Origin of the sequence: Mycoplasma zalophi, assembly GCF_025486335.1 — a bacterium.
Taxonomy (GTDB): domain Bacteria; phylum Bacillota_I; class Bacilli_A; order Mycoplasmatales; family Metamycoplasmataceae; genus Metamycoplasma; species Metamycoplasma zalophi.
This window is the reverse complement of sequence record NZ_JAOOPZ010000004.1, coordinates 1-57,671: the sequence shown is the minus strand read 5'-3', so window position 1 is coordinate 57,671 and position 57,671 is coordinate 1. Positions and strand designations below refer to the sequence as shown.

Here is a 57,671-nt window from a genome sequence, read left to right as displayed (position 1 = left end):
AATGAAACAAAGAGTTGCACTTGCAAGAAGTTTAGTTATAAGTCCTAAAATTCTTTTACTTGATGAACCTTTAAGTGCATTAGATGCTAAAATACGTGAAAAAATGCAAATTCTTTTAAGAAATTTACAAAAAAAATTAAATTTAACATTTATTTTTGTAACTCATGATCGTGATGAAGCTTTACAATTAAGCGATAGAATTGCAGTTATACGAGATGGTCAAGTTGAACAATTTACAACACCACACCAATTATATGATTATCCAAAAAATAAATGAGTTGCTAACTTCATAGGGGATGGTAACTTCTTTGATGCTGTTTTTATCGAAAAAAACAAAGTAAAATTTATGGGTAAAGTGTTTGATACAATTCATACAGAATTTAAAGAAAATGAAAATGTTGATGTTTTAATTAGGCCTGAAGATATTTTAATTTCTAAGTTAGATAAAAATTCTAAGTTAGAAGGAATAGTTAAAAAAACTGTTTATAAGGGAAGTTACTACTACATAGATGTTGAGGTAAATAATAAAATTCTTTACGTTGAAACCATAAATAAATTTTCAGAAGAACAAAAAGTATATCTTTCTTGAGATGATGATGCAATTCATATAATGGCAAAAGACACAAAAGAATGGGATAAAGAACTTATATAATGGTAGAAAAAATCAAAAATAAACTAGGTTTAAATTTAAGATTATCTTTGATTTTACCTTATGTTATTTTCAGTGGTTTATTTATAATTTTGCCATTAATATTAGTAATTATTAAAGCTTTTACTCCTTTAAACAATTCTTTTAATAATTGAGAAATAGCTTCTTCAAAAACTACGTGAATTATTATGTGAAGAAGTATTTGAACTGGTTTTGTTGGTGGTTTTTTGTGTGTATTAATTGGGTTTCCATATGCATATATAATTGCAACATCAAAATCTAATGTAACTAAAAATATTGGATTAAGTTTAATCTTGAGTCCTTTATTAATTTTTACAATTTCAAAAGCATTATCAATAAGAGGGTTATTTTCAGTAATTTTTGATGAAAATTCGCTAAATAATGAAGCTTTTTTAATATTAGGAATTATTTATTTATATATTCCTTTTGTTATTATGCCACTTTATCAAGTCTTAAAAAATATGCCTTCTAATATAATAGAAGCTTCACAGGATCTTGGGTATGGAAAAATTAAAACTATGTTAAAAGTAGTTATTCCATACACCTTAAAAGCAATATTAGGTGGATTTAGTTTGGTATTTTTAATAACCGCTACATCTATTATTTTAAGTGATAGATTATTACCAAATGGTTCACAAAATCAATTAATTGGTAATTTAATTAATAATTTTGCAAATGCTTCAAATCCTTTTGATTTAGCAAATGCTTCAACTCTTGTTTTAATTACTTTATTGGTACTTATGTCTATATATGGAATTATTTATTTAATACCAGTATTATTAAATAAATATCGTTATAAAGGGAGTAACAATGAATAAGATTACTACTTATATAAAAAAATCATATATAGGAATAATTATTTTAATTTTTTACATTCCTTTGATTTTTGGAGCAATTTACTCATTTAATTCACCCAGTGATAAAGGGATTTTCAGTGTAACAACATGAAATAAATTTACCTTTGCAGCTTATACTGAATTATTTTCAAAAAGTCATTTTTCAGCTTTTATAAATTCATTTTTAATTGCAGTATTTACTTCAATTATTGTCATAATATTAGCTTTATTAACTGTTTTTGGACTTTGAAGACAAAAAAATAAACGTTCAAGACAATATGTTCAATCATCATCAAATATACCGATGATTAATAGTGATGTTGTCACCGCTCTTACTCTAGCAATTGTTTTAACCTCATTTTTTGGAGTTTTAAAAGCTACAAATGAAGGATTTATTAGAGTTATAGTTTCTCATGTGGTAATTATTTTACCTTATGCTATTATGATTATGTTACCTAAATCAGATAAATTTTCAAAAAATATTTTTGAAGCTTCAGAAGATTTAGGATATTCAAAAATAAAAACCTGATTTAAAACTTATTTTATTTACATGTTAGGTAGTATAGGATTTGTTTTTGTAATCAGTATGGTTTTAAGTTTTGATGACTTTATTATTACAAGAATAGTTTCAAACACTGAAACACTAGGAACTCAACTTTATGAAGGACAATTCCAAGCATGAAGTTTAGCACTTGGTTCTATTTCACTTTTAATAGTTATAGCAGCAAATATTTTTTATATTTTAACCAAAACTCACTTTTTAAAAGCAACACAAGAAAAATTTAAAAAAGTTATAAATAGAAATAGGAAAATTGAAAATGTTAAAAAGTAAAGTTAAAAAAATAATAACTTTATTTTCTGGAATTATTTTAGGTCTTATTTCAGTTATTTCTGTTGCTTTTGCTATAACAATAAAATTGGATACAGGATACAAACCAAGTATTTATAATTACGGTTCATATTTAGAACCTTCTATTATTAAAGAATTTAAATCAAAATATAATTACAAAGTTTTTAATGACATAAATGAATTTACAACTGCTTTAAATAATGAAAAAGCAATAGCTGGAGTGGGAAGTGATTTCCAAGCTGCACAGTTAATTATTGACGATAAAATCAAAAAAATTGATTTCAAATTATTATTCAATATTGAAAATAATGTTTTAAATGGGTTAGAAAATATATTTCGTAAAGAAATTATTGATCATTTAATTGTTTACGATAATTATATTTTAAGTTTAATAAAAACTAAATACCCTCAAAAATTATTAACAGAAAATACATATGATGTTGATGGTGATAAAGAAGAAGATCATTTTTGAGAATACGTAGTTCCCTATTATTCACAAGATAAAGTGATTGCTTATAATATAAACAATAAATTCCGTCCACACATAAAATTAACAGAAGAAGAAAAAGAAAATGGAATTGAGTTTCAAGACAAATCATGATTTGGAATAATGAAAACTTTAAAAGAACATGGATATACAAATTTTGGTTGAAATAATGCATATTATGATAATTTAATGATTGGTGCTTTTTATGAAGAATACAAAAACCCTGGGTCTTGAATTGACAAAAAAACAAAAGAATTAAAACAATTTAATTTCATGAATTATACTGAAGCAATTGATGGATTTAATAAATTTATAAAAGATACTACAACATTTGACATTCGCGATACAAAACACAACTTTTTAATTGGTGATGGTTTAGAACTTTTAAACACTTTAATAGAACCAAAATTAAATAAGGCAGATGCAGCTATTTTATATAATGGTGATGCAATTGATGCTTATTATTCAAGTGATAATTTTAGTGATGCTGATGATGGAGATATTAGATTTATTCGTCCAAAAAACAATTACTTATTAGTTGATGTATGAATTCAAGCAAAATCTTTAACTGCACAACAATCAAATGATTTTATTTTAGAACTTAAAAATAAACTTTATAATAAACTTGACGCAAATGAACCAGTTGAAAAAATTGAACAACAATATGAATTATCATATTTAGAAACTTTAAAATCATTAGTAAATGAATCAAAAACAAAATTAGAAGAAAATTCTATTGCTAAAAAAATTTATGATATTTTAAATCAAAACAGAATTGATGAAAATCTAGACAAAAATATTATTCAAAAAATTTGAGATCTCCATTTAGAAGATGAAGATGCTTGAGCAGATCAATTTGCAAACGCTTTTGGAGAAGTTGAATACACAGAAATTATCAATTTTGATTATGTAAATTATACACCAACACTAAAAGCTACATATAATTTTATTAAAAAATGATACTTTGGCACAGATGAAGTAGCAATACAATTATATGATCAACCAGATCAATCAGAAGATTATAATGTATATATTTATCAAATAATTGATACGCAACTAAGAACAGCAATTAGTGCGTATAATTACAAAAGTATTAAGAGTTAAAAAAATCAGGCAATCCCTGATTTTTTTAAAACTTATTTTTCAAAACAATAATTGATGATTGTTGTAAATTATTATATCTCCAATAATATCCTTCTTTATCTAATATATCAGCAACTAGTAATTTTAAACTTCCAGTGCCATTACCTGTGATTATTTCTAAACTATGTTCATAATCATTATTATCAAATTCAAAAAGAGCGTTTAAAACTGATGCAGTTGCTTTTTGTACAGTATATCCATGTAAATCTATCACTCTCATACTTACTCCTTAACTTTCTTTTTGACAACTTGGACAATAATATGTTCCACGACCATTAACTTTTATTTTCTTTATGATTGTATTACAGTTTAAACATGGTTTATTTACTCTTGTATGTACTTTAAGAAAGTTTTGAAACTGTCCTTCTTGTTTATTTAAAGACTCATAACTATTTATAGTAGAACCACCTAATTCAAAACTTTTATCCATTATTAAAGTTGCGTTTTGTAAAATTTCTTTTAATTTTGATTTAGAAATGTTTAATGAGGGCTTTGCAGGAAAGACTTTTGAAGCAAATAGTGTTTCATCTGCATAAATATTTCCAATTCCTGAAACTAGTTCTTGATTCAATATTAAAGTTTTTATTGCGACACTTGATTTAGAAGTTTTTGAATATAATTTATCTAAATTAACTTTATCAGGTGTTGGAGCTAATTTATTTAATGGTTTTGCTTCCAAATAGTTTTCATTTGTTCGTAAATGAACAGTTCCAAACATTCTTGAATCTAAATATTGAAGTTGTGAATTATCATTAAAATAATAAACTAATCTGGTATGTTTGTGTTTTTTAGTTTTAGTTTCAAAAAAATGATATTTCCCCTCCATTCTTAAATGTGTAACTAAAATTTTGTTATTAGATAATTGAATAATAATATGTTTTGCAATGTTAAAAACATCTAAAATAGTTTCATTTTTAACAAAACTGCTAAATTCATCAACTGTTGCTTCTTTTATTAATTTGGGTTGTAAAACTTCAACTTTATCAATGGTTTTGTTTAAAATTCTTGATTTTAAAGCTTTTGTTACAACTTTTGCTTCTGGTAATTCTGGCATATATAATATTTTAAACTATTATTAGCTTTTAAATACTATAATTTTATAATATGAATAATAAATTTAAAGATGTATTTATTTGTACAACAGATACAGTTATGGGTATTGGAGTAAAAGTAAAAGACAATAATATTAATCTTTTATATGAACTCAAACAAAGAAATTTAGATAAAAAAATAATCATTTTGGTTTCATCAATTAAACAAGTTGAACAAATTACAAATTTAAATCAAAATGCTTTAGATTATATTCAAAAATACTGACCTGGAGCTGTAACTTTAATAATAAATGGTATTGGTTTTAGAATGCCAAATCAAGATAAACTTCTTGAGTTTTTAGAACAAAATGGACCTTGCTACGTAACAAGTTGCAATAAAAGTGGTTTTCCAGTTGCAAAAAATATTAATGAAGCTAAAATATTATTCCCAGAAGTAACAAATTTTTATAAATTTGGTAAAATGTCACAAAAACCTTCTTTAATAATTGATGTAGACACTCAAAAAATATTACGTTCATAATTTCAAAATATATTGTAAAATTTATGTATGGAAACAAAGAAAAATAATCAAATAATAGCATTTGCTAGTGACCACGCTGGTTTTGAACTTAAAGATAAATTATCTAAAAAATTAATATCTGAAGGTTATCAAATAGTTGATCTTGGTCCTGAATCAGGTTCTACTAGCGTGAGCTATGCTGAATATGGATTTAAACTAGCGCATTACTTAAAAAAACACCCCGAAGCCAAAGGAATTGGTATTTGTGGAACAGGACTAGGAATAAGTTATGCACTGAATCGTTTTAGTTTTATAAGAGCAGCCAGAGTATCTAGCTTAGAAGATGCTAAATTAGCAAAACTTCATAACGACGCTAATGTTTTAGCATTTGGTGGAAGACAAGTTTCACTTGAAAATGCTTTTGAAATGTTTAAAACATGGGATTCAACAGATTTTGAGGGCGGAAGACATATTCAAAGAATAGAAACACTAACAGAAGAAGGATCTAGCGAATAAAAAACAAGCTATTTAAAGCTTGTTTTTTATTCAACTTTTTGAGTATTAAATTTTCCTTTTACATTTAAAACTGGTATGACATTTATTCATGCTTTAGGATCTACTTTATGAATTTCACGAAGTATTTCATTTTGTTCTAAAAATAAAGCAATTGTTTCTATTCTAGAATTTTCCTGTTGGGTAAATCCTGAAGTTTGTTTTATTATACTATATGCATGTCAATAATTTATATCTTTAAAATGAACACATATATCATTAATTTTTGAACTATAAATTTCAATTTTGACTTTTTTATATTTTGGGTAAATAAAGTTAATTATTAAGTTATAAAAACCAATATAAAATACTGTTGAAATACACCTTACCAGGTAAACACTACTATCCCATGGATGATCTAAAACACTACCTGTATATTCTAAAATACCTATCACAATAATACTAAATGCAGCAAAACAGCAAGCTATTCTAAAACTGACTTTTCCTACTGACATTTTTTTAACTCTTGAAATGTAATAAATAAATATATCACTTCCTGCTGTTGATCCTGAGTGTTTTCAAGCTATAGCTGCTGCTAAACCACCCAATACACTACCACCCAATGTGTAAATTATTACTGGTCATGTTTCAACATTCATATTTAAATGTGGATTTAAATTTCTAAAATATGTTCAGCCATGAGCACCAGCTTTTAAAACAACTTGTTGAGTTGATTCGTTGATAACATCTTTTTGCAATGTTCAATTTTGTCATTGACCAACTATATCAGATCCAATTGGTTGACCTAATTCATTTACTAAACTTGATCCAGAAAAATTTCCACTTGGATATACAGATCAAGAAATTTTTGTGCCATCTAAATCATATGATGTGTAATAAATACTAAAATCATGTTGCAATCAATCTCTAATTACATATGGTTTATTAGGGTCAAAACCATAAAAAAAGAATTCACTTACTATTTGAAATAGTAATCAATAAAGAGTTAAAATCATAAATAACCTTGAATTTTTCTTTCAAAAAATAATAATAAAAGGAAGGTTAATTAATAAATAAAAAATTGCAAAATATTGTCTAAGAGATTCAAATGTATAAGTTATTACTTGAATAAGTGCACTTGTACCACTAGCAACTGTTCCTGCTTTTGCTAAGAAAGTAGCAATTCCTAAATTAAATAAAAAAGCACTTATGAACATTCAAAGTAATTTTTTAGGGAATTTTTTTCAAGTGTTTAAAATAGTTAAATTGTGACTATTTATATGAAATGGATCAATATCATCTGTTGTTGTTTCAACATCTTTTTCTTTAAAAATATTTTTCATGTTATGCCTTAAATTTTGCTTATTTATTATATCAAAAAATAATTTTTTTAATCAATATATGAAGTATCGAATTCACCAACTACTTCATGAATTGGTAATATACTAATTCATGCATTTGCATCAATGTGTTTTATTTGACCAATTACTCAATCTTTTTCTAAAAATAATGTTATAGTTTCGATTCTTCCAAAATCTTTGTGACTATAACCACTAACTCCATAATATATATTGTGTGAATGGTTATATTTAATTAATTTTAAATGTTCTGTAATTTTTTCAATTTTATTAGAATATATTTCAATTTTGACTTTTTTATATTTTGGATACATTAAATCAATTACAAAAGAATATACTCCAATATAAATAACTGTACAAATAATTCTAACTATTAAACGTGTTAAAGGATTTTTTTCAGCATCTCAAGTTGCTTTTCAAGGTCTTGAAGGTATTAAATCATATACCTCTAAACTACCTAAAACTAAAATACTAAAGGCAGCAAATGACATAGCAACTATAAATGCAATTTTACCAATGGACATTTTTTTGACCCTAGAAACATAATAAACAATAACATTGCTACCAGCCACACAGCCACCAGCTCGTCATGCTATAGCTGCTGCTATACCATCTAAAACCCCACCTATTATACAATACACAATAATAGGTCAAGTTTGTCCATCATAAAATCCTTCACTTGAAGATTCAAGATTAAAAGCATTTCAATACTTATGACCATTAGGACTATATAAAGTAATTGTTTCTGTTAAAAATTTATCAATAAATTTAATTTGTCCCAATATTAATTGACTAACCACTTGAAAAAATAGCCAATAACAAGTTAAAACCATAAATAATCGAGGATTTTTTCTTCAAAATACAAAAATGATCGGCAAATTAATCAAAACATAAAAGTATCCAAAATATTTATCTCAATCCAGTGTAAATGTAATTATTTGAGTAAGAGAACTTGTTCCTGTTGCAACAACAGCTGCTTTTGATAAAAAAGTAGCAACTCCAATATTAAATAAAATAGCGCTAATAAAAATAAGAAGTAATTTTTTGGGTAATTTGGCTCAAATATTTAAAAAATTAATGTTATGTGGATTATAAACTTTATTTCATTCTTGCTGGTTTATCTTATTTTTCATTAATTTATCTCCTTTTTATTATTTCTATCTTATCTTTCATCATCAATAAACTTATTTAAATTACTCATGAAACCTAATTTAATCGTTCCAATAGCACCATTTCTATTTTTAGCAACTATAACATTTGTACTAGAAATTCCTCCATATAAATCATCAAAGTCTTTGGGATTATTTTCATCAGAATAGGAGTTATCTTCAGCTGATTTTCTTTTATAATACTCAGGTCTATATAGAAAAATTACACTATCTGCGTCTTGTTCTATTGTTCCACTTTCACGTAGATCAGAAAGTATAGGTTGTTTATCTTCACGACTTTCTACTTTTCTTGATAACTGACTTAAAGCAATAACAGGACATTCTAATTCTTTTGCCAATTGTTTTAAACTCCTTGATATTTTTGAAACCTCAAGTTGTCTATTATCACCCGAATTTTTTGTATCATTTATTAATTGAAGATAATCTACAATTAATAAATCAATAGTTTTTGTTTGTTTAAATCTCCTGCAAACTGAAACTAATTCATTGATGTTTAAAGAACTTTGATCATTTAAAAATAGTGGTCATTGTTTCATTTTTTCAAAAGTTTCTTCTAAGGCATACCATTGTTCTTCATCTATATTTCCTTTTTTTAGATCGCTTAGGGGTGTATAACTTTCAAATCCTATAATTCTTTCAACTAATTGAACATTTGTCATTTCTAAACTAAAAAATAATACGCTTTTCTTTTGTTTTGCAACATTTGCAGCAATATTTAAAGCAAAAGCTGTTTTTCCCATTGAAGGCCTAGCAGCTAAAATAACTAAATCGCCAGGATTAAATCCCAAGGTTAAATCATCTAATTTTTTAAATCCAAATTTTAATCCTGTACTTAATTCATTTTTACTTCTTTTTAATAAAAGTGATTTATTTTCTTTAAGAACATTATCAATTGTCTCATAGTGAGATTTAGATGATGAAATATCCATGTTAATTAAATCAATTTGTAGATTATTAATAATATTATCAATATTTTCTTTCTTTATAAGTCTATCAATTGATTTTTCAATTAATAAATTAAGTTGTATTTTTTTTGAATAAGGTATTAAAACATTTATATAATCTTGTGCTTTTTCTTTGTATCCTACGTTTTCTACTAAAAAATCTAAATAATCATTTTTTTTGTAATTATCAATTCCTAAATTTTGATCTAATATGTTATTTGTTATCAAATAGTTATAAAGATTTTTAAAATCATAATTTGGATATTCTTCAGATAAATTTACAATTGACTGATAAAGCATTTTATTTGCCTTATAGTAAAATAAATTTTCTGTTAAGGAATCGGCAACTTCTTTATAAATTTTAGAATTTGTAATTAAAAGTCCCATAAGTGGGATTTCATTGTCTAAAATGTTTTGTTTATCATCTTGACTTAAAAATTTTTCCATTGCCTATTTCTCCATATTTATTTAGATTCATGTATTCTTACCTTTAAAAATGCTTTTACATTAGGATGTAAAATAACAGGTACACCATGAATTCCTAATGTAGTAATTGATACCTTATCAAGTGAATGATTAGGTAATTTTATATTGTGCTTTGTTAATAATTCTTTTGTAATAGCTTTTGATGTTATTGAACCATGAACAATGTTAATTCCATTTTTTTCAGTGTGAACTTTAAGTTCAAAATTTAATTCAATTTTTTCTATTTCAACTTTCAAAGCTTCTGCTTCGGCAATTCTTTGTGCTTCATTTTCTGCTAATGAATCAAGAATTTTTTGTCTATTAGCTAGGGTTGAAGAATTAATAGGTTGTGCAATACCATTTCTGATTAAATAATTTTTTGCAAACCCATCATTTACTTCTATAATTTCATTTTTTTTATTTTTTTTAAAATCTTTAATTAATATTACTTTCATCTTTTATACTCACAATCGCTTGAATAAGATTATCAACAAATACCTCTAATGATTCGGTATCTGAAACTGATGCCGCTGCTCCAAAATGCCCACCACCATTCATAGCTTCAGCAATTATTTGAACATTAGTATTTATCCCCCTTGCAGACATTTTGTATTTATTAGATCCTGGAATTTTTGCTATAACAAATGCTGCTTTTCTCCCTTGTATTCTTAAAATTTCTTCTGCTGCTATTGCAATTATGTCACTATCTACTTCCTTGTCATATGCTGCAATAAAATAATCTTGCTTAACTTCTTGAAGATTTTCTAAGATTTTTGACACAGTTTGATAAACTTCTTTAGTCATTTTTAATGTTTCTATACTTGTAGAACTGCTTGCTCCTCATTCTTCTAACAAACTTACAGCATTAAAAGTTTTTGAAGAAGACGTTTTTTGAAATCTATTTGTATCCATATAAATACCATCTAATAACATTTGTGCTGATTGAAGGGTAATATATTGACTGTTTTGACTAAATACCAATATTTCCGTAACTATTTCTGATGCACTAGATGCTGTTGTGTCAACATATAAATTTTGTTTTAAAACAAATTCTGGCAATTTAGAAATTCTATGGTGATCTAAAACAAAAACATTTTCTGGGTTTATATTTTTAAATGCATTAGGATTTTCTATTCTGTTGATGTCGGCAGTATCAACAATAATAACCATTGTTGAGTCATCATTTAATTTTGTTGCTTGTTTTGGACTTATAAATAAACTATTGTCATTTTTTAAATATTTATCTTTTTGTTTTTTACACGTTGCATCAAAAGTTATGTTTTGAATATATGCTTTTTTGTTTTTTGCTCTGACTATTGTAGCCAATGCATAAGCAGAACCTAATGCATCTAAATCAGCTTCTTTATGCCCATAAATTATTACTTTACTAATATCATGAGAATTAAATTTTTCTTTAAGTGCTTTTGCAATAAAAGAAATTTTTGTTCTTGAACTATTCAAAGCAATTTCTGATTTTGATCCAAAATACAACGGTTTTTGATTTTTTAAAATAACGGTAACTTGATCACCACCTCTAGACTGAGATTGAGAAAGAGCATCTTTTGTTGTTTCTGTTAATTCATCTAATTTTTCCATACCAGATGCAAATCCCACAGAAAGCGGAATCCTAAACGTTTTACCGTTGATATCTTCTGAATTTATTGCTGTAAAAAACTTAAAATTATTAGCAATGAAATTTTGTAACGTTTGTTTTGTTGTTATTAAAAAGAATCTGTTATTTATAAAACGCCTATAAACGAAATCATATGTTTTTGATAGATCATCCAACACTTTTACAACAGAATTATAAATTTTAAATATCTCTTCTTCAGAATATATTGATTGATATAAATCCATTGAGTCAATATCAATTTCCCCAAAAACAGTTTTTTCCGATTCATACAGTGTTGTTATATTCTGCAATGATGTAACGTCACGAATCATTAAAATATTTTTTTCTGGTAAAAAATTAATTTCATAGAAAAAATCATTGTATTTCGTTGTTGTTTTAAAATTTTTCTTAGACAGAGTTTCAATATTAAAAACAGTATCTAAATTTTTACCTATGATTTTATTTCCAAATCTCTCTTTTATAAAATGAGAAACCCAAATAATTTTTAATCTCTCATTAAACACAAAAATTCCAACACCTTCTTTTGCTATTTCTTGTTCTATATATTGATTTAAAGTACTTTTAACAATTACATTATTTTTATAATTTTGATATGTTAAAAAACCAAGAATTATCATTGCGATAAAAGAAAAAGCAACCAAAATACTTAAACTAATAATTCCTAGTAATGGAAAATTTTTAAAGATGTTACTAATTGCAAAAATTAAAATAAAAGAAACAACAAGAAGTATTATTGTTGTTATTCATAAATAAATATATTTAAAACGCAATTTTATTTTATTTTTCATATTTAAATTATACCTTATAAGGTATAAAAGAAAATAACAAGTAATACAAATTCAATAAACTAAATTTCATAATATGATTTTAATTGATCTAAATTTTTTTTAGTTTTAGAACTGACATAGAAGACATTTAAAAAGGGGAAATAATTTATTATGTCTTTTTTTGTTTTACTTAATTCTTTTTGATTACTTTTATCTATTTTTGTAACAATTAAATTTACTTGATGATTTAAATTCAAACACATCTCAATCATTTCCATATCAATTAATGTTAGTGAAATTCTTGAATCTATTAAAATATTAATAGAATATATATTTTCTCTATCGTGTAAATAATTTCCAATCATACTAGAAATACTTTTTTGCTCTGTTTGAGAAATTTTTGCATAACCATAACCAGGTAAATCCACAATTATTTTATCTGTATCAGTTGAAAAATAATTAATTAATTTTGTTCTTCCAGGAGTTGATGAAACTTTTGCTATTTTGCTTTGTGCCAATGAATTTAAAAGCGAACTTTTTCCAACATTACTTCTTCCTCAAAATAAAATTTCTTTATTTGTGGAATCTAATCAAGAATCTTTTTTATTAGCTGATTTAATAAATTTTCACATATTAATTTAAAAAAGAGTCCGACAAGGACTCAATTTTTTGATTATTTAACTCTACCACTACCTATAAAAGGAAGTATTGCCACTATTCTTGATCTTTTAACTGCTGTAGCTAATGTTCTTTGGTGACGTGAACAGCATCCTGTAATACGTGATGAAAGGATTTTTCCATGTTGGTTAATGTAGTTTTGTAATAATTCTTGGTCTTTGTAATCAATATATTCCTGGTTATTTATACAAAATTGACATGGACGACGACGCACAAAAAGTTTTTTATTTATTTTTCTTGCCATATTTTTCTCCTAATTAATTGTTAATTTCTTTATCTAATTCATCTGCAAACGCTTCTCATTCTTTATTTACAATGGGATTTATATTTGCATTTGTATCATAAGAAGATTGATTATTATTGAATGAATAATTGCTTTGTGTTGTTTGTTTTTGTTCTAGTTGATTAATATCTAATGTATCTGAATTTTGTTCTTGGCGTCTCATTTGAGCCATTTTTTTAGTTTCAAGAGCTTCAACATTATCCACATTTATAGTGTAAAAAGTATTAATTTCACCATTTCTAGTCATTTTTGACGTTTGTAAAGAACCCTCTATTAAAACCAATGAACCTTTATCTAAAAATTTATTGATAAATTCAGCGTTTTGTGCTCATGCAACACACGGAAGAAAATCAGTTATAGGTTCTGCATTAGCTGAAAATTGTCTTCTTGAAACAGCAACAGTAAAACGTGTATAAGGTGTATTTGAGCCAGTTACTCCAGTAAATGGTGTCTGTGATATTCTACCAGTAATAATAATTTTATTCATTCTATCTCCTTTAGATTTTATTATTCTTCTATTTTAGGTGATTTAGCAAAATCTTTTTTTGTAGATTTGTCAAATTTTCTTACAGGTTTTTGTGTTTTATCATCGTTTGAGTTTGTTTGATCAAATTTTCTAACAAAAGGTTTTTTGTCATTTGAACGTGGTGTGAATTTTGGTCTTCTTGCTTTTGAAATTTTTGGTTTTCTTTGTAGAGGTTTTTCTGTATCTAAATTAATTACTAATGTTCTTAAAATTGATTTATTTAAAACTTCTCTACGGTTAAATTCTTTAATTTCTTCAGCAGATGCTTCAACATTTAAAACAAAATATTGAGCTGTATTTACTTTTTTGATTGGATATGCTAATTGTGTTCTTTCTAATTTTGTTAATTCTTTTTTAGATGTAAAAATTTCATTAACAAATTTTTCAACTTCTTCTTGTGAAGTTGTTGAGTGAACTAATAACATAATTTCATATTTGTTCATTTATTCTCCTTTTGGACTTTTGGGCCTTTTTGGCCAAGGAGTGCCTTCCCCATTTTATATTTAAAATATAGTTACTTAAAAATAACTTATATTATTATAATATAATTTTTCAATTTTATGTTATGTTAATAAAAAAAATGCCAATTGGCATTTTAAATTATTTTGTTGTTAATTCTTTTGCATCTGTAGCAATCATTAATTCCTCATTTGTTCTAATTACAAATACCGGAATTTCACTGTCATCTGAGCTAATTAAAGATCATTTATCAAATTTTTCAGTATTTTTTTCAGATAATTTTACATTATATGAATGAATTCTATTAATAATATTTTGTCTAGTTAATGGATCATTTTCTCCAATACCAGCTGTAAATACTATAGCATCTAGTTTTTTAGCAATTTTGTTTAAATATAAAGCTAAATAGTCAGCTGATTTTTGTGCAAATAAATCAAGTGCAAAACGTGCATTTTCATTTGTTAATTGAACTTTTTCTAAGTCACGCATATCGCTTGAAATTCCACTAACTCCTAATAATCCTGATTTTTTGTTTAAAATGTCAGTAGCTTCCTGTGCATCAATATTTAATTCTTTAGATAAATATAAAACTATAGAAGGATCAACATCACCACTTCTTGTTCCCATCATAACTCCTGAAAGAGGTGTAAATCCCATAGTAGTATCAATAGATTTTGAATCTTGAATAGCACATAAAGATGAACCATTTCCTAAGTGTAAATTAACAAAATTAACTTTTTCTTTATTCAAAATTTCTTGTAATTTTAGTGTTACAAATCTATGACTTACACCATGGAATCCATATTTTCTTATTGAATATTCTTTAGCTAAATCTTTGTCAATTGCATATGAATAATTTATTTTAGGGATTGTTGCGTGGAATCCTGTGTCAACTGTCATTGTTAATTTTGCATTTGGCAGTAATTTTTGGAAAGCTTTAATAGATTGTATAGCTCCTGGGTTGTGTAGAGGTGCTAATTTTGTATTTCTGTGAATTTCAAATAAAACTTCATCAGTTATTATTGTTGATTTCATTAAATCAGGTCCTGCATTTACAACTCTAAATCCTACAACTTTAATGTCATCAATTGATTCAACAATATTATTTTCACTTCATTGTTGTAAAATCTCTCTAACAGCTTCCTCATGATCTTTTAAACCAACTTTTTTTTCAAAAACTTGTCCAGCAAATTTACAAACTAAATTACCATCAACATTAATTCTTTCAGCTAAACCAGATGCTAATAAATCAAGATTTTCTTCATTAAATAATGATCATTTAATTGATGATGAGCCTGCATTTATAACTAATATTTTGTTTATCATTTTTTCTCCTGTTTAAATTTTGTGTTTGTTTTTGTTCAATATAATAATTAACTTAATTTGTTATATTAAATTCTTTTATTGCTACTTATTTCTTAGCATTAACATTAAAACTTTTCAAATTAATCCAATAAATAATATATATAAATTGAATCCAAAAGTAATACTTAATCCCACAATAACCAAATTATTTTGGTTGCTATTTTCTAATTCAACGTCATATTTTTTAATAATTTGAAAATTAAATCCAATTATTACTAAAGACACAATAATCATTAATGCAAAATATAAACTTCAAATTTTGTTTGATCTAAATACTGTAAAAAATGAAATTATTCACATAACAACTGTTGCAATAATTCCAACAGTTACTATTCAAGTAAATTTACTGAAATCTACTTTATCAAAGTATCCCAAAACACCAACAACCGCAAACATTGCTATTGGTATAATAAACATTAATATTGCGTGAGCCATATTTAGTTGTGAATAAGCATTTAATGCTAATGTAAAAAATGTTAAAGAAGCTGTACTTATCAAAACATAAGCAAAATAAGCAATAATTGATATTACTATACTGATTTTTTTATTTTTTTTGTAAGCAAAAAATAGTTGAAATATAAAGCATGCAATAAATTCCACAATAACTGACACATAAATAAATGTCTGTGGTGATACCCCTATGTTTAACGTAAATGAAATTCATGAGATATACACACTAGGAATTGAAGCAATTACTCCACTAAATAAAATGGTTATAAAAATTCCTAAACTAAATCACAGTAAACTCAAACCCAAAAGTTTGTGTTTTTTTTGAGTTTTTAGTTCACTAAATGAGTAATTTACTGTTTCATTGTTGTATTGATACATATTTCCTCCTATTTTTTGTATTTATTATACACCTTATCAATTTTTTTTAAGTAATAACCTAATGTTGACTTTGTTTTTTTTATGTTTTTTTGTTCTAAAAGCAGTACTAAATCATTTAAACTTGCACCATCATTTTCTTTTTTAGTTTCATAAAAAATAATTTGTTCATAAGTAAATAGATTTTGCAAATTATTAGCACAAATGAAATCGTATTGATTTAAAAAATTTAAATAGCTTTTTGCAATTTTTTGTTGATTATAAAAATCAAAATTAGTTAATCTATTAATTGTGTTTGTATAATCTCTATCAATCTTTTTTTCTTCAAAAATCAAATAACTTTCTACAGCGCCAATGGCTTTTAAAAAGTCACAAATTTGTTCAACTTTTTTAATATATAACAAATAATGATCTTTTCTAAAAACCATCTTAAAAGATATTCCATAATGATCCATTATTTCCTGAATATCATTTGCAAATTTAAAATCTTTTGTTTTTATTTCAAGATGATAGGAAGTGCTTTTTACATCACTAACTGATCCGCTAACAATAAAAATTCCTGCAAAAAATTCTTTTTTCTTTCTATATTTATAAGTAAAAAATATCTCGGGTATTTCAAATAAAAGTCAATTTTTTTTAGGTAACTTGTATTCAATGTTTAATGTTTGTAAGATTTTTTCAATGAATTTTCTAATATTTTCATTATTTATTATTAATTTATGTATTTTAGTATTAGTTTGAGTATACAAAATTCCATTTAAAAAATTTATCGCTGATTCTCAACTTATTTTTTGATCGATTACTTCTAATTTAACTTTTTGGGTAAATGTTATTTTCATATATTCTCACAATGTTTATTATTTATTGACTTATTAACTATTTTTTATATCTACATTTTAGCAAAAAAGATAAAAAAAATAGCAATGTCCTATTTTCCCATACGGTATCGTCGGCGATGAAGGTCTTAACTGCTGAGTTCGGAATGGAATCAGGTGAACCCCTTCTCTTTGATTGCTGTAATTAATATTTTACACTATTTTTTTAAATTTTACAAAAAAAGATAAAAAAAATAGCAATGTCCTATTTTCCCATACGGTATCGTCGGCGATGAAGGTCTTAACTGCTGAGTTCGGAATGGAATCAGGTGAACCCCTTCTCTTTGATTGCTGTAATTAATATTTTACACTATTTTTTTAAATTTTACAAAAAAAATAAATTTTATTTAATGTACTTTTTTGTTAACAGCAAAATGTTACTAATTAGTTATAAATAATGCTTAGTTTTAATATATTTAGTTGTTGTGGGGTCATTAATTAATGAAATAGAATTTATATTAAAAGTTTTGTTTATTCATTCCAAATCTTTTATTGTTTTTTCTATGGTTTCTTTACTAGGTTTTTTTGAATAATAAAGAATATTACTATCCAAAAATGTTTCAATTCTAGTAATTTTTTCATTTTCAAATATGATAGAATAACAATATTCGTTATTTGCATCAGAACCTGAGAACCTTAAATTTAAACTAAACTTATTTGATTTTAATTCTTTTTTATATTTATTTTTTTCATTATATTCTAATTCATCAATACAATCTAAGTTAAATTTTGTTTCTTTATGATCAAAAGAAGATGGATTAGTGAAAATTCTAAGTAGTTTCATTTTATCAAATGAAGGACAAAGAGAAATAGATGATTCTTCAATTTTTTTCTCAGATGAATCTCTATATACAATTATTTTTCTTTTTAATTCAACTTCCATTATATAGTCATATTTGTTTATAACATTTTTAATATAATTAAGCTTTGGTAAAGCTTTTTTTCAAAAGTTATAAAAGTAAATAATTTCTGTAATTGTTAGTTGTTTTTCCCAACTTGTATACCTTAAAACAAAAGGATTAAATTCAAATATATTTTGTCCTATGTTTTCAAATAAATAATTAAATTTAGGAAGTCCACTTGAAAACAAAGATTGATGTATTAATTGATAAGTCAAGTTTTGTGTTTTTGTACCCTTTGGTAAAAGTCAAGGATTTAAATATGAATATAATGAATAAAATTTTTCAATTCTTGTAAAGGTTTTATTTATCATATGTTGTTTAATGTAAGGGTATAGATAAAAAAATAACAATGAAAAAATAGAAACGATAAGAGAAAGAACACTAATTGCTAATATAAAAATATTTTCGTTTTTCATAATATATACATTTTATCACTGTATTTTTTGCACTAAATCTAAAAAATACAATATTTAAAATTGCTTTTGTATTAAAAAAAGAATAAAAAAAATAGCAATGTCCTATTTTCCCATACGGTATCGTCGGCGATGAAGGTCTTAACTGCTGAGTTCGGAATGGAATCAGGTGAACCCCTTCTCTTTGATTGCTGTAATTAATATTTTATACTATTTTTAAAAAAGTTGTTAAAAAAAATAAAAATTTTTTCTTACAATTTTTATATGTATATATTTTATTTTTAAACACTTGTTTTTAATTGTTGTAATATATATGTATAAATTAGATATTTAAATTTAATTTAAGTTTAAGGAAAATATGAAAAAAGATAAATTATTGTATTTTACACCTTGATTAAGTCTTTATCAAACCGACAAAGGTTTTATTTATTCTGAAAGAAAAAATATTGATTCAGTTGCTGTACTTTGTTATCGTATAACAAATAATCAAAGAGAATTTTTAGTTCATTTTCAACCATTACCCGAAATAAAAGAAAAACAAAAATGAAACGATTGTTTTCCAAGCCCTATTACTGGTGGTTTAGAACAAAATGAAACTTATTTACAAACAGCAATAAGAGAAACATTTGAAGAAGCAGGAATTAAGGTTAATGAAGAAAATCTAGTTAAATCATTTAGAATGCTAGCAAGTACACAATCAAATGAAATTGTTTGTGGTTTTATTTTTGATGTTACTAATTTAAAACAAATTGAACCTACTACTGATGGTTCTGTATTTGAAAAAGTAAGTTATAACAAATGATATAGTGAAAAAGACTTTAAAGAAATAGTTAAAAATGAACTAACTATTGCTAGTTTAGCTTATTTATATTACAAATTAATTGAAGATTAATATAAATAAATTAGGTAATAAAAAATTAACATTTTGTCGATGTTAATTTTTTAATTCATTTTTATTTAGCTTGTTTCATTGAACGCATTATGCTTTTAATTTGTGTTTCTGATGCTTTACGCCCCATCTGCGCAAACATAACACGAATCATTTTTTCATTAATTGGAGGATTTTCATCTAATTGTTTTTTGATTTTACGTTGAGTTAATCAAGCGGCAAAAATTGCTCCAACTAATAACCCTACTAAAAATAATCCAATAGCTAAAGCTACAATAGCACCTGTTGACATATTAACCTCTTTTCCTTAAAAATATTTTCTTTGTAAATATATAAATTATAAATGGTAATATTAATACCAATAAGATTGATATTAAAAATATTTTTGCATAAAAGCGATTTTGTTTCGCTTTTTCTTCTTGAATTTTTTGAATGATTTCTGTTTCTAATCCAAAAGAATCCCTAATATTTGTTATTCTTACTTTTCTTAATATAGCTCACACGATGTGAATTAATACTATTAAAAATATTATACCTGTAAATAAATAAACTCAGTTAATTGGATTTGGAAATGAATTATTTATTCATGTTTTAAAATCCAAAACAAAAGCAGGATTATTAGTGTCTTTATGAACTAAATCACCATACTGAATTCATTGTGAGTCTTTAATTGCTCAAAAAATTAATGTAAATATTCCAAAATAAAACACAGTTGCAATAGTGATTCAATTATGTGAAGTTTGCCTTAAAACTAATTTTCTGTACAAAATACCAATAAAAGCAGGTGTTGTTTTTTCTTGTCTTAAAATTGTTTCGCGATAATCTTTAATCGATCTTTTTAAACTAGAAAATTCAATTACATCATTTATTCATTTTCACAACACAAATAACATAAAAACACCAATTAAAACATATCAAATTCAAGGAGTTTTTTCCAATTTAAATAATGTTGGTTTTAGAGCTAATAATATTATAAGTATTGAAGAAGCTACTAATAAAACTGATGAAATTAATATATTAATAATTTTTGATAAATTTTCTCAATTATAAATTCTCATAATGCTATTAGGGATAATACCTTCAGGATCTTTTGTTTTTGTTGATGCAAAAGATTTATTTTCAATTGTATTATTTATTGACATAGTAGCAGTATGTTGTGAGTCATCATTTTGATTTTTATGTTCTTGATTTCAGGGTTTTAGTTGCATATTTTTCCTTATTTTGAAGTATCTGTTTTTAAAATTGCTAAAAATGCTTCTTGAGGAACTTCTACAGTTCCAATACTTTTCATTCTTTTCTTACCGGCTTTTTGTTTTTTTAGTAATTTTTGTCTACGAGTAACATCTCCACCGTATAATTTTGCAGTAACATCTTTACGATAAGCTTTAACAGTTTCTCTCGCTATAATTTTACCACCAATTGCAGCTTGAATAGGAACTTCAAAGTTTTGACGCGGAATAACAGTTTTTAAACGTTCACATAATTCACGACTTCTTTGATAAGCTGAATCTTTATGAACAATCATTGCTAAAGCATCAATTTTCTCACCATTTAATAAAATATCAACCTTAACTAACTCAGATTCTCTTAAACCAATAAAATCATATTCAAAACTTGCATAACCTTTTGAATAACTTTTTAAAAGATCAAAGAAGTCAAAAATTATTTCATTTAATGGTAATTCATATATTAATCTTCTTCTATTTTGATCGATGTACTCAATATCAATATATTTTCCACGTTTATTTTGACAAAGATCCATAATTGACCCCAAATACTCTTGTGGAAGAAAAATACTTGCTCTTATATATGGTTCTTCAATCATCTGAATATAACTTCTTTCAGGTAGTGATGAAGGGTTAGTAATATTTATTGTTTCACCATCTGTTTTTGTTACATAAAATTCAACACTAGGAGCAGTAGCAATAATATCTAAATTAAATTCTCTTTCTAATCTTTCTTGAAGAATTTCCATATGTAACATACCTAAAAACCCAATTCTAAATCCAAATCCTAAAGCTTTAGATGTTTCTGGTTGGTATGAAATTGAGCTATCACTTAAAGAAATTTTTTCTAAAGCATCTTTTAAATCATTAAAATCACGAGTATCTACTGGATAAAACCCAGTATAAACAACACTTTTTAATTTTTTATATCCAGGAAGTGGTTCTGGTGCTGGATTCGAAGTTAATGTAATTGTATCTCCAACTTGAATGTATTTTGCATCACGAATACTTGCAGCAATTCATCCAACTTGACCTGCTTGTAAAAAATCTTTTTTAATTTCTTTTGGAGTTCTTATTCCTAATTCAGTAACAGAAAATTTCATTTTATTATGCATTAAAACAAACTCATCACCTACTGATATTTTTCCATTAAACAATCTAACAAGTAAAACTACACCACGATAAGCATCAAAATAACTGTCAAACACAAGTCCTGTTAGCGGTTTAGCAGTATCTGCTTCTTTTGGATAAGGAATTTTATTGATAATTGCGTCTAAAACGTCTTCAATCCCTTGACCAGTCTTAGCACTAACTAAAATAGCATCTGAAGCATCAATACCGATTACATCTTCAATTTCTTTTTTTACTGCTTCGGGATTAGCTGAAGGTAAATCTATTTTATTAATAATTGGAATAATCTCTAAATCATGTTCCATTGCTAAATACACATTTGCAAGGGTTTGTGCTTCAATTCCTTGTGTTGCATCAACCAATAATAAAGCACCTTCACAAGCTGTAAGTGATCTTGAAACTTCATAAGTAAAATCAACGTGTCCAGGAGTATCAATTAAATGGAAAACATAATCTTTATACTTAATTTCAACAGCATTTAACTTAATTGTTATTCCTCTTTCACGTTCTAATTCCATTTGATCTAAATGTTGAGCTTCTAAATCTCTTTTTTCAACAGTATTTGTAATTTCTAAAATACGGTCTGCTAAAGTTGACTTACCGTGGTCTATATGAGCGATTATTGCAAAGTTTCTTATTTTTTTATCTGTCATAGTTTATATATTATAATAAATTTTTAATATTTCTTGTGTATCAGGTTAGCATAACATATTATTTTTTATAAATATATAATTGTTTTATATAATTTAATTTATGAATTACATTTGAATAAATTTTATTTTAATAGTACTTAGTTATTTCATTGGTTCAATAAATATAAGCATAATAATAAGTAAAAAAATATCAAAACAAGATATAAGAGAACTAGGTTCAAAAAATGCAGGAGCAACAAATATACTAAGAACATATGGAAAAAATGTTGCCCTTTTTGTGTTTTTATTTGACATGTTAAAAGCTTATTTAACAATAATACTGGTATTTTTTATTCAAAAACAATTACACTCTCAACCATTTGTTGAAAATATCATCGCAATTAGTTGTGGTATAGGAGTTGTTTTAGGGCACTTATTTCCCATTTATTTTAAATTTAAAGGTGGTAAGGGAGTTAGTTGTTTTTTAGGTATTACCTTAGCTGTTAATTTTGTGTTATTTCTAATTGCAATTTGTTTATTTTTAATCATTATATTAATTACAAAATACGTTTCACTAGCTTCAATAACTGTACCTTTATTAATAAGTTTAATTTCCTTAATACCTTGAATATCAACTGGTTTATTTGGTTTTACAAATGTACAAAATTTATTTTGACTACCTGCAGTTATTTTATTTATTTGTTATATTTTTGTAGTTATTTCACACAGAAAAAACATTTTAAGATTAATAAATAAAACAGAAAATAAAATATTTAAAAAATAATTGTATTAATACTGAAAAAATACTCAAATTTAAAAATCAAACACTATAATGTTTGATTTTTTATGTTAAAAAATAACAAAAAACAAGTTAAAATTTAAAACTTTTTTGTGAATTTTAACTTGTTTTTTAATATTTAAATTTTGAAAATTATTTTTTTAATTTTTCTTCTAGTGAAGTAATTAATTTTGTAAGTTTAGGAATAACAAATTTTGCTCCTAAACTTTTTAAAATAAATCTAGGCGCTTTAACTTTTTTACTAATATTAGCGCTTAATATATTTCAAGTTATAACTGATGCTCTAGAAGCAATTTTATGTTGATCATCTACTAAGATAGCTAGTTTTAAAGTTTGAAGGATATTTTCAAATTTATTTGCAAATTCTGAATTAGCAACTACTTCATTTCATTTGTTTTTTAATTTGTTTGCCAAACCACGATTTAAATTTTGTTCTTTAATTGTTTGTTCATCTCAATTTGAATTTTTAGGTATTTTTTTGAAGTCTAATTTTATTGTTTTAGATGTTTGGTTATTTAAAGCAAATTTTAAACTTAAAGATCATGCTGGTTTTTGATTGTAATTAATTTCAACAATTTTTATATCATCTGATATTGTTATCATTGATTGATCAAAAAATCATTGTTTTATTAAAGTTACAACGTTTTGATATTCAGTTAATTTATTGTTTTCTTGTGCTTTTTGTTGTGTTATTTTACCTGTTTTAAGTTTGGTATAATCTGCTTTTTCTATTGCTTGTTTTAAATATTGTGCAAAAAATTTGTCGCTAACATAATAATTGTTAAATTCTTCTTCTAAAAAATCTTCCATTTCTTTTAAAGTCATATCTGTGTCAATAACAAATTCTAATCTTTCTTCGTTTAAATTAAAATCTATATTTGTTTTATTTACTAATGGAAGGACATTAGTTAAAAAATCTTCACGTGTAAATTTTTTTTGCACGTTAAACAATGGCATTTTTATAAAAATTTCATTGTATTCTTTTGGTAAAGAATTAACTGAATTAATTTCGTTAATAAATTCAGTAAAAGATGATTCTTTATTTTCGTTACTTTGTGTTGGAAGCGTTATTTCTTTTACTTTATATTGAATTGGTTTTTCAACATCAGTATTTTTGTTACTTACATTTGTTTCATTTTTTTGACAACTAACTAAAGAAATAGCTGCAATTGCACTAGTAGCAAACATAGTTAATAATAATATTTTTTTATATTTTATTCTCATTTTTTTCTCCGAAATAAATTTTTATATTGCTTATTTTACTATGAAACAAAAAAAAAAAAAAAACGACTCAAAAATTTCAAATAATGCTGAATTTATACTGATTTTAGACATAAAAAAATCAGCTAGTGCTGATTAAAACTGTCTTTGAATGTTTTCATGTTTATATTTTTTTTCTAAAAATTTTATAGCTGGTTGTAAATTGAAAATAAAGAATGTATAAATAGGTATTTCAATTAATGATTTAAAAATAATTGGAATCATAAAAATAAGATAATAATCTTCATATTTTCATGTCCCACTTCTAAATCTATTATGATAATTTATGTAAGCAAATGGCCCTCAGAATCAACGATATAAAACAATAGTTATAGTTATGTTTAACAAAATAACAAATAAATTTTGAGTAATTTTTTTAATTTTTTGTGATGAGTGTAAGCTATGAAGTAAACAAATTACAATTACAACAATTCAAATTAAAGTTAATGAAGTGATTGAAATTCCTAAAACTATATTAAATGGAATGTTTTTACCTTTTAATGATGTTTCTCTTTGTTTAATAGAATTACCATAGATAGAAATTACACTAATAAAAGTAATTGTTATCATAATTAACATAATAATTCCAACAATTCACAATCATTTTGAATCTAATTTTCTTAATTTAAAAATGAATGCACTTGTTATTGAAATTAACACAGGAACAATTGCATATTCAGGCATTCAAAACTGAATTCCATAAATTAATTGTGAAGTTGTATCACACAAAATACTCAAAATTGCACTTTTTACTGGTCCTAAAATAATTCCATAAACAACAAATAAAGCATATGTTATTGAAATATTTTTAGGTCCTGTTAAAACAAATTTTTGAATCGAATGAAAAATCATATAAAGCGCTATTAATAGGCCAAAAATGGCAACATCATATGCAGTTAATTTAAAATTATTTTTAAATCAATTATGAATTTTTTGCAACACAGGTGTATCTGGATTATTATTTTTCATTTAAAGCAAGCTCCACAATAGTTTGTACCATAGTAATGGTTGAAAAATTATTTTTCTTAGCAACACCTGCAATATCTAAATGTATTAAGTCGATATCTTCTCTAAATTCATTTAAAAACATAGCAGCAGAAATGGAACCACCAAGTCCACTTAAATCTGCATTTTTTAAATCTGCAACTTGTGATGATTTAATATTTTCAGCATATTCTTCATCCATCGGCATTCTTCATATTTTTTCATGCGCTTTTTTTGATGCTTTTTCAAATTCTTTAAAAAACTCATCAGAAGTTGAAAATGTACCAACATATGTATCACCTAATGCTTTAAAAATTGCACCAGTTAATGTAGCGATATCAATTAGTTTAGTTGCTTTTAAATTTCTAATTGCATATGTTATTCCATCTGCAAGTACTAATCTACCTTCAGCATCTGTGTTGTTTATTTCAACTGTTTTCCCATTCATTGATTTATAAACATTATCAGGTAATGATGCATCACCATTTACGCGGTTATCAGTCAACATTAAAACAGCTGCAAAATTTTGATTTGCTTTTAGCCTTGCAATAGCTTCTAAACTAAAAGCAGCAACTACTGAACCAGTCATGTCATATTTCATACCAACTAATGATCTAGGTGATTTTAAAGAATATCCACCTGAATCATAAGTAATACCTTTACCAACTAAAACAGTTTTATTTTTATCATTAGGATTTGGAGTATATTCAATTACTACAACTCTTGGTAAAAATAATGAACCTTTATTAACACTTAACATTAAATTCATATCTAATTGATGCATATCATTTTGATCTAAAATAGTAACTTTAATGTTTTCTATATCTTTAAAATGTTCAGGAATAAGTTTTGCAAGTGTTTCACTATTTGCAATATTTGGACTTAATGCTTGATAGTATCTAGCATTATTAACGGCTTGAGCAATAATTTGTGATTTTTTTGCAATTTCTTGAAAGTTTTCAAGGTTTTTTGAATATATTTCGTGTTCGAATATTAAATTTTCTTGTTCTTGTGTTTTCAATGAAAATGTTTTATATTGACCATAAGTTAACCCATAACTAAAACATTTTATAACTTGTTTTATATCTAAATTATCACAAACAAAAGTGTCTAAATCAATTTTATAAACTCTATTTGCATTTTTAGGTAAATTTAATGCAAATTTTTGTAAATCTTCAAATGTTAATTTTTCTTTTTGCCCCGCAATTACTTCTGCTTCATTTGTGTATACATTTTCAATGATTTTTCATTTATTTTCGCTATTTTCAGTAAATTTTGCTCTTAATATAAATTTTTGCATTATTTTTTCTCCTTTGCATAAGCATATTCAGTAAGTGTTGCAACTAAAGCAGCAAGTGGTCTGTGTTTTTCATCTTCAGTAGTACCGGCTACATCACAGTGAATGAAATTAACATGCTCTGTTGCAAAATTATATAAAAATGAAGCCGCAATATTACAATCACTAAGTGCTGCGTTTGTTGAACAATTTAAAAGATCAGCAACAAGAGATTCTTTATTAGGTTTATTAAAATCTTCATGAAGAGGCATTCTCCATACTTTTTCTTGAACTGATTTAGCAGCTGATGAAAATATTTCTCACTCTTGATCGCTATTTGTATAAATTCCTGAATACTTATCACCTAAAGCGGTCAAAATAGTTCCTGTTAAAGTAGCAACATCAATAATTGTGTTTGCTTTTAAAACATCTTTTGCATATGTTATACCGTCTGCAAGTACCAATCTACCTTCAGCATCTGTATCAACAATTTCTACAGTTTTTTTAGACATAGATACATAAACATTATCAGCAACTGAAGCGTCATTATTTAATTTATTATCAGTAATCATCATTACAACACTAACGTTTGTTTTTATTTTGTTTTGAGCAATATTTTTTAATGCATATGCAGCAATTACAGACCCAGACATATCCATTTTCATGTAATTCATATAACCATTAGTTTTTATATTATAACCGCCTGAGTCATAAGTAATACCCTTACCAACAATAGCAATTTTTTCATCTGAGTCTTTTATTGGTTTATATTCTAAAACTACAACTCTAGGTTCGTATAAACTACCTGCATTAACAGATAGCATAAGACCCATACCTAATTCTTCAATTTCTTGTCTTTTTAGTACTTTTACGCTGACATTTTCAAAGTTTTTAAAATCATTTTCAATAAAATCAGCTAATCATTCACTTGTACAAACATTAGGTGGAGTAATTTGTAAATCTCTTGTTTGTCTTACATTTTCAACAAGTAAATTTAACTTATTTTCATAATCTTTATATTGATCTGTTTCAATTAAAAAATCTAATTGATATTTAGAATTTTCTTTTTCAGTTTTTTGATTATAAATTTCATCATTAAAAAAACTATTTCTTAAATAAAATGAACGTAAAACATCTTCATAACTAACATGTTCATTAACAAAACTTTTTACATCTACTAAAATATCTTGATCTTGATTTTCAATAATAAAATCAACTTTGGATGTTAATTGTGTGTAATTTTTTATTGTATTTACATAAAAATATAAAATGTTGTTTTTATTATCCAATGTAAGCGCTAATTTATTTTTAGAAACAAATTCAGGCACATCAGTATCTTTAAAAACAGCTTTTAAAAGTACAAATTCATTTCTTTTTTGAATGTATTTTTTATTCATATTTCTCCTTAATTCATTGAATTTACTTTTTTAGTACTTCAATCGATTGTTTTTTTATTTATAGATTTTAAAATTAAATTAGCTTTTAAAAAAATATTTGAACCTAAAAACCCACGATAACAACTTAATCCTGAAGGGTGTGATGTTTGAAGTACGTAATGTTGATCTAGATGCAAATTTTCAATAAATTTTTGTGCTTTTTGACCAAAACTTAAAAAAATAACATTTTCGTTTAATTCTAAAATTTTTTTAATTGCATTAGTTACAAAAATTTCTCAACCTATTTTTTCATGTGCAAGAGCTTTATCTAAAACGGTTGTTAATTTTGTATTTGATAACAAAATTCCCTGTTGTTTTCAATATTCTAAACTGTTAGTTTCAAAAGTAGCCTCAGAATAATTTGCTTTTATTTCTTTGAAAATATTTTTTAAAGAAGATGGAATTTTTTTGTCATTTGTACTAAATGCTAAACCATCTGCAGTACCTTTTGTATAATATGGATCTTGTCCTAAAATAATAACTTTTACATTATTTCAATCTAATTCAAAAGCCCTATATCAATTTTTTATTTCGGGGACAATTTGTTGATTTTCACTTTGTAATTTTTTTTGTAAATTAATAAAATATTCTTTTTGTGACTCTTCTTTTAAAAATTTTTGTAAATTATAATTCATGTTTAACAATTTTTTTACCTTCATATTGATATTCATAAAAATATAAATAACCATCGCTAAACATAACTTTTAAAGGACTTTGAATTTTCTTTTCTGTCGCTCTAAACACTTTTATTCTTTTTTGGTTTAAAAATAAAAAGGCTCCAGGTTGATTATTTAAAGCTTTAATTTTTGCAAGAGCCTCCTTTTTGGTCATATCTTGAGTAATTTCACTTTCTTCATTTGATATTTTTGGTGCATATGTTACTTTTGAAGTATCTTGTTTAGCGGCTAAAATTGTTTTTGTATACAGTCCTTTTAATCATGAATCAATATTTTCAATTGCTAAATCTGCCATTTTTTCATATGCTTCTAATGCAGTATCTTCTTCTTGAACTTCAAATTTAGCTTTTGCAATCATATCTCCCGCATCCATTTCTTTAGTCATGTAAATTAAAGTAATTCCCATTTCTTTTTCATTGTTTAAAAATGCATGTTGAATTGGAGCTGCTCCACGATATTTTTCAAGTAATGAACCATGAACATTAATAGAAGCAATTTTGGCTAAATTTAACACTTTGCTTGGAATAAATTGTCCAAAAGCTGCCGTTATTAAAAAATCAAAATCTAAAACTGATAATTCTTCATAAATTTCTGATATTTTTTCTGGTTGAAATAATTTAATATCATGTTTTTTTGCAAGTTCAGCTACTTCTGTATCTAGTAGTTCTTTTTTTCTATTTAGTTTTCTGTTTGGTTGTGAAATAATTCCGACAATTTCATAATTTTTAATTAAATGTTCGAAAATTTTTACACTAAATTTTATTGTTCCTGCTAATAGTAATTTCATATTATCAAATTATAAATTAATTAATATATAAAGCAAATAAAATGACAAAGTTGTGTTAAATTTTATAAAAATATAAGCATCTTATAAACAAGATGCTTATCAATTAACTATTTGTAATCAAAGTTTTTTTATATTCTTCTTCTAATTTATTAGCATGTTCAAAAAAATTGTTTTCAATTTGTATGCTTCAAGTTAATTTTGTTTTTTTATCGATGTTTGGTAGTGTTTTATATAACCATTTTAGACTCAATATAAAACTTATAATTCCTGTTACAAGTCCATTTAATGCGAATCCAACACTAACAACTAAACTAGATTGACTATTTGGATAACCATTATTAAATAATGCAAACCCAACTCCCACCGCAATACCCATAACAAATCAAAATGTTATAAACGTTTCAAGTGAAACAACAAGTATTGACATTTTAATATCATTCGTTGCTCTAAATAATAATATTCCTCCAATAGCTAAGCTATAAAAAATCATTCTTAACATATTAATTCGCATATATAACATAACATCTTGTAATCTGTTTTCCGGTACAAATAAAGAAATTGCAAAGTATTTAGCAAAAGAAGCAACTAATATATAAACTAGTAGTGCATAAATTGCAGCAATCAATAAAGATCATCAGTATATTTGTCTAATTCTTTGGATGTTTCTTTGTGTATAGTTATAACTTAATAAAGAAGCGGCACCATCACTTATACCAAATAATGCTAAAGCAAATAAGGTTATACTTGGAGCTGCTTTTGCTCAATTATAAACATTGGTAAACCCATCACTAAAAGGTAAATTATTTAAAAGTAAAGTTATCATCAAATTAATTAAACCTACTCCTAGAGTTCTTACAAATGCACTTAATCCCAATAAAGAGATAGGCATTAGTAATCTTCATCTAAATTTAAAATGTAATAAATGTTTATAACTTAGTCATGTTGTGCTTTGTTTGTTTCCAATTCATACATAAATCGAATATGCTCCAAGGTTAAAAAACCAACCAATTAATGTTGCTAAAGCTCCGCCTAAAATACCCATTTTTAAAACAATAATAAATAAAGCATCAAATGCAAGTCCAATGACATTGGCAACAATTGCTCAAATCATTACATGAGCATTTTTCCCTTCTGCTCTTAATAAATAGCTAAATAATAAATATAAAGCTTGTAAAATACTTCCAGAACCATAAATATATAAATAAGTATTTACTCATGAAGTGGCCATTTTACGGCTTGCATCATAATATCCTTGAAAAATATGTGAAGGTAATAAATTGGATTCCGTTACAAATGAAGCATTTTTAAATTCATTATCTAATAAAGTTAAGCTAGCGGAATTAAATTTTGAGTGACTTACAATTTGTCCCGTTAAATTACTTCAGATAAAAATAAACATCAATAAAGTTGTAAACAATGCAACTATACATGAACTTCAAAAAGTAGTTGCTCAAAGATCTTTTCCGGTTCTTTCTACTTTTTTTGTAATACATTTTGTGTAATAAACACTTGAACCCATAGGAACTAAAAATATAACAGCATTAGCACTAATAAAAAAAGGTGAAGCAGCATTCATTGAAATTGAAGCCATAACATCACTAGAAATAGTTGAAATATATTCTCCATCAGGAAGTGTTGACATATAAAAATTAAACATGGAATTAAATTGCTCTCGATTTAAAATTGGAATAGCATTATCTAAATAAAAATATAATTTATCACTATTTGAAGCTAAATCACCATTTAATAAACCAATCGTTCTAGGTACAAAATTTAAAATAAATACTTGATTAAAAAATGCATAAAGACCCATTGTTAACATTGTTAAAATACCAGGTATAGTAACAATAAAAATAGCTTTTTTTATTGGTGTTTTTTCAAATAATTGGATTGCTCGTTGTTGTTTTTTATTTTCTGAAATAACCATCGCCATTTTCCCCTCTTTGTAATAATGATTTATTTTATCACTACGAAAAAAATAATCAATAATTTTTTTATTTTTAAATATTTAATTTAGTAGAATTTAAAAGAATAGGAGAAAAATGTATAAATCTTTATTAAATATCAATGAAACACAATATGCAATTGCAGAATTAAAAAATGTTTTTTCAGTTTATATTTCTAAAAAATTAGATTTAGTAAGAGTGTCCGCTCCATTATTTTTAACATCAATAAGCAGATTAAACGATGGTTTAAATGGTGAAAAACCAGTTATGTTTGAAGCAAAAGATTTAAACGATAAACTAGAAATAGTTCATTCTCTTGCAAAATGAAAAAGACAAGCACTAGCAAATTACAACTTTAAAATGCATACAGGTTTATATTGTGATATGAACGCAATAAGAAGAGAAGAAAAATTAGATTTTTTACATAGCATATATGTAGACCAATGAGATTGAGAATTAATCATTGCAAAAGAAGAAAGAAATAAAACAACATTACATAAAATAGCAAAAGATATTTTTGAATGTCTAAAAACCACTGAGAAAAAAATTAGATCTGAATACTCTCAATTATCTAAAAAACTTCCTAAAAACTTATTTATTATTTCTTCATCTGAATTACAAAATTTATACCCTCATTTATCACCTGAAGAACGCGAATATGAAATAGTAAAAAAACACAAAGCAGTATTCATAACAGAAATAGGTTATCCTTTAGCTGATAAAAAACCTCATTCATTACGTGCAAAAGATTATGATGATTGAACACTTAATGGAGATTTAATTGTTTATCACGCACCTAATGATTGTCCTTTAGAAATTTCAAGCATGGGAATAAGAGTAGATGATGTGGCAATGATAAATCAATATAAAACAAGCAAACAAGAAATTGAAAATATTAGTGAATATCATAAAAATATTATTAATTCAAAACTCCCTTACACAATTGGTGGTGGAATAGGACAAAGTAGAATTGCCATGTTTTTATTAGAAAAACAACATATCGGAGAAGTTCAAGTAAGTATTTGATCTGACGAAGATAGACAAAATCTACAAACTAAGGGAATTAATTTACTGTAAACAATCATAAAAAATGCCAAATCATGGCATTTTTATTTGTTTTTTTAATAGTGATAAATTCATTATTTTTAAATATAAATACTGAAATATACTCAAAAAAATACTGAAAAATAATTTTATTTTGTAAATTTAATTACTTTTTAGTATAATTTTGTAAATAATTTTTAAATACTTTAAATTTATTAATTTTTGCAATTTATTTTATGTCTTTAAAATTTAAAAATTATTTTATAAATATGAATTATTAATATAAAAAGGAACTATATGAAAAAACATAAGTTTTTTATTTTGTTATTGCCTTTGTCAATAACCATACCGTTTATAGCGATTTCTTGCGCTCATAATAATACCAACGCACAAAAAGCAAAAGAAACTATTGATAAAGCGAATAAAAGTGAATTAAGTAATGAAAATAATTTACAAAAAGAAAACAAACCAATTATTACACCGCAAAAACCAAAAACAAACAATACAACAAACTTAACCAAACAAAGTGATAAAGCACCGAAAAACACTCAAAATACTCAAAACCAAACAAAAAATACAGAGATAAAAAACAAACCAGAAGCACCAAATTCAAATAGTAATTTAACATCAACTCCAAAAATAAATGAAAATCAAAGTTCAAGCAATGATCTAAGTCAACCACAACAGCCAAGACATGATTTAAGTAATGAAAGCCAAAATAAAGTTAACAATGATAATTCTACAAGTGGTGAAAAATTAAAAAACCTAAAAAAACAAGAAAATTCTACGCAGCCAGCTAATTCTGAAATTATAAAAGAAAATGCAACTCAACCAAAAAATTCTACACCAGATAAATCTGAAAATGATTTAAAAAATAATGTTGGAAGCGGCACAAATACACAAGAATCTCCAAGTACGCCAAAAGAAAATGCAACTCAACCAAAAAATTCTACACCAGATAAATCTGAAAATGATTTAAAAAATAATGTTGGAAGCGGCACAAATACACAAGAATCTCCAAATACGCAAAAAGAAAATGCAAAATCCACAAACTCAAATAATATTCAAAAAACAGAACCAAAAGAACCAAAAGAACCAAAAACTGAAGAAAAACAAAATATGGAAACAAAGAAAGAAATACACGACAATAAAAGCAATGAAAACAATACAACACAATTAAATACACAAAAAGGAGAATCAATAAACGGGGATGTTGATGGCTTTCAAACTAATGAATTTAAAATTGATTATATTTATGCTAATGCAAAAAATTTAGTACTTAGGATAAAAGGAATTGGTTCAAATGAAAATTTCAAAAATTATGAATTTTACTTATTAGCTACAAAACCAGGCACTGGTTTTTGACCAATTAAAGCTATTGTAAATGCAAAAGAAGATTATGCTAGTGTAACAATAACAAAAATAGATTCGATACTAAAACATGAAAACTCAGAAAATTTAGTAATTACACTATCATATAAATCAAAGGATGGTAAATCACAAATAATTGAATGACCAGGTCATAAGTTAATAGTTAAAGGACAAAGAATTGTAGTTGAAAAAACTAATTAATAATTTATTTGAAAAATTTTTAATTATGTTATAATTATCTAGCAAAACATTCAGAGTTGCGTAGCTTAGCGGCAATGACGCATGCCAACCTGTTAATTCAAGGTGGAAAGCAAGGGATCAAAATTTTGGTTCAACATGTATTACAACAAATCTAAATATGTAATGTACCTCTCTTTTTCGTTTAATAAGAAAAAGAGAGTTTTTTTATTTAAAAAATAATAAAAAAGCCAATTTATGGCTTTTAAATTAACTTAAGATCTTAAATTGCTTAAAGAGAACATTAGAATTAAATTCATTTTTTAATAAAATAACTAACTTTACTTGATCTGTTTTTTCAACATTAAATGCTAAAACAGTATCATGAGGACGATTTAATTGTGGTAAATTAAAAGTAATTTTATCATTTAATTCCTGTGAAAATAATTTATAAACATAAGAAGAATCTTGTAATTTAGAATCATCAATTTGTTGTAATACTTCAGACATAGATATATTATCTTTTAATTTAAAAATTAAATTATTCACATAATTATCAAGAAATTCTTTTTGTATTCTTTTATCTTCTTCAGAAAATAATCTAAACTCACCTTTTGCTATTGTATTATTACCTTCTTCTTTACCTTCAATATATCCACCTTGAATATGCATAACTTTTATATTTAGTGCAAATTGTTTAGTTTTAGAATTAAAAACAGGTTTAATAATTAACTTATGTCCGGGTTGCATTTTGTTTATGTCCATTAATTTGGAAGATACAATATTTGATATTTCAAAATCTTTTAAAGTTCTATAAATATCATTATTATTTTTTTCATATTTTTGTTTAAATAATTTTAAAAATTCTTCATATGTTGTTTGTGTATCTTTTTTTATTTTTAATTCAAATGAATCATAAATTTGTTGAATTAGACTTAAAGGCAAATCATTTACTTTAGTTTCTGTATTAGATGTACCATTAACACAAGATACAGCAGGTATTGCAACTAAAGAAATTGCTGGAATTAAAGTTAATAAGACTCACTTTTTTTTATTTTTTATCATTCCTTATCCTTTCATTTAAAATCAATATATCTTGTAAATATTCTAAATTGTAATATGAAGCTGGTTTAATTATGTATTTTTGTAATAAATTTTTTGAATAATTATTAAGTGAAACATAATTATCAATACTTATAGTGTAACTAAGTGCATTTGCTATTTCATTTATTAGATTAACAATGGTAAAAGTTATGTTTCTTTTTGAATAATTTGTAATAAATGATAGCAACATATTATTAAACTTTTCTATGTTTCAACTAAAATTATTTGTATTAAACTTTTTGATAAATTGCTCAAAGTTTTTAAAATCTGAATATTTAAATTTATCAAACATCTTATTTGCATAAGAATAGTTACTAAATCCGAATTCTGTTTGTAAGTTTCTTATGAACTGACTAATTTCTGGATAAGATTTTGTATCTTTTACAACATCTCATATATATATTAATTGCAATAAATTTTTATAATTATTTTGCGTTAAATATTTATATAAAAAACCATTTGTATCAGTAGTAGAAATTTGAAAATTATTTTCATTATAAATACTGTTTTGATTTTTAAAATATAAATTATATTGATCGTCATTTTCAATTAGTTTTATTTCTACTTCAAGTCTTTTATCTAAATTTTTAAAAGTATTTTTAATGAAATTAGCTAATTTAGAAACTGAATAAAGGCCTTGTCTGTTATCTAGTGGAACTGTTCAATTTACAGTATTTTCGTCTTTGTGAAGATTAAAATAATTATCTAAAATTGGCTTTATAACTTGTTGAATTTGATAAAAATCTACGGATTCTAAAGATTTATTATAATTTGTTATATTGTCCAATTGTTTAGCTTTTTGTTTATTTTCAAAGCTTGTTGTTTTATTAATTTTTTGTAAATTATCATCAAAAATTATTTGTTTTGATATTTGTTGTGCTGCATCAATTAAATTTTTATAATTAGTATTTTCAATATCATTAGCAGATATAAAAATTCCACTTGGTGCTTGTGAAAGATATACGTCAGAATTTTTTAAGCTACTTAAAACATAAGGATTTATTACATTATTAATTAAACTTCTAAAAACAATAGTATCCTTTGTAACTGTTTGTTTAATAAAATAATCATTTTTTAATTCATTTTTATTTAAACCAAAATATAGTCTACTAAATGCATTATTAAAAAATAATGTGTCAGAATGAGGAAATAAATTGATAATTAAAGGAATTTGATTATTATACATTTGATAGTTTTTAAAATAATTAAGATTATACTTTTCAAAATTATTCATAATATCCTGTTTTTGTAACTCATCTAAATTATTAAAATTAAGACTACTATTTAAATTTTGATTAAAAGCATTAAACGTTTGAATATTAAAAGTTTGTGAATTAATTGGTAAAACATTAAATTTAAAATTAATTTCATTTAAACGATATTGATTTTGTCAGTTTGTATTATTAATATAATGTTTATTTTTATATAGTTTTATATTGTCTAATGTATTATTTGTTACAAAATAATAACTAGAATAAAATAAATCTTGATATGTCTTACCATATTCATATAAAAAATCATAGTTTTTTAAATCACTTGAAAAAAAATCTAAGCTAAATTTAAAACTTGGAATAGCATCCGTTACATTATCTAATAAAAATAAATTTCTAAAAACGTCTGATCAATCTGAAGTTAAAAAACTTCCATCCGTTTCTAATTCAAAAGTCAGCGGCTTATCAGTTTTTACAAAATTTGGATTTAAAAATGGTTTTATATTAATATTATTCGATTTTAAGTATTCTAAAATATCATCTTGATTGAAATAATTTATATTTTTAGTAATTTGCGTATCTTGTAAGATTAAATTTGGATTTTTTAATATTTTTGTACGGTTATTTTTAGATAACATAATTGACCTTAAGAACCCTAATTTAAAATCTTGAATTTTAACAGTTTCATTAATTTTATTACCTTCAGCATCTAATCAAGGATTTTTATTATCTAAAACAAATATTTCAATTTTTTTTGCATTTTTTAATGCCTTTTTAAATGTTTTACTATTAATTGAATGCGAATCATCACTTTCAATGAATTTATATAAATTAGCATAACCTGTTGTTGGATTATCTTCTTCAAGAAAAGTATCGGGATTAGCAGGATCTCCGCTAGGCAATTTATCAAAAGATACATCTTTAATTGTATCTTTATCAAAAACTGAAATTTCTTCTTGCATAGCGTCATTTTCATCGCTATTTCAAGTTATCTGTATTCTTGAAGCTTGTTCAAATTTTAAAAACATTTTGGATGGTTTTAGAATTTTATTATTTACAAAATCAATTGCTGGTTTATCTTGTGATACTATTCTAAATAGTTTAGTAGAAATTAAATTATTAATTTTTTTAGAAACATTATTTTTATTATAAATTGAAAAATTATTGTTGTCATTAGGAAAGTTGTACGTTTCAATATATTGATCATTAGTTTCTAAAAAATTATTAATTTTACAACTAACTGCAAAAAGCCCCGCAATAGGAGCTGATAATAATATGCTACTTAAAAATATTTTTTTTAACTTCATGGTAATATTCCTTGAATCTCTATAGACTCACCGGAAATGGCCGGCGGTTGTAAATGTGTATGGAATGAAAGCATTACAAGCGTTAAAATAACACTTGCCGCAAAATAAGCAAACGTAGTATAAAGAACTTTGACAGAAGAATTTCTATTGTGAATAAATTCAGGCACTAATTCAAAAATAGCAGTAAAAACTATAATTACTCCACCGATAATTTGAAGTGATGGTATAACTCATTTTTGATAATCTAAATACTTACCTAAAAATGCCCCAAAAAATAAAATTGGAATTATTAATAACATTGTATATAAATTATATCTTATTGCTTTTCATTTAGTTTGACCGTACTGAGTTTGACGGTAATAAATAATAATATTTTCAACTAGAATATGAATATTAAATGTAACAATTAAACCAATATTAGGGTTAGTGTAATTTATACTTGTCATTTGATAGACACTTAATCCTAAAACAAGACCATCTATTATTCTATGAATTAATAACATTAAAATAGCTATTCATGCAGCTTTGGGATTATCTATATCTGTAAAAGAAATAATATGATCTGAATGTCCATGTTCTTCATGAGATTCATGAATATGTCCTTTATGTTTTTTAATAGAAATATATCTTCAAAGAATAACTAAAGTTAAACCAATTAAAGCACTTATCCCAACAATAACTGCCATATATAATTGTTCTTTAGTAACATCTCCATTTGTTAATCTTAATCCTCCATTTTCACCGCTTGTATGTAATCAAGTTTCAAGACTTAAAACAGCTTCTTTAATAAAACCTGCTGAACCAATTATTAAAAACATTCCTGTGCTAAATGCATAAAGATAAATCATTTTATGTTTAGAAAATTTTGGTTTAATTGCACTTAGTACTAATGACACAATAACAGGTGCCGCAAGCAATATAAGTGAGTAAATTAATAAATTTATTAATATTGTTAATTCAAGATTATTATTAAATTGAATTTCCTTAAAAAACATAACTCTCCTTTATATAATTTTTGATAATAACTTACAATATTTTACCAAATTTTTTTTAATTATATTATAATAATAATTGCAAAATTAATAATTGCAAAAATTACGGCAAGGAAATATCATGTGGAAAAAAAATAAGTTATTTTTAGGTTCTATTTTGTCTTTATCTAGCATTAGTGCCTTGGCTTGCATATCATGTAATACAGCAAATATAAATACTCAAAGTATAAATGAATCAATAATAGATAAAAAATTATTAATGCTATTTAATAACAAACAAATTAATATTTTAAATAATTTTTATCCTTTTTTAAATAAAGAAATCGAAAATTTAAATAATGATAATACTTTTTATAACATTATCGAACAAACAAAACCTAAAACAAATGAGTTTGGAATTGAAATAGGACAAGAAAAGATTATTGATGTAATAAAAACCCAAGATGCACAAAAAATAGACATAAATAATTTTTTTGTACAATTTGATAAAAGCATAGTTAAAACTACAAACAACTGCTTGCCATGAATCACAAATACTTTGCCAACTGTTTATAATATAAAATATTCTGAAATAGGTTTAAAACCATTTCCAGATATTCAAACTTTAATTTATAAAATAATTGATGACATGGGAAATGGTACATGAGCAAGCGTAACTAATTTAAAATTTTTCGACGGTTATTTTTATAATCTAAACACAATTAGATTACAATCATGATTAGATAATCCTTTGCAAAAAAAATTTTTAGAAACCCTTTTACTAACATATATAAATTATTTTAATACTGATGTTTACAAAATAAATATTAAAATTAATGAAGAGGATTTTTTAGAAGATAAAAATGATAATATGGTTAGTTTTTCTTTAGAATGTTTTGATAAAGATAACAACAATTTATTATCAGAAGAAAATAAAAACAAAAAATTTTATTTATTTGGTTTTAAAAATTACTTAAATGACCCAAAGTTTGGAGTATTTAAAAATATTGATGATTTAAAACTTTTTAATGAATATTTAGTTAGTCCAATTTTAAAATTTAAACTTAATAATATCTATTCAGTTAGTGATATAAATAGTTTTGTAAGTGATTTATATAGTCCGGAATTTATAAGTGGTGACGGTTTAAATTATTTTTTAAACACACATAGTGATTTAATTGAATTAGAAGTTCCGGAATACAAAAAGACCACTGACAAAGCATATCGATTTGTTTCAAGTGAAATCGCTGAATTTTTCGGAACACGACAATTACTAAAAATTAAAATTGAAGTTATTCATCAAGATGATTCCAAAGAATATTTTTGATGAATAAGTAGTGATTTTGATGATCATGGTCACAAAATGAAACCACTAATTAATAAAATAAAAAACCAATTAATATTTGAAAGTTTTAATCCTAATTTAGAGAAGTTTAATTTACAGAATGATACATTTCAATTAAAAATAAATAACCAAGATAAAAGAGATTTTACAGGCATAGATGCAAATGACTTTTTTGAATCAGACCTATTTAAAAGCATTTTAAATTCAATTGATCAATCAGCAATAAAACATATTAAAATGCCTTACTATCTGAGCCTATGAAATAATAATATTAAAAGTAATTTTGAAGCAGGGTGACTAACATATGACTCAGAAGCATTTAAATACTTTCAAACATGACTTAATCTTTTTGTTTTACAATATGCAATAAATACTAAAAAAGGTGATATTAATACAATGTTAAATCATATAAGAGTTGAAATTGCTGATATACCATATTCTGCAGGTCAAGTTGCTTTAAAATTCCACTTCATTGCCTATGAAAATTCAAAAGAAGTAGAATTACTTAATGAAAAAAATCAAAATAAAATAATTTTATGAAATGGCTTTAAGGGTTATGATCAAACAAAGAAAGAACCATTTACATTTTAAGGAGAAAAAATGAAAAAAACAAACAAGAAACTTTTTGCTTTTAGTTTATTAACAATAAGCACAATTGCAGCTATCTCAGTTCCTGCAATTGCTGCTTCTTGTGCACAAACTAAATCAGAAGAAAATAAAAAAACAACAAATGAATTTAAAAATTATAATAACTTGAAAGCAAATTATGATGAAGCAAAAAAATTTGTTATCGACAAAATCAAGGTTAATGCCGATAAATTTATTATTAAAGCACAAGCTTTTACAAATTCATTAAAAGATTTAAATAATAATTTAACAGAAATAGCAAAAACCGATAGTTTAAGTGACGAAGAAAAACAAACAATTACAAATTATGTAAATACATGATTGACTATTCCAGAAGAAGTTAAAAAAGACCAAACATCAGAATATGCAACTTCATTAAATAAATTAGCAGATATATCTGAAGATTTAGATTTAGTTATGGGAACTCACATAAGTGCTTTAAATAACAAAAATAATGAATTTTTTGAAAATTTAAAAAATATACAAGATAAACTAGAGGAAAAAAATATAACAAATGGTACATTACAAAGTAGTTTAAGAAATATTTGAATTTTCTTCACTCACACATTAGTTGATCCAGATCACTTTACAGAAGAAGAACATTTACATGAACAAGATGTTAATCCACAAAATTCAAATCAACATAATCACTCACATGCTGCTGCTAATTTATACTATGAAAGTCTTGAATGAGTAGATAATTTTATTGATGTTGTAAATAAACAAAATAATAACGCAACAAACAAGAATATGATAATAAATACATTCAACGATACAATTAAACCACTTATTACAAAAGCAAATAGTGAAAAAGCAGAAGAAATAAATACAAAATTTACATTATTAAAAAATAATTTAGAAACATTAATTTCTCAAAATTCTGAAGCTATTTCTTCATCATTAGACTTTAAATTACAAGAAGATTCAACTGCTATTTTAGAACAAATAAAAACAAACTTAGAAGCACTTGTTACTGAATTAGGATTACCTAAAAATAGTGTTGAATTTGAAGATTAGATTTAATCAAAAAACCTAACACATAGAGTGTTAGGTTTTTGATTGTTTTATAATTTAGAAACGACAATTATAAAATTTTTAATTTTTGTGTGTTTGTTATAATAATTTAAATACAAAATTATTTCCATCTACATAATGAATTTCTTTATTTATTGTTGTATTTTCTGGATTTGCTCCACTACCATCTCATAGTAATAATTGTTTGTATTCTTTATTATTTTTTTCTTCATAAAGTTTATCAATAACTAAAAAGTAATAATTAATGACATCTTTAATTTTATTTTGATAATTGTTGTAATCATGAAGTACAGCCTGTGTTGATGATGGACCTCCTTCTCTTTTTAAAGAATCTAATTTATTTGAAAATTGTATATAAAGATTGTTAGATTTATTTTTGTTTGGAATTTTATTTAATAAAGAAAATCCCATTTTTCGAATATATTCATTAATAACGTAAGAATCAGATGAGCCCCTTAATTTAAATTGTGGTCATGTACTATAATTTTTTCAATAATATTGTGAATAATTTTTAAGTGGTCAATTTGAACTAAAGTTTCTTGCTGCTAAATTTCCAGCCCTATTTTCAATATTTTTTATAACCGCTTCTATGCTTTCATTATTCCCTGGAGTGGTTGATGTTTGTAATCTTAGTACATCTTCATATATATTCTTATAGTTAAAATTAATTGGTTGTCCTTTTGAATCATATGAAAAGAAAAAGTCAAAATTTTCATATTCATTAGTACCTATAAATAAATTATTATAAAAGAATGTTAAGTATTTATATCAATTTTGGTATCCAACAAGAAAAGGCAAATAAGAATATAATTTTCTAAATTGCTGTACATATTTTCCTGGTTGTCCGTTTTCATCATAAGCAACGAATTCTTTTAGTTTATCTTTTAACATATCCATTTCTTGTTCATAGTATTTTATAGAATTAAAAAATTTATCTCTATATTCTACATAATCATTAATCAGTCTAATTTTGTTATCTCTATATACATTGCTGTTTGTATTATTTTTGTAAGATTCAAGAAACTCTTTTTGTAAAACATTATTTAAATTTCTTGTTTCAGATAATCTTGTAAATCCATTAATTTGTGTTTGATCATTTTGTCTATTTATAAATCCGTTTTCAGATTGATTTAATTTCGATACTTGTATAAATTTTTCTGTGTTATTAACAAGAGTATTTAAATTGTTAGTTAAAAACATTAGGTCAATATCATTTGAAATATTTACTAATTGTGAATCTTTATTTTTCTTTATAGATTTACTATTAACCTCTTCTTCTAAATTGTTATAAGCAGTTTTTGCAGATGTATTTGCAGTTCTAAACTGTTGATTGTCAACTTTTAATACATAATTTTGATCTGCAGGAACTGGTGAAGAATTTTCTGCAGGTGGAATAGGATTAAAACTTCTTCCTCATCTATTATCTGGTGTTGGAAGATGAACTAAAGCATTATCAATAGCTGTTACAAATTCTTTTTGTTTATTAAGATTTTGAACTGCTAATTTATGTGCTTTTTCATATTCTTTTTTATTATCATTAATTTTTTTAATATTTTGTATTGCTTCATCATAAATATTTTTTATAGCATCTGCATAATTTGAACTATTGTAATTTACTTTAGAAAGTGAGTTTTTTAGTTGTGATAATCTTGAATAATTTTGTTGACTTTCGACTATTTTATCATTTTCAGGGTCTGAAAGAACTTCTTCAATTTTTGTATTTAATTGTTTTGCTATTTCTTGATATGCTTCTTTTTCTAAATTATCATATTTTTGTTTAGCATCAAGAAATGTTTGATCACTGAGTGTACCATTATTAACTGCATTTGTAACTGAATCTTCTATGCCCTGAATTTTTTGTTGTATTCAACTATCTATATTAATATCTTTATTATAATGAGCTGATATTAAAGATTTTTTTGTTTGAAAATCATTTCTTGAAGTATTCATTTGATTTATAGCATTATCGCGAGATTGTTTTCTTGTTTTTATGTTATTAAATTTAGTATCTAATCTTGAGTATGATCCTTCAGATTGTTCTCGTGTTGGATTATTATTTGGAAGAGAAATACTATCTTCTGTATTTTTTGTTCTTTCAAGATCTGCTTTTAAATCTTTGTAATAATCACTTTTTAGGGTATTATTTACATAACGTTCTACAGTCTCACTTAATTTTTGATATCTTAATGCAGACACATCTCTCATTTTATTTTCTAATTGTGATTTAGCTGTAGAAAAATCAGTTGAAAAAATTGTATTATTATTTTGTTTTGTAGTTAATGAATTTTGATTGTTTGATAAAAATGTTTCTAAATCTAATTTATATTCAGCATATTTTGCATCGTTTTTAAATGTAGTATATTCTGTAACTGTAGCATCATAAGATTGTTTATTAGTATTTATATTTGCAACTTCAGTTTGAGCAGATGATTTTGCATTTGTTAATGGCTTAATCTGATTTCTAATTTCTTGAGCGGTTTTGCCACTATATTTATTTGTTTTATTTACATTTCCATCAGCTGAAGAAATAGCATTTGTTAAATCAACATTTTTAACTTTGTTATATTCGGGTTTAGTTAAACTATTTTTATAATCTTCAACTTCTTTTCTTTTAGCCTCATATTCTCCGACTGCTTTATATCAATCTATATTATTTTGCAATGAATTTAAATTTGTAGTTGCTTTATCAAAAGCTTTTTTTATTTTTGTAGGATCATTATTTGCACTAGTTATATCTGAATTTAATGTAGAAATAATTTGGTTCTTTTCAGCACTTAATAATTCTTTTGCTTTGCTGTTTCCAGTTATAGCATTAATATTTCTCTCTAATGTTGTTTTTGAATTTGTATAACTATTTTTAGATGCTTTTATATTGCTTGCATTAGTGATTGTTTCTTCAATTTTGTTTTGTCTTGATGAATATGCATTGTCAGTTAATGCTTGTTCATTTGTAATTGAATTGTGAAGATTATTTTCATTACCTAAAACACTTTGAATGTAACTTTGAATTTCAGGATCATTGCTATATAAAGTAGTTTTTGAATCTGCAAGTTCAGTTTCTTTTTCAACTAATCTATCTAATAAATTTTTATATTTAGAAATTTTAGTAATATTTTCTTGTTTATGTAAATTATTTTTAGCTTGATTAATATTTGAAGCACTAGAATTTGTGTTATTTCTAATTTCTATTTGTGGTTTTAAATCATTTTCAATAGCTTTTTTAATTTTTTGATATTTTGATTCAGAACCCACAGCATCAGTAATTTCTTTATATTCTTTATCGAAACTATCTTTAGCTTTAACTTTATCAAAAATCACTCTTAAAGTATCTGTTTCTTCATTATAATCACTTGCTTGTATTGTTTTTGCTTTTTGATTTGCCGATATATTTGAATTTGAACTATTTATAGCAGTTTGTAATTCATTAGCAAAATCTGGATATGTTGTTTTTGCTGAATTTAATTCGTAAACTTTAGCTTCATAAACATTTTTTGCTTGCTTCATTTTTTCTTGTTCTTGAGTGGCTTTTGTGACCGCATCATTTAATGCTTTTGTTTGTTCTTCTAATATAGCAGTTGAAGTTGAATCAATTTCAGCTTCTTCAATTGTATTTTGAGTTACTATGTCCCCAAGATCTTTTTTGATTTTACTTTCTTCTAAATCGTTTAATGAAGAATATTTATTTTTGGCTGATTCAAGCGCTTGTCTGTATTTATCTGCAGCAATTTGTTGATTTATATTAGCATCGGAATTTAGTTGTTGTAATCTTTCTTTTGCTTGATTATAAGCATCTTTTATACTGTCTAAATCAGAATTATCTGAATTTAAAATACTATCTAATTTTTCTTGAGCTTTTTTAACTTCATTTAAATAATTTTGTTTTGCTCTTTCATTGTTTCCAAATTTTTCTTCTAATTTTTCACCAGAAAGAATTTTTTTAATTTCTTCATCATATTCTGATTTTTTATTGTTAGTTTCAGTAATTTTATTGCTTATTTCTGCATTATTTAATTGAGTTGTAACATTCTTAATTTCTTCAGTTGTTGAATCAACATTATCTCTAACAGCTTTTTGATCTGAAACCGCTTTTTCAATTGCTTTTTTAATACTATCATTAGCACCTTTATTTTTTAGTGCATCATATGCATCATCAAAGTCTTTTTGTGCTTTTTGTTTTTTAGCATTATCAAATGCATCTTGAAGATCTTCAATTGCTTCTTTAATTGTTTCGGGATTTAGTTTATCTTGATTTTCTGTAGGGTGAACAATAGCATCTTGACTATTTTTTGTACTTTCTAAGTCGGATTTTATTTGATTATATTTAGCATCATTTAAATCTGATTTTATATATTCTTCAACATCAGCTTTTAATTTATCAAATTCTTGAGTTTTAGCCAAATTACTTGCAGCATCTAATATTTTTTTAGCTTCTTCATATTTAGCAGCGGTTTTTGGTTCAGAATTTAATATTGCATCAGCTTTATTTTTTGCATCATTTAATTCTGTTTTTATTTTTGCTTTTAAAGCTTCATCTTTAATATTTTCGGCTTCTTGTTTGGTTTTATTAAACTCTTCTAATGATTTTTCATATTTAGCTTTATTATCATTTGTTTCTTCTGTTTTTTTAGCCTCTAAAGTTTCATTTAATGTTTCAATTGCCTTTTTAGCTGCATCATATGCTTCTTTTTGTTTTTGTTTATCTTCTCCTGCTTCGGTAAGACTAGTTGTTAATTTTTTTTCAATTTTTAACAGTTCTTCATCATAATATTGTTTTGTTTTAGGATAATTTCCGTCAAGTTCATTAGAAGTTGCTTGTGCTTGTTGTTTTGTATTTTCGTAATCTATTTTAGATTTATCTAACTTAGCTTTTAATATTGCATCGTCTAATGTAGTTATTGTTTTTGTATAGTCATTTACTATAATAGTTTTTGAATCTTCTTTTGCTTTTATTGATGATTTTGAAGAATGTTCAATGTTTTGTAATTCATCTATAATTGCTTTTTCAGCTTGATTACTTGGATTTAAAGAATCTTTTAATGTTTGTAATTCTTTTACTTTTTTATCATAATCTTCTTTTGCTTTATTTAAAGCTATATCTTCTTTTGCTTTTTTAAGAGCATTTGTTGCATTGTCATATGCTTGTTTAATTTCTTCTGGAGTTTTAGCTGTTTTTAAATCTTGTGCAAGTGAACCATCTTCTTTTGTAATATCTTCGATTGCTTTTTTATATTTTTTTAATGCTTCAGGATAATTTTCAAATTCGTCATCAGAAGTTGTGTTTTGTAGTTCATTTTTATAGTTTGTTTTTGAACTTTCAATATCTTTTGCGTCTTTAAGAGCTTTTTTTAATCCTGTTTTAAATTCACTATATTTTTCAGGATTTAAAGCATTATCAGCACCTATATTACTTTCTTTATAGGTGTTTAAAGCATTAGTTAAAATGTCTTTAGATTCATTATTTTCAGAAGTTAAACTATCATTGTAATCTGAAACCTCTTTAAAAGCATCTTTATACTCATCAAAACTTTCTTTTATTAAATATAATTGCGAAATTTGTGATTTAAGTACTTCAGTAGCTTCATTGATTTGTTGTGCAATTGAATCATCATTATCTCTGATATTTTTTTGTAATTTTAAATGTTCTATAACTGCATTTTTTAGATTTTGATATTTTGTAGAACCTTCTGTATCTTTAAATTTATCTAAAATATCGCCATAAACTTTATCAAAATCTGATTTTGATTTAGCTAAAACAGCATCATCATATGCTTTTTGTAATTTGGGAAGTGATTCTTTTAAAATCTCGATTGTTGGTTTAGGTGTAGATGTTGAAAGTGCTTTTGCATCTTCTGGATCTTTTATGTCTTTTAATGCTCTTGCAATTTCAGGGTATTTAGAATGTTTATTTGCATCTTCTCCATTAGTTTCATCTAATTCAGTCAATAATTGATCTGCTTGTTTAGATAAATTATCATAAGCATTTTGGAAAATTTCTAGTTGTTGATTTTTTGCAGCTTCTAATGCTTGATTTAGATTTTCTTTTGCTTGATTTATTTGATCAATTGTTTCATCAATAGTTGCTGTATTTTTTGTAAAGTTATTTGCTACACTGATTTTATTATCGGTTTCATTTGTTATTGCTAAATCTAATGTATTTTTTACATTTTTATCTAATTTATCATCTAAGGTATTGTAAAAATCTGAAGCTTCTTTTTCTTGTTTATCAAATGCTTCTGATGCTTTAAGAATTTTTTCTTGATCATTTAAAGAATTTAAAGCATCAATTAAATTTTTCTCAGTTGAAGAAGCACTATCATGAATTGTTTTTGCTTTTTCTAATTCTTCTAAAATTTTTCTTTCAGTAGCTATATATTCGGGTTTTGTAACAAAAGTTCCATCTTTATTTTCTTGTAAGTTGTCTTGGACATATTGTTTAATTGAATCAATTTTTGCTTGTAAATTAATTCTTGCTTGTTTTCTTTTGGCTTTATTTTCAGTGTATTTGTCATTTGCTTGAGTTATTGCACCTGATAATTCTTTTGCTTTTTGATCAAAATTGTCTTTTGTTTTATTATTATCATCTTTAAAAAATTTTTGTAATTCTGTTACTTTATTTTTTAAAGTATTATAAAGTTCTTCATCATCTTTATTTAAAACAGGTGCTTTAATTTTTGATAATAATGTTTCAGCATCTTCTACTTGAAGATCAAAGTTATCTTTTGATGTTTTTAGTTCTTTATTAGCTTCAAATATAGTTGTTAAATTATCAATTGATGCTTGAATTTGTTCATCAGTTACTGAATCTTTTAATGTTGGTTCAGCAGCATCTGGATCATTTTCTAATAATTGTTCATTTGTTTCAATTGCTTCATTTAACTTATCTTTTATAAACTTAAATTTAGAATCTTTTAAATCAGAATCAATATAATTTTCAATTAAATGTTTTTGTGCTAAATAACTTTGGAATTTACGATTTTTATCTAAGGTTTCTTTGTCGTGTTTAGCTTTATCAAGAGCAATTTGAATATTTTTAATTGCTTCTTTAACGTCAACATTTTTTTGTTTATCATTTTTTTCTTCGCTATTAATGCTTATTTCATACAAGTCATTAATTTCTGCAATTTTATTTTTTAATTCTGTTTTGATTGATGAGTATTTTTCTTCATCTAATGAGTTTCCGTAATTAGATGCTTCAGAATATTTATTTTTATATTTAGTTTTTGATTCTTCTAAATCGATTTTATCTTTTTTAGCTTCTATTTCTTTTAATTTTAATTCTAAATCATTTTTTGCTTGTGTTATTTGTGTGCTTGTTGATTCAGTATCTTTTTTAGCAACAATTTCATCAATTTCTGATTTTTTAGTCTTTAATTCTTCAGCTAAATTAGGATATTTTTGTATATTTACTTCTAATTCTGATATTAATTTATTTGCTTTATTTGCAACTGTTTCATATTCTGTGCTTGCTTGTTCACGATTTGTTGCTGTTTCATTAACCTTTTGTTTTGTTTTTTCAAAAATAATTGATAATTCATTATTTTGTTGTTGAATTTCAGCTGTATTTGAAGAGTTTTTTGTTTTTTCTTTAACACTATTTAAAGCTTCTTGTAATTCATTTATTGACTTAGCATCTTCTGGATGTGTGTGAGTTTTTATGTAATTTTCAATTTCACTAAATGTTGAATTTATATTATCTTTAGCTTGTTTTTTATTTTCGATTTGACTTTCAAAGCTTTTTAATATTTCCACTGCATCTAAAATATCTCTTGTGGTTGAATCTGGATTATTTATTATTGCATCTTTTTCCGTTATCAAATTAATTATTTCTTGCTTAATTGACTCATATTTAGGTTCTGTTAATTCATCTTTAATTCCATTTAATTTCGCTCTTTGTGTATTATAAGCAGTAACTGCTTCAGCTTTTTTAATTTTTAAGGATTCAATTATTTTATCTGCAGATTCATATATTTTGTCAAATGTTTTTGAATCAATATCTTGACTTTCAGTTGTTAAAATATCAGATACGTATTGTTTAATATCTGGATATTTATTGTCGGAAAAATCATTTAAAAAATTATTTGCAAGTTCTTGAGCACTTTTTAAAGTATCAATTGAATGATTTCTTAATACATCATTTAAATATTTTTTAACTTTTGCAGATTCTATGTAGCTTGTAATTTTACTTATACTGTCATAAACAAATTCAAATTCATTACTTTCAATTCCTACATCATATTTTTCCTTTGAAAAGTTTAATAAAATTTCTTTTGTTTGAACATCATCTGGTGTAATTAATATTTCACTTGAATATACTTTAGCTTCATCATAAACTCTTTGAAGCTCTTGTTTAGAAACTTTATACGCTTTTTTAGTTGCATCTTCAAGTTCTTGAATTAATTTTTGTTTTGCTTCTAAAATATCTCCTACATTAGAATTTTCAAAACTAATATCTTTTATAATTTCATCACGATTAGTTTTTTCATCTGAATATAATTCATTATAAAAATCATGCAATGATAAAGGATCATTAATAAATTCATTTAATTTTCTTAAAGCTGTTTCATAGTCAGAAAAAGCCATTGATTTAATATTATCGTCTTTGATAGCTTTGTTTTTTTTAATTTGATCAAAAATATCTTGAAGACCTTCAGTTTGATTATCTATTTCTTTTTGGCTAGAATTTGAATTTAAATTATTATCTGAGTTTTGAACTGCTTCTTGAAGTTCATTTTTTAAATTTTCATATTCCAAAAATTTTAATTCATTATTAATGTAATTTTTTATTTCTTCCTTTAGTGAATTAAATTTTTTTCAACTGTTTTCCTTATTATTTGAAACTAACGTTACAAATTTTTGTAAAGAAAATTTAAGATTATTAATTTTTATCTTAACCTTTGAAAATGTATCATAAAAAATATTTAACACTGGATTATCATCTAAAATATCTTGTACTATTTTTGATAAAAATTCATCATCTTTTAACTCAGTGTTTTTAAATTCATTTAAATTGTTTCATAATTTTTGTTGAGTTTGGATTAGATTTTTTAATCTAGCTTCTTCAACAATAAATGCTGTTGTAGTGGCTGCTAAAGTAGCAGTAGATACAGCTAATATTCCACTTATTTTCTTTAATTTCTTTTGATTTAAGTTCATTTCTTTCTCCCGACTGCAAATAGCAAAGAATTTATAAATAAATTTTATTATTAGAATGCTAAGCAGTATTTTACAAATTATACAATCAAAAAAAAAAAAAAAACAATCTTTTGTTTAGATTTTTGTTTGTTTTTTAACTTTTTTTAATTTTGGCAAAGTTTTAAAAGAAAAAAATATTAAAAAAATCAGTTGCCTGATTTTTGAAAATTTTTAGATTTTTTATTTAAAAATTTTTATTTCTGATTTGTTGTTAATTTTTAATTCAGCTTCTAAACCTAATGGAATTACAGATAAAGGCATAGAGTGACCAAAGTCTAAATTAGCAACAATTGGCATATTTTTTAATTCTGATTTTGTTGTTAGCATAGTAATTAAATCTTCTTTTGAAATATTGGAACCTAAACAAAATCTTCCTATCATAAGTCCTTTTACATGTTTAAATCATGGTGATTGAATCAATGAAACTAGCATTCTTTCAAAATTATCATAATCATATAGCGACACTATTTCAATTGCTAAAATAGTATCTTCTTTTACATCTGGAAAATTTGAAGTTGGATTTATTAGTAATAAGGTAGATAAATTACCACCCAATATTTTCCCCTTTGCTTCTCCATCTTGAATATTTCATCAACCGCTATTTTTTTCCAATTTACGATTTTCTTGATCAATAAATCATAAATCATCACTTCACAATTCTGATGCTTCTAATTGTACTTCTTTATCTTCATTTAAAAACATATTTCTAAATTGTTTTTCAACATATTCTGAATTTTTCAACATTGCAAATGATGAAAAATGAGGTCCGTAAAAGACAGGAAAATTAGCATGTTTTAAAATACCTAAATGTAATGATGTAATATCACTAAATCCACAAAAAATCTTAGGATTATTTTTTATAATTTCTCAATTTATATATGGTAATAATTGATTCGAATTAAACCCACCAATAACTGTTAAAATAGCTTTAACATTTTTATCTAAGAAAGCGTCATGCAAATCGTCTACTTTTTGTTTAATTGAACCAGATAAACGATTTTCTACTTCATAAACATTTTTACCAAAAGTTACTTTAAAACCCATAGATTCTAATTTTTTTATAGCTAAATTAGTATTTACTTCACCAATTAATTTTAGACTTCTTGCAGGAGCAACAACTCTAATCTCATCTCCAGGTTTTAAAAACATAAATTTATTCATTTTTATCCTTTCTTGTTTGTGCTAAAAATATCATAATATTAAATTATACATTTGACTTAAAAAATTAAAGTTACAAACTCTAAAAATAAAAAGTAAATGACAACTTTAAAAAACATATATAAAAATATTTGTGTTACAGTTAAAAATAATATTTTTTCAAAATTTGACAATTTTATCAGTTTTTTAAGTGTATAAATAAGGAATTTAACCAAATTTTTTGGAATTTTAGATAAAATTAAAATATGTATAATCACAAATTAATCGAAAAAAAATGACAACAAAACTGAGATGAAACTCAAGCATTCAAAACCACTAATAAAAGCGATAAAAAGGCTTACATTTTAGATATGTTTCCATACCCTAGTGGATCTGGTTTACATGTTGGTCATCCTGAAGGATACACTGCCACAGATATAATAAGTAGATATAAAAGATTAAATGGGTATGATGTTTTACACCCGATGGGTTGAGATGCATTTGGTTTACCTGCTGAACAATACGCTCTAAAAACAGGAAATAATCCAGCTGATTTTACTGCTAAAAATATTGCAAACTTCAAGCGTCAGATAAAAAGTTTGGGATTTAGTTATGATTTTGATAAAGAAATTAATACATCAGATCCTAACTATTATGTAATGACACAGTGAATTTTTAAAGAATTGTACAATCATGGTTTGGCAAAAATAGAAAATGTTGATGTTAATTGATGCGAAGCTTTAGGAACTGTTTTAGCTAATGAAGAAGTTATAGAAGATGAAAATGGTAATAAAGTTTCTGAACGTGGACATTATCCAGTTGTAAAAAAACCAATGCGTCAATGAGTTTTAAAAATAACAAATTATGCAGAAGAATTACTAGAAGGATTAAAAGATCTTGATTGAAGTGATAGTTTAAAAGCGTTACAAACTAATTGAATAGGTAAAAGCGTAGGAACAGAAGTTTCATTTAAAGTTAAAAGCAAAGACATATATATAAGAACATTCACAACTAGACCTGACACAATTTTTGGTGTGTCATTTATTTGTGTTAGTCCAGAGTATAAAAAATTAAAAAAATTAGTAACAGAAGAACAAAAAGAAGAAGTAGAAAATTTTGTAGAAAAAGCGAAAAATCTTTCACAAATTCAAAGAAATAATATAAACAGAGAAACAAGTGGAGTATTTACAGGGAGTTATGTTTTAAACCCTTTAAATGATGAATTAATTCCTATTTATGTAGGTGATTATCTAGTAGAAGGATATGGTACTGGTGCTGTTATGGGTGTACCTGCTCATGATTCTAGAGATTGAAAATTTGCAACAAAATATAACCTTGATATTAAATGAGTTATTCAGACAGAAGATTTAACTAAACCTTATGAAGGTGATGGAGTTCATATAAATAGTGAAATGTTAAATGGTTTAAAAACTAATGAAGCAATAAAACAAATAAATGAATTTTTTGAAACCAATATGATAGGAAGAGTTGAAACAAACTATAAATTAAGAGATTGAATTTTTAGCCGCCAAAGATACTGGGGAGAACCATTTCCTGTTTTATTTGACGAAGAAGGTAATATTAGCTTAGTTGATGAACTAGTACAACTTCCTGAAACAAATAACATTAAACCCTCAGGAACTGGAGAAAGTCCCCTTGCAAATCTTTCAGATTGATTATATGTAGAAATAGATGGTAAAAAATATCGTCGAGACACCAATACTATGCCACAATGAGCCGGTTCTTCATGATACTTTTTAGCCTACATACTAAAAAATTCTGATGGAACATATGAAAAATTAAACAGTGTAGAGGCTAAAAAACGTTTCAAAAAATGATTACCTGTGGACTTATATATTGGTGGGCAAGAACATGCTACATTACATTTATTGTATGCTCGTTTCTGAAATAATTTTCTTTTTAATCGTGGAATTGTTCCTGTTAAAGAACCATTCTTTAAATTAGTAAATCAGGGAATGATTTTAGGGACTGATGGACAAAAAATGTCAAAAAGTCTTGGTAATGTTATTAATCCTGATGATATTGTTGAAAATTATGGAGCAGATACTTTAAGAATTTATGAAATGTTTATGGGTCCATTAACAGATACAAAAGCTTGAAATGATTCTGGTGTTAACGGAATTAGAAAATGATTAGACAGAATATATAAACAATTTGAAAGACTTCAAAAAAACAAATTAACTGACAAATCCACTGAAGAAGAAGAGAGTGAATTAAATAAAGTTATATTGGAAGTTACAAACAATATTGAAAAATTAAAATTTAATATTGCTATTAGTAAAATGATGGTATTTATTAATTATTTAACTCAATTACAACAAGTATCGCTAGAAACGTTAAAAACTTTTTCTATACTATTAAGCCCTTTTGCACCACACTTAGCAGAGGAACTACTTGAAAAATTATCACAAGAAACCACCATGAATCAAACATGACCTATTTATGATGAAAATAAAATCATCATCTCAAAAGTATTTATAGGAATACAAGTCAATGGAAAAATAAGAGGCGAAATTGGTATTGAAGATGGTTGAAGTGAAAACGAAATTATAGAAAAAGCAAAAGAAATTGAATCAGTTAAAAAATATTTAATAAATAAGAATATAATAAAAGTAATTTACAAAGAAAATGCAATAATAAACTTTATCTGTAAATAGGATGAAATTATAAATTGTGAAAATAATAAGGAGAGAGAAAATGATTAAATTAGTTAACCAATTAAATGAAAATCTAGTTTTAAAGGCAGCATTTGAAAACACATTAGTGCCTGAAGAAACTTTAAAAGAAAATAATCAAGTAACAGATTTCTTTGCTACAAAAGAATCATTTGTATTTTTAGGAGAAAAAGATAAGTTTACAACAAAAGATTTAAGAAGCTTTGCAATGTCATTTACTGCAAATCAAAAAAGAATATACACAGTAGATATTGCGTCTTTTGTAACACAAAAAGTAAACATAAATGAAGTTGTAAAAGCTTTTCTAGATGCTTATGAATTTAATAATGCTGATGTTTTTAGTTTAAAAACAAATAAAAAAGATACTACTAAAGATTTATTTTTATATAGCACACAAGATTTAGAAAAAGTAGCTCATGATCAAGATATTTTAAATAAAAGTATTACATTTGCAAGAAACTTACAAAGAATGGTGCCTAATATTGCAAACAGTGAATTTTTAGCAAATGCTTACTATGAAGAACTTTCAAAATACTCAAATTTAAAAATTACAGTACTTGATAAAAAAGCAATAGAAGAACAAAAAATGGGTCTATTACTAAGTGTTAATAGAGGAAGTACATATGAACCACGTGTAGTAGTTGTTGAATATAATGGAAACCCTAATTCAGATACTAAGCTAGCTTTAGTAGGCAAGGGAATTACATTTGACAGCGGTGGATATAGCTTAAAACCTTCAAGATATATGCTAGGTATGAAATATGACATGTCAGGTTCAGCTGCGGTTGCTGCTACAATGAAAGCTATTGCAGAATTAAAACCGGGAGCAAACGTTGTTGCAGTTATGCCTTTAACTGACAACCGTGTAAATGGTGATGCTTCTACTCCCGACAGTGTTTGAACATCAATGAATGGAAAAACAGTTGAAATAAACAACACAGATGCTGAAGGTAGATTAGTACTTGCAGACGGTATAACATATGCAGTTAGAAATTTAAAAGCTACAAAAGTTTTAACAATTGCAACATTAACCGGAGCGATATTAGTGGGATTAGGTCACACATACACAGGTGCATGAGCAACTAATCCAGCAGATTGAAAAGCGCTTGATATTTCAGCTAAAAAACAACATGAACTAGTGTGAAGAATGCCACTTCATGAAGAATATGCAAAAGAAATTAAAAACACAAAAGTTGCTGATCTTAAAAATACTGATTTAACAGGTGATGCAGGGTCTTCATCTGCTGCAATGTTTTTAAAAGAATTTGCTGAAAATGCAGACTTTATGCACTTAGATATAGCAGGAACAAATGATATAGCAGACGTTCCTCAAGGTGTAATGATAAAAACCATGTATGAATTATCAAAAAATATAAAATAACGCAAAAAACCAGAAAAAAACTGGTTTTTATTTTGTTTTTTTTTTTTTTTTGTTTCTCCTTTTTATTTTTCCAACCTTATTAATGTGCTATAATAACTTTCCGCATTTAATTTAAATATCATATTAATAATTTAATGTTTTTAACAATAAATGGAGAAAAAATGGAAAAAGAAATTCACAAAAAGAAACACAAAAAAACACTCATCTTAATAATTGTTATTTTTCTATCTGTTTTATTTGGTGCCGCCATTGCATCCATTCCAACTTATTATTTAATCAAAAATAAAAATGCAAATTTAAGTAAACAAAATGAAAATAACAAAAATTACTATTTGACACAATTAACATTTTTAGAAAATCAACTTATTGAAAAACAATCTAAGCTTTCTAAATTAAATAACAAATTCAAAAAATTTGGTGATGAAAATAATAATGAAAAAAGTGATTTGGAAAAAGAAATTAAAACTTTAGAATTAGAATCTAACAATTTAAGAGAAAGAATATTATCGATAAACTCAATATTAAAAAACAAGGATATTCAAATCTCAGAACTTCTTAAAAAATTAAAAGAATTTGAAGACAGATATCTTCCGAGTGAAGACGTAGATCATGAAGATTTTAAAAATGATAACTTTGATATAGTATTAAATACAACATATGAGAAATCATATAATACTGACCCTTTAAAACCGTTTGCAAAAGATGATTATTCAACAAAAGTAACTTTAAAAAGAAATACAAATCAAAATAATTTAACAGAGAAAGAGTTTTTATTTGAATTTGATGACAATTTTTATAAAAAACTTATTAAATATGCAAGGCATGTAGCTAATCAAAATAATCAAGATGATATGTCCTTATATTGGGAAGATTTTTTCTTAAATTTTCTTTCATACTTAGGAACAAATAAAGGTGGATCATCAAATAATGTTAACACTAAAATATTTTATTTTTTAATTGAAGAGGGAGATTTAATAAATATTAATTATCTAAATAAAAATTTAAATTTACAAACAATATCTTTTAACTTGCAATATTTTTATGATTCAAAAAATCTTTTAAATATTAATGAAATCTATAAATCCGGGAAACATTATAGAGTTATAATGAAAATAAAACCAGGAATAAACAAACAACCATCACTAAATTATTACTATGACGAAAATACAAACAAATATTTAAGATATTATATAAATAGGGATTGAAATATAGCAAACTACTCAATAGATGAAAAATCACAAAATAATGAAGATATTAAATTCTATTGAAAAGAATACAAAGCAAGAGATGAAGAAAATAATATACCTGCTCATGTTGATTTAATAATTTATTTATCTGC

45 protein-coding genes and 3 rRNA genes (1 of these 48 running past the window's edge) are annotated in these 57,671 nt (G+C 24.9%); 15 read left to right on the top strand and 33 right to left on the bottom strand.

The genetic code is table 4. From position 1 onward, the window contains the following. The 4 genes in view from N8G13_RS03105 to N8G13_RS03090 are tightly spaced (each overlapping or abutting the next) and all read left to right on the top strand, a layout consistent with a single transcriptional unit that may run on beyond the window. Positions 1–652 carry the final stretch of an ABC transporter ATP-binding protein gene (locus N8G13_RS03105; protein WP_262289434.1) on the top strand. It extends 719 nt beyond the left edge of the window, so 652 of the gene's 1,371 nt are visible here — the last part of the coding sequence; its start codon lies beyond the left edge, outside the window; it ends in the stop codon at positions 650–652. Further along, a complete protein-coding gene (locus tag N8G13_RS03100; protein ID WP_262289433.1) occupies positions 652–1,488 on the top strand; it encodes an ABC transporter permease in 837 nt (278 codons plus the stop codon). Before N8G13_RS03105 ends, N8G13_RS03100 begins: the two co-directional genes overlap by 1 nt. After that, positions 1,481–2,338, top strand: coding sequence for an ABC transporter permease (locus N8G13_RS03095; protein ID WP_262289432.1), 858 nt, complete (start codon positions 1,481–1,483; stop codon positions 2,336–2,338). Before N8G13_RS03100 ends, N8G13_RS03095 begins: the two co-directional genes overlap by 8 nt. Beyond that, entirely contained in the window at positions 2,325–3,947 is a 1,623-nt protein-coding gene (locus N8G13_RS03090; RefSeq protein WP_262289431.1) for a hypothetical protein, read from the top strand. The genes N8G13_RS03095 and N8G13_RS03090 overlap by 14 nt, the downstream gene beginning before the upstream one ends. Before the next feature lie 25 nt (positions 3,948–3,972). Here N8G13_RS03090 and N8G13_RS03085 read toward each other — a convergent pair whose 3' ends face one another. Further along, positions 3,973–4,206, bottom strand: coding sequence for a Smr/MutS family protein (locus N8G13_RS03085; protein ID WP_262289430.1), 234 nt, complete (start codon positions 4,204–4,206; stop codon positions 3,973–3,975). A 9-nt stretch (positions 4,207–4,215) separates the two neighbouring features. Next, complete coding sequence (gene mutM / locus N8G13_RS03080; protein ID WP_262289429.1) at positions 4,216–5,040, bottom strand: DNA-formamidopyrimidine glycosylase; 825 nt, start codon at positions 5,038–5,040, stop codon at positions 4,216–4,218. 50 nt (positions 5,041–5,090) lie between these two features. On the opposite strand from mutM, the gene N8G13_RS03075 reads away from it, so the two are divergent. Then, positions 5,091–5,558, top strand: coding sequence for a Sua5/YciO/YrdC/YwlC family protein (locus N8G13_RS03075; RefSeq protein WP_262289428.1), 468 nt, complete (start codon positions 5,091–5,093; stop codon positions 5,556–5,558). Positions 5,559–5,585: 27 nt separating this feature from the next. Beyond that, positions 5,586–6,053 carry an RpiB/LacA/LacB family sugar-phosphate isomerase gene (locus N8G13_RS03070; protein WP_262289427.1) on the top strand — a complete coding sequence of 156 codons (468 nt, stop codon included), beginning with the start codon at positions 5,586–5,588 and terminating at the stop codon, positions 6,051–6,053. Between the two features lie 26 nt (positions 6,054–6,079). Here the strand turns inward: N8G13_RS03070 and N8G13_RS03065 are convergent, their stop codons facing one another. From N8G13_RS03065 to rrf (N8G13_RS02990), 16 genes are all read right to left on the bottom strand, one after another. Then, a complete protein-coding gene (locus N8G13_RS03065) occupies positions 6,080–7,372 on the bottom strand; it encodes a YitT family protein (protein ID WP_262289426.1) in 1,293 nt (430 codons plus the stop codon). 47 nt (positions 7,373–7,419) lie between these two features. Next, positions 7,420–8,520 (bottom strand): YitT family protein, encoded by a 1,101-nt coding sequence (locus tag N8G13_RS03060; protein WP_262289425.1) that lies wholly within the window; start codon positions 8,518–8,520, stop codon positions 7,420–7,422. A gap of 29 nt (positions 8,521–8,549) precedes the next feature. Continuing rightward, a complete protein-coding gene (gene dnaB, locus N8G13_RS03055) occupies positions 8,550–9,947 on the bottom strand; it encodes a replicative DNA helicase (protein ID WP_262289424.1) in 1,398 nt (465 codons plus the stop codon). Positions 9,948–9,964: 17 nt separating this feature from the next. Then, positions 9,965–10,420 (bottom strand): 50S ribosomal protein L9, encoded by a 456-nt coding sequence (gene rplI / locus N8G13_RS03050; protein WP_262289423.1) that lies wholly within the window; start codon positions 10,418–10,420, stop codon positions 9,965–9,967. Continuing rightward, positions 10,401–12,386: a DHH family phosphoesterase gene (locus tag N8G13_RS03045; protein WP_262289422.1), complete on the bottom strand. Its 1,986-nt coding sequence runs from the start codon at positions 12,384–12,386 to the stop codon at positions 10,401–10,403. Before N8G13_RS03045 ends, rplI begins: the two co-directional genes overlap by 20 nt. A gap of 59 nt (positions 12,387–12,445) precedes the next feature. Continuing rightward, positions 12,446–12,997, bottom strand: a complete 552-nt coding sequence (yihA, locus tag N8G13_RS03040) for a ribosome biogenesis GTP-binding protein YihA/YsxC (protein ID WP_262289421.1) — start codon at positions 12,995–12,997, stop codon at positions 12,446–12,448. A gap of 41 nt (positions 12,998–13,038) precedes the next feature. Beyond that, a complete protein-coding gene (rpsR, locus tag N8G13_RS03035) occupies positions 13,039–13,287 on the bottom strand; it encodes a 30S ribosomal protein S18 (protein WP_216488254.1) in 249 nt (82 codons plus the stop codon). 13 nt (positions 13,288–13,300) lie between these two features. After that, positions 13,301–13,813 carry a single-stranded DNA-binding protein gene (locus N8G13_RS03030; RefSeq protein WP_262289420.1) on the bottom strand — a complete coding sequence of 171 codons (513 nt, stop codon included), beginning with the start codon at positions 13,811–13,813 and terminating at the stop codon, positions 13,301–13,303. A gap of 20 nt (positions 13,814–13,833) precedes the next feature. Next, on the bottom strand, positions 13,834–14,295 hold the full coding sequence (gene rpsF, locus N8G13_RS03025; protein WP_262289419.1) for a 30S ribosomal protein S6: 462 nt from the start codon (positions 14,293–14,295) through the stop codon (positions 13,834–13,836). Between the two features lie 157 nt (positions 14,296–14,452). Then, positions 14,453–15,637, bottom strand: a complete 1,185-nt coding sequence (locus N8G13_RS03020; protein ID WP_262289418.1) for an acetate/propionate family kinase — start codon at positions 15,635–15,637, stop codon at positions 14,453–14,455. 81 nt (positions 15,638–15,718) lie between these two features. After that, complete coding sequence (locus N8G13_RS03015) at positions 15,719–16,504, bottom strand: MAG0110 family membrane protein (protein WP_262289417.1); 786 nt, start codon at positions 16,502–16,504, stop codon at positions 15,719–15,721. Between the two features lie 8 nt (positions 16,505–16,512). Beyond that, positions 16,513–17,340, bottom strand: a complete 828-nt coding sequence (gene whiA, locus N8G13_RS03010) for a DNA-binding protein WhiA (protein ID WP_262289416.1) — start codon at positions 17,338–17,340, stop codon at positions 16,513–16,515. A gap of 76 nt (positions 17,341–17,416) precedes the next feature. Then, positions 17,417–17,520 (bottom strand): 5S ribosomal RNA (rrf, locus tag N8G13_RS03005). A 48-nt stretch (positions 17,521–17,568) separates the two neighbouring features. Next, positions 17,569–17,672, bottom strand: a 5S ribosomal RNA gene (gene rrf, locus N8G13_RS03000). Positions 17,673–17,764: 92 nt separating this feature from the next. After that, positions 17,765–18,694, bottom strand: coding sequence for a hypothetical protein (locus N8G13_RS02995; RefSeq protein ID WP_262289415.1), 930 nt, complete (start codon positions 18,692–18,694; stop codon positions 17,765–17,767). An 89-nt stretch (positions 18,695–18,783) separates the two neighbouring features. Then, positions 18,784–18,887: ribosomal RNA gene (gene rrf / locus N8G13_RS02990) — 5S ribosomal RNA — on the bottom strand. A gap of 162 nt (positions 18,888–19,049) precedes the next feature. On the opposite strand from rrf (N8G13_RS02990), the gene N8G13_RS02985 reads away from it, so the two are divergent. After that, on the top strand, positions 19,050–19,583 hold the full coding sequence (locus tag N8G13_RS02985; RefSeq protein ID WP_262289414.1) for an NUDIX domain-containing protein: 534 nt from the start codon (positions 19,050–19,052) through the stop codon (positions 19,581–19,583). Positions 19,584–19,644: 61 nt separating this feature from the next. Here N8G13_RS02985 and N8G13_RS02980 read toward each other — a convergent pair whose 3' ends face one another. The 3 genes from N8G13_RS02980 to lepA are packed head-to-tail and all read right to left on the bottom strand — an operon-like array spanning position 19,645 to position 22,590. Continuing rightward, positions 19,645–19,872, bottom strand: a complete 228-nt coding sequence (locus N8G13_RS02980) for a YneF family protein (protein ID WP_262289413.1) — start codon at positions 19,870–19,872, stop codon at positions 19,645–19,647. Position 19,873: 1 nt separating this feature from the next. Continuing rightward, entirely contained in the window at positions 19,874–20,788 is a 915-nt protein-coding gene (locus N8G13_RS02975) for an MSC_0882 family membrane protein (RefSeq protein ID WP_262289412.1), read from the bottom strand. An 8-nt stretch (positions 20,789–20,796) separates the two neighbouring features. Further along, on the bottom strand, positions 20,797–22,590 hold the full coding sequence (lepA, locus tag N8G13_RS02970; protein WP_262289411.1) for a translation elongation factor 4: 1,794 nt from the start codon (positions 22,588–22,590) through the stop codon (positions 20,797–20,799). Between the two features lie 100 nt (positions 22,591–22,690). Between lepA and plsY the strand changes: the two genes are divergently transcribed. Beyond that, complete coding sequence (gene plsY / locus N8G13_RS02965) at positions 22,691–23,353, top strand: glycerol-3-phosphate 1-O-acyltransferase PlsY (protein ID WP_262289410.1); 663 nt, start codon at positions 22,691–22,693, stop codon at positions 23,351–23,353. 147 nt (positions 23,354–23,500) lie between these two features. Here the strand turns inward: plsY and N8G13_RS02960 are convergent, their stop codons facing one another. From N8G13_RS02960 to N8G13_RS02930, 7 genes are all read right to left on the bottom strand, one after another. Further along, a complete protein-coding gene (locus N8G13_RS02960; RefSeq protein ID WP_262289409.1) occupies positions 23,501–24,592 on the bottom strand; it encodes a hypothetical protein in 1,092 nt (363 codons plus the stop codon). A 132-nt stretch (positions 24,593–24,724) separates the two neighbouring features. Continuing rightward, the gene (locus N8G13_RS02955; RefSeq protein WP_262289408.1) at positions 24,725–25,597 is read right to left on the bottom strand and encodes an ECF transporter S component; all 873 of its coding nucleotides are present in this window, start codon (positions 25,595–25,597) and stop codon (positions 24,725–24,727) included. Continuing rightward, on the bottom strand, positions 25,587–26,912 hold the full coding sequence (locus N8G13_RS02950) for a M17 family metallopeptidase (protein ID WP_262289407.1): 1,326 nt from the start codon (positions 26,910–26,912) through the stop codon (positions 25,587–25,589). Before N8G13_RS02950 ends, N8G13_RS02955 begins: the two co-directional genes overlap by 11 nt. Beyond that, complete coding sequence (locus N8G13_RS02945) at positions 26,912–28,285, bottom strand: M17 family metallopeptidase (RefSeq protein WP_262289406.1); 1,374 nt, start codon at positions 28,283–28,285, stop codon at positions 26,912–26,914. Before N8G13_RS02945 ends, N8G13_RS02950 begins: the two co-directional genes overlap by 1 nt. Before the next feature lie 8 nt (positions 28,286–28,293). Further along, on the bottom strand, positions 28,294–28,959 hold the full coding sequence (locus tag N8G13_RS02940) for a uracil-DNA glycosylase (RefSeq protein ID WP_262289405.1): 666 nt from the start codon (positions 28,957–28,959) through the stop codon (positions 28,294–28,296). Beyond that, the gene (locus N8G13_RS02935; protein ID WP_262289404.1) at positions 28,949–29,788 is read right to left on the bottom strand and encodes a methionyl-tRNA formyltransferase; all 840 of its coding nucleotides are present in this window, start codon (positions 29,786–29,788) and stop codon (positions 28,949–28,951) included. The genes N8G13_RS02940 and N8G13_RS02935 overlap by 11 nt, the downstream gene beginning before the upstream one ends. Before the next feature lie 103 nt (positions 29,789–29,891). Further along, positions 29,892–31,721: a multidrug transporter MATE gene (locus N8G13_RS02930; protein WP_262289403.1), complete on the bottom strand. Its 1,830-nt coding sequence runs from the start codon at positions 31,719–31,721 to the stop codon at positions 29,892–29,894. Between the two features lie 109 nt (positions 31,722–31,830). Between N8G13_RS02930 and N8G13_RS02925 the strand changes: the two genes are divergently transcribed. Then, positions 31,831–32,811, top strand: coding sequence for an aspartate--ammonia ligase (locus tag N8G13_RS02925; RefSeq protein WP_262289402.1), 981 nt, complete (start codon positions 31,831–31,833; stop codon positions 32,809–32,811). A 264-nt stretch (positions 32,812–33,075) separates the two neighbouring features. Further along, positions 33,076–34,350 (top strand): hypothetical protein, encoded by a 1,275-nt coding sequence (locus tag N8G13_RS02920; protein ID WP_262289401.1) that lies wholly within the window; start codon positions 33,076–33,078, stop codon positions 34,348–34,350. Between the two features lie 246 nt (positions 34,351–34,596). Here the strand turns inward: N8G13_RS02920 and N8G13_RS02915 are convergent, their stop codons facing one another. Genes N8G13_RS02915 through N8G13_RS02905 form a run of 3 tightly spaced genes read right to left on the bottom strand, consistent with a single transcriptional unit; the run spans position 34,597 to position 38,943 of the window. Then, positions 34,597–35,391 (bottom strand): hypothetical protein, encoded by a 795-nt coding sequence (locus tag N8G13_RS02915; RefSeq protein ID WP_262289400.1) that lies wholly within the window; start codon positions 35,389–35,391, stop codon positions 34,597–34,599. Then, a complete protein-coding gene (locus N8G13_RS02910; RefSeq protein WP_262289399.1) occupies positions 35,378–37,948 on the bottom strand; it encodes an OppA family ABC transporter substrate-binding lipoprotein in 2,571 nt (856 codons plus the stop codon). Before N8G13_RS02910 ends, N8G13_RS02915 begins: the two co-directional genes overlap by 14 nt. Further along, the gene (locus N8G13_RS02905; RefSeq protein WP_262289398.1) at positions 37,939–38,943 is read right to left on the bottom strand and encodes a ZIP family metal transporter; all 1,005 of its coding nucleotides are present in this window, start codon (positions 38,941–38,943) and stop codon (positions 37,939–37,941) included. The genes N8G13_RS02910 and N8G13_RS02905 overlap by 10 nt, the downstream gene beginning before the upstream one ends. Positions 38,944–39,061: 118 nt before the next feature. Between N8G13_RS02905 and N8G13_RS02900 the strand changes: the two genes are divergently transcribed. Together N8G13_RS02900 and N8G13_RS02895 are read left to right on the top strand one after the other, a co-directional pair. Beyond that, the gene (locus N8G13_RS02900) at positions 39,062–40,855 is read left to right on the top strand and encodes an MAG3240 family lipoprotein (protein ID WP_262289397.1); all 1,794 of its coding nucleotides are present in this window, start codon (positions 39,062–39,064) and stop codon (positions 40,853–40,855) included. A gap of 9 nt (positions 40,856–40,864) precedes the next feature. Then, positions 40,865–41,908, top strand: a complete 1,044-nt coding sequence (locus N8G13_RS02895) for an MAG5150 family histidine triad lipoprotein (RefSeq protein WP_262289396.1) — start codon at positions 40,865–40,867, stop codon at positions 41,906–41,908. 96 nt (positions 41,909–42,004) lie between these two features. On the opposite strand, the gene N8G13_RS02890 is transcribed toward N8G13_RS02895, so the two are convergent. After that, entirely contained in the window at positions 42,005–51,079 is a 9,075-nt protein-coding gene (locus tag N8G13_RS02890; RefSeq protein WP_262289395.1) for a hypothetical protein, read from the bottom strand. Positions 51,080–51,298: 219 nt separating this feature from the next. After that, complete coding sequence (locus N8G13_RS02885) at positions 51,299–52,279, bottom strand: S66 family peptidase (protein ID WP_262289394.1); 981 nt, start codon at positions 52,277–52,279, stop codon at positions 51,299–51,301. 242 nt (positions 52,280–52,521) lie between these two features. Between N8G13_RS02885 and leuS the strand changes: the two genes are divergently transcribed. The 3 genes from leuS to N8G13_RS02870 form a co-directional block, all read left to right on the top strand. Beyond that, positions 52,522–54,933, top strand: a complete 2,412-nt coding sequence (leuS, locus tag N8G13_RS02880) for a leucine--tRNA ligase (protein WP_262289393.1) — start codon at positions 52,522–52,524, stop codon at positions 54,931–54,933. A gap of 40 nt (positions 54,934–54,973) precedes the next feature. Beyond that, entirely contained in the window at positions 54,974–56,332 is a 1,359-nt protein-coding gene (locus tag N8G13_RS02875) for a M17 family metallopeptidase (protein WP_262289392.1), read from the top strand. Between the two features lie 161 nt (positions 56,333–56,493). Then, on the top strand, positions 56,494–57,671 hold a 1,178-nt coding region (locus N8G13_RS02870; RefSeq protein WP_262289391.1), incomplete at its 3' end, for a hypothetical protein.